Origin of the sequence: Rhodococcus sp. NPDC047139, assembly GCF_040643435.1 — a bacterium.
Taxonomy (GTDB): Bacteria; Actinomycetota; Actinomycetes; order Mycobacteriales; family Mycobacteriaceae; genus Rhodococcus.
Genome location: NZ_JBEYUH010000003.1, coordinates 1 through 56653, shown reverse-complemented (window position 1 = coordinate 56653; position 56653 = coordinate 1). Strand labels below are relative to the sequence as shown.

General features: G+C 65.6%; 58 protein-coding genes (1 of these 58 cut by a window edge). 30 read left to right on the top strand and 28 right to left on the bottom strand.

Annotated features, from left to right (window positions below; all coding sequences use genetic code 11):
• Positions 1–1280, top strand: partial view of an NAD(P)/FAD-dependent oxidoreductase gene (locus tag ABZ789_RS04240; protein WP_358419410.1) — the 3' portion only. 157 nt of this gene lie to the left of the window's left edge; 1280 of the gene's 1437 nt are visible here — the last part of the coding sequence; the start codon falls outside the window, past its left edge; its stop codon occupies positions 1278–1280.
• A gap of 99 nt (positions 1281–1379) precedes the next feature.
• Positions 1380–1655, top strand: a complete 276-nt coding sequence (locus tag ABZ789_RS04235; protein WP_358419407.1) for an antibiotic biosynthesis monooxygenase family protein — start codon at positions 1380–1382, stop codon at positions 1653–1655.
• Positions 1656–1659: 4 nt separating this feature from the next.
• On the opposite strand, the gene ABZ789_RS04230 is transcribed toward ABZ789_RS04235, so the two are convergent.
• From ABZ789_RS04230 to ABZ789_RS04220, 3 genes are read right to left on the bottom strand one after another with little or no spacing between them, the layout of a single operon-like run.
• The gene (locus ABZ789_RS04230; protein WP_358419405.1) at positions 1660–2688 is read right to left on the bottom strand and encodes a pirin family protein; all 1029 of its coding nucleotides are present in this window, start codon (positions 2686–2688) and stop codon (positions 1660–1662) included.
• A gap of 11 nt (positions 2689–2699) precedes the next feature.
• Positions 2700–3599 (bottom strand): fused MFS/spermidine synthase, encoded by a 900-nt coding sequence (locus ABZ789_RS04225; RefSeq protein ID WP_358419402.1) that lies wholly within the window; start codon positions 3597–3599, stop codon positions 2700–2702.
• Positions 3600–3623: 24 nt separating this feature from the next.
• Entirely contained in the window at positions 3624–4946 is a 1323-nt protein-coding gene (locus tag ABZ789_RS04220) for an MFS transporter (protein ID WP_358419399.1), read from the bottom strand.
• Positions 4947–5111: 165 nt separating this feature from the next.
• Here ABZ789_RS04220 and ABZ789_RS04215 point away from each other — a divergent pair, with 165 nt between their 5' ends.
• Positions 5112–6281, top strand: a complete 1170-nt coding sequence (locus ABZ789_RS04215; protein WP_358419396.1) for an LLM class flavin-dependent oxidoreductase — start codon at positions 5112–5114, stop codon at positions 6279–6281.
• Positions 6282–6371: 90 nt separating this feature from the next.
• The gene (locus ABZ789_RS04210; RefSeq protein WP_358419394.1) at positions 6372–7709 is read left to right on the top strand and encodes a glycogen debranching protein; all 1338 of its coding nucleotides are present in this window, start codon (positions 6372–6374) and stop codon (positions 7707–7709) included.
• Positions 7710–7775: 66 nt separating this feature from the next.
• Here ABZ789_RS04210 and ABZ789_RS04205 read toward each other — a convergent pair whose 3' ends face one another.
• The 4 genes from ABZ789_RS04205 to ABZ789_RS04190 form a co-directional block, all read right to left on the bottom strand.
• Positions 7776–9857, bottom strand: a complete 2082-nt coding sequence (locus ABZ789_RS04205; protein WP_358419391.1) for a PhoX family phosphatase — start codon at positions 9855–9857, stop codon at positions 7776–7778.
• 130 nt (positions 9858–9987) lie between these two features.
• Positions 9988–11217, bottom strand: a complete 1230-nt coding sequence (locus ABZ789_RS04200) for an alpha/beta fold hydrolase (RefSeq protein WP_358419388.1) — start codon at positions 11215–11217, stop codon at positions 9988–9990.
• 114 nt (positions 11218–11331) lie between these two features.
• Positions 11332–12126, bottom strand: a complete 795-nt coding sequence (locus tag ABZ789_RS04195; RefSeq protein WP_358419385.1) for an LLM class F420-dependent oxidoreductase — start codon at positions 12124–12126, stop codon at positions 11332–11334.
• 58 nt (positions 12127–12184) lie between these two features.
• Positions 12185–12820, bottom strand: a complete 636-nt coding sequence (locus ABZ789_RS04190; RefSeq protein ID WP_358419382.1) for a TetR/AcrR family transcriptional regulator — start codon at positions 12818–12820, stop codon at positions 12185–12187.
• Between the two features lie 332 nt (positions 12821–13152).
• Between ABZ789_RS04190 and ABZ789_RS04185 the strand changes: the two genes are divergently transcribed.
• The 5 genes from ABZ789_RS04185 (at position 13153) to ABZ789_RS04165 (ending at position 17248) form a co-directional block, all read left to right on the top strand.
• Positions 13153–14541: an aromatic ring-hydroxylating dioxygenase subunit alpha gene (locus tag ABZ789_RS04185; protein ID WP_358419379.1), complete on the top strand. Its 1389-nt coding sequence runs from the start codon at positions 13153–13155 to the stop codon at positions 14539–14541.
• 43 nt (positions 14542–14584) lie between these two features.
• Positions 14585–15055 carry a hypothetical protein gene (locus tag ABZ789_RS04180; RefSeq protein WP_358419376.1) on the top strand — a complete coding sequence of 157 codons (471 nt, stop codon included), beginning with the start codon at positions 14585–14587 and terminating at the stop codon, positions 15053–15055.
• Positions 15056–15147: 92 nt separating this feature from the next.
• The gene (locus ABZ789_RS04175; protein WP_358419373.1) at positions 15148–15687 is read left to right on the top strand and encodes a hypothetical protein; all 540 of its coding nucleotides are present in this window, start codon (positions 15148–15150) and stop codon (positions 15685–15687) included.
• A 53-nt stretch (positions 15688–15740) separates the two neighbouring features.
• Positions 15741–16547, top strand: a complete 807-nt coding sequence (locus tag ABZ789_RS04170) for a TauD/TfdA family dioxygenase (protein WP_358419370.1) — start codon at positions 15741–15743, stop codon at positions 16545–16547.
• The gene (locus ABZ789_RS04165) at positions 16544–17248 is read left to right on the top strand and encodes an SDR family oxidoreductase (protein ID WP_358419368.1); all 705 of its coding nucleotides are present in this window, start codon (positions 16544–16546) and stop codon (positions 17246–17248) included. The genes ABZ789_RS04170 and ABZ789_RS04165 overlap by 4 nt, the downstream gene beginning before the upstream one ends.
• A gap of 51 nt (positions 17249–17299) precedes the next feature.
• Here ABZ789_RS04165 and ABZ789_RS04160 read toward each other — a convergent pair whose 3' ends face one another.
• The gene (locus ABZ789_RS04160; RefSeq protein WP_358419365.1) at positions 17300–17992 is read right to left on the bottom strand and encodes a TetR family transcriptional regulator; all 693 of its coding nucleotides are present in this window, start codon (positions 17990–17992) and stop codon (positions 17300–17302) included.
• Positions 17993–18094: 102 nt separating this feature from the next.
• On the opposite strand from ABZ789_RS04160, the gene ABZ789_RS04155 reads away from it, so the two are divergent.
• Both ABZ789_RS04155 and ABZ789_RS04150 read left to right on the top strand, forming a co-directional pair.
• Positions 18095–19264, top strand: a complete 1170-nt coding sequence (locus ABZ789_RS04155; protein WP_358419362.1) for an acyl-CoA dehydrogenase family protein — start codon at positions 18095–18097, stop codon at positions 19262–19264.
• Between the two features lie 10 nt (positions 19265–19274).
• Entirely contained in the window at positions 19275–20411 is a 1137-nt protein-coding gene (locus ABZ789_RS04150; RefSeq protein WP_358419359.1) for an acyl-CoA dehydrogenase family protein, read from the top strand.
• Between the two features lie 10 nt (positions 20412–20421).
• On the opposite strand, the gene ABZ789_RS04145 is transcribed toward ABZ789_RS04150, so the two are convergent.
• From ABZ789_RS04145 to ABZ789_RS04090, 12 genes are all read right to left on the bottom strand, one after another.
• Complete coding sequence (locus tag ABZ789_RS04145) at positions 20422–20715, bottom strand: gas vesicle protein K (RefSeq protein ID WP_358419356.1); 294 nt, start codon at positions 20713–20715, stop codon at positions 20422–20424.
• Positions 20712–20939, bottom strand: coding sequence for a gas vesicle protein (locus ABZ789_RS04140; RefSeq protein WP_358419353.1), 228 nt, complete (start codon positions 20937–20939; stop codon positions 20712–20714). The genes ABZ789_RS04145 and ABZ789_RS04140 overlap by 4 nt, the downstream gene beginning before the upstream one ends.
• Positions 20936–21724 (bottom strand): GvpL/GvpF family gas vesicle protein, encoded by a 789-nt coding sequence (locus tag ABZ789_RS04135; protein ID WP_358419350.1) that lies wholly within the window; start codon positions 21722–21724, stop codon positions 20936–20938. Before ABZ789_RS04135 ends, ABZ789_RS04140 begins: the two co-directional genes overlap by 4 nt.
• Positions 21717–22118, bottom strand: a complete 402-nt coding sequence (gvpJ, locus tag ABZ789_RS04130; RefSeq protein ID WP_358419347.1) for a gas vesicle protein GvpJ — start codon at positions 22116–22118, stop codon at positions 21717–21719. Before gvpJ (ABZ789_RS04130) ends, ABZ789_RS04135 begins: the two co-directional genes overlap by 8 nt.
• Positions 22115–22411 carry a gas vesicle protein GvpO gene (gene gvpO, locus ABZ789_RS04125; protein WP_358419344.1) on the bottom strand — a complete coding sequence of 99 codons (297 nt, stop codon included), beginning with the start codon at positions 22409–22411 and terminating at the stop codon, positions 22115–22117. Before gvpO ends, gvpJ (ABZ789_RS04130) begins: the two co-directional genes overlap by 4 nt.
• Before the next feature lie 4 nt (positions 22412–22415).
• On the bottom strand, positions 22416–22670 hold the full coding sequence (locus tag ABZ789_RS04120; protein ID WP_358419341.1) for a gas vesicle protein GvpG: 255 nt from the start codon (positions 22668–22670) through the stop codon (positions 22416–22418).
• A 3-nt stretch (positions 22671–22673) separates the two neighbouring features.
• Positions 22674–23486 (bottom strand): GvpL/GvpF family gas vesicle protein, encoded by an 813-nt coding sequence (locus ABZ789_RS04115; RefSeq protein WP_358419338.1) that lies wholly within the window; start codon positions 23484–23486, stop codon positions 22674–22676.
• Positions 23486–23896: a gas vesicle protein GvpJ gene (gene gvpJ / locus ABZ789_RS04110; protein ID WP_358419335.1), complete on the bottom strand. Its 411-nt coding sequence runs from the start codon at positions 23894–23896 to the stop codon at positions 23486–23488. The genes ABZ789_RS04115 and gvpJ (ABZ789_RS04110) overlap by 1 nt, the downstream gene beginning before the upstream one ends.
• Positions 23893–25068, bottom strand: a complete 1176-nt coding sequence (locus ABZ789_RS04105) for an SRPBCC family protein (RefSeq protein ID WP_358419332.1) — start codon at positions 25066–25068, stop codon at positions 23893–23895. Before ABZ789_RS04105 ends, gvpJ (ABZ789_RS04110) begins: the two co-directional genes overlap by 4 nt.
• A gap of 5 nt (positions 25069–25073) precedes the next feature.
• Entirely contained in the window at positions 25074–25712 is a 639-nt protein-coding gene (locus ABZ789_RS04100; protein ID WP_358419329.1) for a hypothetical protein, read from the bottom strand.
• Between the two features lie 279 nt (positions 25713–25991).
• Positions 25992–26519: a TIGR04338 family metallohydrolase gene (locus tag ABZ789_RS04095; protein ID WP_358419326.1), complete on the bottom strand. Its 528-nt coding sequence runs from the start codon at positions 26517–26519 to the stop codon at positions 25992–25994.
• A complete protein-coding gene (locus ABZ789_RS04090; RefSeq protein WP_358419323.1) occupies positions 26516–27325 on the bottom strand; it encodes a DUF2786 domain-containing protein in 810 nt (269 codons plus the stop codon). Before ABZ789_RS04090 ends, ABZ789_RS04095 begins: the two co-directional genes overlap by 4 nt.
• Positions 27326–27422: 97 nt before the next feature.
• Between ABZ789_RS04090 and ABZ789_RS04085 the strand changes: the two genes are divergently transcribed.
• The 7 genes from ABZ789_RS04085 (at position 27423) to ABZ789_RS04055 (ending at position 35848) form a co-directional block, all read left to right on the top strand.
• On the top strand, positions 27423–28874 hold the full coding sequence (locus tag ABZ789_RS04085) for an alanine/glycine:cation symporter family protein (RefSeq protein WP_358419320.1): 1452 nt from the start codon (positions 27423–27425) through the stop codon (positions 28872–28874).
• 47 nt (positions 28875–28921) lie between these two features.
• Positions 28922–29995, top strand: coding sequence for a sn-glycerol-3-phosphate ABC transporter ATP-binding protein UgpC (gene ugpC, locus ABZ789_RS04080; RefSeq protein WP_358419318.1), 1074 nt, complete (start codon positions 28922–28924; stop codon positions 29993–29995).
• Between the two features lie 156 nt (positions 29996–30151).
• Positions 30152–31426: an ABC transporter substrate-binding protein gene (locus ABZ789_RS04075; protein WP_358419315.1), complete on the top strand. Its 1275-nt coding sequence runs from the start codon at positions 30152–30154 to the stop codon at positions 31424–31426.
• 17 nt (positions 31427–31443) lie between these two features.
• Entirely contained in the window at positions 31444–32517 is a 1074-nt protein-coding gene (locus tag ABZ789_RS04070; RefSeq protein ID WP_358419312.1) for a sugar ABC transporter permease, read from the top strand.
• Between the two features lie 62 nt (positions 32518–32579).
• Positions 32580–33413, top strand: a complete 834-nt coding sequence (locus ABZ789_RS04065) for a carbohydrate ABC transporter permease (protein WP_358420170.1) — start codon at positions 32580–32582, stop codon at positions 33411–33413.
• Complete coding sequence (locus tag ABZ789_RS04060) at positions 33410–33601, top strand: hypothetical protein (RefSeq protein WP_358419309.1); 192 nt, start codon at positions 33410–33412, stop codon at positions 33599–33601. Before ABZ789_RS04065 ends, ABZ789_RS04060 begins: the two co-directional genes overlap by 4 nt.
• 123 nt (positions 33602–33724) lie before the next feature.
• Complete coding sequence (locus ABZ789_RS04055) at positions 33725–35848, top strand: transglycosylase domain-containing protein (RefSeq protein ID WP_358419306.1); 2124 nt, start codon at positions 33725–33727, stop codon at positions 35846–35848.
• Here the strand turns inward: ABZ789_RS04055 and ABZ789_RS04050 are convergent.
• Entirely contained in the window at positions 35823–36434 is a 612-nt protein-coding gene (locus ABZ789_RS04050) for a TetR/AcrR family transcriptional regulator (RefSeq protein ID WP_358419303.1), read from the bottom strand. The genes ABZ789_RS04055 and ABZ789_RS04050 overlap by 26 nt on opposite strands.
• A gap of 51 nt (positions 36435–36485) precedes the next feature.
• Between ABZ789_RS04050 and ABZ789_RS04045 the strand changes: the two genes are divergently transcribed.
• Genes ABZ789_RS04045 through ABZ789_RS04035 form a run of 3 tightly spaced genes read left to right on the top strand, consistent with a single transcriptional unit; the run spans position 36486 to position 39564 of the window.
• Positions 36486–37718: an acyl-CoA dehydrogenase family protein gene (locus ABZ789_RS04045; RefSeq protein WP_358419300.1), complete on the top strand. Its 1233-nt coding sequence runs from the start codon at positions 36486–36488 to the stop codon at positions 37716–37718.
• A 17-nt stretch (positions 37719–37735) separates the two neighbouring features.
• The gene (locus ABZ789_RS04040) at positions 37736–38809 is read left to right on the top strand and encodes a phosphotransferase family protein (protein WP_358419297.1); all 1074 of its coding nucleotides are present in this window, start codon (positions 37736–37738) and stop codon (positions 38807–38809) included.
• A complete protein-coding gene (locus tag ABZ789_RS04035) occupies positions 38806–39564 on the top strand; it encodes an SDR family oxidoreductase (protein ID WP_358419294.1) in 759 nt (252 codons plus the stop codon). The genes ABZ789_RS04040 and ABZ789_RS04035 overlap by 4 nt, the downstream gene beginning before the upstream one ends.
• Before the next feature lie 90 nt (positions 39565–39654).
• Here ABZ789_RS04035 and ABZ789_RS04030 read toward each other — a convergent pair whose 3' ends face one another.
• Together ABZ789_RS04030 and ABZ789_RS04025 are read right to left on the bottom strand one after the other, a co-directional pair.
• Positions 39655–40755, bottom strand: coding sequence for an inositol-3-phosphate synthase (locus ABZ789_RS04030; protein WP_358419291.1), 1101 nt, complete (start codon positions 40753–40755; stop codon positions 39655–39657).
• Complete coding sequence (locus ABZ789_RS04025) at positions 40748–41305, bottom strand: PadR family transcriptional regulator (RefSeq protein WP_358419289.1); 558 nt, start codon at positions 41303–41305, stop codon at positions 40748–40750. Before ABZ789_RS04025 ends, ABZ789_RS04030 begins: the two co-directional genes overlap by 8 nt.
• 207 nt (positions 41306–41512) lie before the next feature.
• Here ABZ789_RS04025 and ABZ789_RS04020 point away from each other — a divergent pair, with 207 nt between their 5' ends.
• From ABZ789_RS04020 to ABZ789_RS04005, 4 genes are all read left to right on the top strand, one after another.
• Complete coding sequence (locus ABZ789_RS04020; RefSeq protein WP_358419286.1) at positions 41513–41935, top strand: DUF5318 domain-containing protein; 423 nt, start codon at positions 41513–41515, stop codon at positions 41933–41935.
• A gap of 517 nt (positions 41936–42452) precedes the next feature.
• Positions 42453–45134, top strand: coding sequence for a transglycosylase domain-containing protein (locus ABZ789_RS04015; RefSeq protein ID WP_358419283.1), 2682 nt, complete (start codon positions 42453–42455; stop codon positions 45132–45134).
• Positions 45135–45143: 9 nt separating this feature from the next.
• Positions 45144–46736, top strand: a complete 1593-nt coding sequence (locus ABZ789_RS04010; RefSeq protein WP_358419280.1) for a glycosyltransferase family 87 protein — start codon at positions 45144–45146, stop codon at positions 46734–46736.
• A 68-nt stretch (positions 46737–46804) separates the two neighbouring features.
• Entirely contained in the window at positions 46805–47248 is a 444-nt protein-coding gene (locus tag ABZ789_RS04005) for an RNA polymerase subunit sigma-24 (protein WP_358419277.1), read from the top strand.
• Positions 47249–47544: 296 nt separating this feature from the next.
• Here ABZ789_RS04005 and ABZ789_RS04000 read toward each other — a convergent pair whose 3' ends face one another.
• Genes ABZ789_RS04000 through ABZ789_RS03990 form a run of 3 tightly spaced genes read right to left on the bottom strand, consistent with a single transcriptional unit; the run spans position 47545 to position 49876 of the window.
• On the bottom strand, positions 47545–47925 hold the full coding sequence (locus ABZ789_RS04000; protein ID WP_358419274.1) for a DUF2752 domain-containing protein: 381 nt from the start codon (positions 47923–47925) through the stop codon (positions 47545–47547).
• Positions 47926–47951: 26 nt separating this feature from the next.
• Positions 47952–48542, bottom strand: a complete 591-nt coding sequence (locus tag ABZ789_RS03995; RefSeq protein ID WP_358419271.1) for a GNAT family protein — start codon at positions 48540–48542, stop codon at positions 47952–47954.
• Complete coding sequence (locus ABZ789_RS03990) at positions 48539–49876, bottom strand: glycosyltransferase 87 family protein (RefSeq protein WP_358419268.1); 1338 nt, start codon at positions 49874–49876, stop codon at positions 48539–48541. The genes ABZ789_RS03995 and ABZ789_RS03990 overlap by 4 nt, the downstream gene beginning before the upstream one ends.
• 153 nt (positions 49877–50029) lie before the next feature.
• On the opposite strand from ABZ789_RS03990, the gene rpsF reads away from it, so the two are divergent.
• The 5 genes from rpsF (at position 50030) to dnaB (ending at position 54347) form a co-directional block, all read left to right on the top strand.
• Complete coding sequence (rpsF, locus tag ABZ789_RS03985; RefSeq protein WP_006550802.1) at positions 50030–50317, top strand: 30S ribosomal protein S6; 288 nt, start codon at positions 50030–50032, stop codon at positions 50315–50317.
• Positions 50318–50381: 64 nt separating this feature from the next.
• Positions 50382–50900, top strand: coding sequence for a single-stranded DNA-binding protein (locus ABZ789_RS03980; RefSeq protein WP_358419265.1), 519 nt, complete (start codon positions 50382–50384; stop codon positions 50898–50900).
• Between the two features lie 42 nt (positions 50901–50942).
• Complete coding sequence (rpsR, locus tag ABZ789_RS03975; RefSeq protein WP_006550800.1) at positions 50943–51185, top strand: 30S ribosomal protein S18; 243 nt, start codon at positions 50943–50945, stop codon at positions 51183–51185.
• 17 nt (positions 51186–51202) lie between these two features.
• On the top strand, positions 51203–51658 hold the full coding sequence (gene rplI / locus ABZ789_RS03970) for a 50S ribosomal protein L9 (protein ID WP_358419260.1): 456 nt from the start codon (positions 51203–51205) through the stop codon (positions 51656–51658).
• 490 nt (positions 51659–52148) lie between these two features.
• On the top strand, positions 52149–54347 hold the full coding sequence (gene dnaB, locus ABZ789_RS03965) for a replicative DNA helicase (RefSeq protein WP_358419257.1): 2199 nt from the start codon (positions 52149–52151) through the stop codon (positions 54345–54347).
• A gap of 612 nt (positions 54348–54959) precedes the next feature.
• On the opposite strand, the gene ABZ789_RS03960 is transcribed toward dnaB, so the two are convergent.
• Positions 54960–55580, bottom strand: a complete 621-nt coding sequence (locus tag ABZ789_RS03960; protein ID WP_358419254.1) for an RES family NAD+ phosphorylase — start codon at positions 55578–55580, stop codon at positions 54960–54962.
• Entirely contained in the window at positions 55577–56101 is a 525-nt protein-coding gene (locus ABZ789_RS03955; RefSeq protein WP_358419251.1) for a hypothetical protein, read from the bottom strand. Before ABZ789_RS03955 ends, ABZ789_RS03960 begins: the two co-directional genes overlap by 4 nt.
• Between the last annotated feature and the right edge of the window lie 552 nt (positions 56102–56653).

Below are 56653 nucleotides of genomic sequence, written 5' to 3'. Positions count from 1 at the left end.
GCTCCGACAGCGACATGTACACCCTCGGCTATCCGTTCCGTCCCTGGCTCGGTGAGAAGTCCATCGCCGACGGCGCCGACATCCTGCAGTACATCCGCGACACCGCCTCCGAATTCGGTATCGATCGACGGATCCGATTCGGTCACAGGGTGATCGACGTGTCCTGGTCGTCGGAACAGGCGTCGTGGACGGTGCGGGTATCGACCCCGAACGGTCTCGCGGAGTTCGGCTGCTCGTTCCTCTACGTGTGCGGTGGTTACTACAGTTACGAATCCGGTTATCTTCCGGACATTCCCGGCCTGCGGGACTTCGCCGGCATGGTCGTGCATCCGCAGTTCTGGCCCGACGACTTCGACTGCGAGGGAAAGAAGGTCGTGGTGATCGGCAGCGGAGCGACCGCCGTGACGCTCGTGCCCGCGCTCGCGGAAAAGGCCGAGCACGTGACCATGCTGCAGCGTTCCCCCAGTTACGTGATGTCGCTGCCGGAACGCGATCCGATTGCCGCGCGGATCCGCGCCGCGTTACCGCACGCGCTCGCTCACCGCGTGGTGCGAGCGAAGAACGTGATGATGAACCTCGGCTTCTACCAGTTCTGCCAACGGGCGCCTTTCCTCGCGAAGCGGGTCCTGCGGAGACTCACCGCGCGAGGACTGCGAGACACGGTGCCTGTCGACCCTCATTTCGCCCCGCGCTACGACCCGTGGGACCAACGCCTGTGTGTGGTGCCCGATTCGGATCTGTTCCGGACCCTGCGGGCCGGGACGGCCGAGATCGTCACCGACCGGATCGACACCGTCACGGAGAAGGGGGTGCGTCTCGAGTCCGGCCGCGAACTCGAGGCCGACATCCTCGTGCCCGCGACCGGCCTGCGTCTGGTTCCGGCCGGAGGCGTCGAGTTCGTGGTCGACGGCGAGAAGGTCGACCTGTCGAAAAAGTTCATCTATCGGGGCATGATGCTCGACGGTGTCCCCAATGCCGCGATGTGTGTCGGCTACACCAATGCGTCCTGGACGCTGCGCGCCGACCTCGCGTCCCTGTACGTGTGCCGGCTGCTACGGCACATGCGACGCCGGGGCTACCGCTCGGCGGTGCCGTCCTATTCGGGGGACGGACGCACACGACCCTTGCTGGGGCTCGATTCCGGTTACATCCACAGGGCTGAAGGTGCTCTGCCCAAGCAGGGTTCGCGTAGCCCCTGGCTGATGCGACAGAACTACCTGCTCGACCTCCCGACGATGCGGTTCGGGCGTATCGACGAGTCGATGGTGTTCGTCCCCTAGCCGGTGGACGACAGCATACGGATCGGCGGGAGCGATGAATTCCGCCTCGTTCACAGGTCGTATCAGGGACGAGCCACTACACCACGACAGGGGAACCGAGTGATCATCGTTGCAGGGCATCTCACGGTCGACGCCGGACGGCGCGAGTCCTACCTGACGGCATGCGAAGCCGTCGTCGGGGCGGCCCGCAAGGCGCCGGGCTGCCTCGACTTCGCCGTCACCGCGGATCTGATCGAAGCCGACCGCGTCTACGTCTACGAACGGTGGGAGTCGCAGTCGCAGCTCGACGACTTCCGCGGCAGCGGCCCCGACGACGACCAGGCCCGCGAGATCCGATCGATGGCGGTATCCGAGTATCGCCTCCCGGACGCGTAGCGACTCAGCGCTCCTCGAGTTTCTCGTCGGGATATCGCGCGAATCGCCCCGCGTCCCGATCGTGCACGGGACCATCGCTGTCCCAGGGCCATCCACCGAAACCGGTGCGGCGATAGTCCTCGAACGCCTTGCGGACGCCCGCCTCGTCGTTGAGCACGAACGGGCCGTACGAGACGACGGGCTCGCCGATCGGGCGGCCTTGCAGCATCAGGATCTGCGTGCCCTCCTCACCACCGGTGAGCTGCACCGTCACCGAAGCGTCGACGACCACACCGTGCCCGGACTCGATCATCCGATCGCCGATCCGAACCGGAGAACCGCTGTACACGTACAGGACTCGCTGCGTCCGCTCGTCATGCGCGGACGGCAGTTCCCAGCGTGCACCGGAAGACAGATCGATGTTCCAGATCGCCACGTCGGTGTCGGCTCGCGATGCCCACGAATTCGGCGGAGGTTCGGGCGGAGTGGAGCCGTCGAGCTCACCTGCGAGGATCCGGACGGATATCGCGCGGCCGTCCTCGTCCGTGACCTCCACCGTGGGGGTGTCCTCGTTCCACAGCATGGAGAAATGAGGGTCGACCGTCTTCGATTCGGCCGGCAGATTCAGCCAGATCTGGAACAGCTCGAGCGGGTTGCCCGAATCCTTGTTCAGCAGGGGGAACATCTCACTGTGCACGATCCCGTTACCGGCGGTGAGCCACTGCGTGTCGCCCTCGCCGAAACGCGCCGCCGCACCCACCGAATCAGCGTGGTCGACGAAACCCGACCGCACGAAGGTCACCGTTTCGAAGCCGCGATGAGGGTGGCCGGGAAAACCCGGGACCGCGGTGCCGTGGTACATGCTCCAACCGGCCGGGTTGCCGAAGTCCTGGCCGAGTGGCCGGCCGTCGAGTGGGGCGTCGGGACCGAGATCGTCGTTGCCCGCCGGGTAGGCGTCGACGTGGTGCGCGACGAACAGGAACGGATCGATGGTCTGCCAGGGCGAACCCAGCCGGAACACCTGGCGTACCGGGGTGGAGGCTGTCGAGGTCATGACCGTTGCAACTACGTGCCCGTGCTCTTTGTTCCGGGTGGTGTCGTGGCCTCGCTGTCGTCCAGCACCCGCGACCCCGCAGCGAACTTCCGCACCTGCTCACCACGCAGAATCTGCGCTGGTACGGCCCCGCCGAGCAGGTCGCGGACCAGTGCCGGGGAGTCGCCGAGCGGCAGGTCGCTTCCGGCGATGACGACGTTGCCGTAGCGGCGGCCCTTGAGCATCGCGGGGTCGGCGATGACCGCGGTGTGCTCGAAGACCTCCCCGATCGTCGCTGCCTCACGCTTGGCGACGGTCAGGTCGCGGAAGTCGCCGCAGTTGACCACGTAGACACCGCCGGGAGCGAGCACACGCCGTGCGTGCCGCGTGAACTGGACGGTCGTGAGCGCGACGGGAGTGCGGCTGTAGGCGAAGACATCCCGCACGATCACATCGCGGGTGCCGTCGGAGAGCGACGTGAGGACCTGCCGGGCCTCCCCGACCCGGATACGGAGCAGCGGAGCCCGCGGAAGGTCGAACCAGTGGCGCACGAGTTCGGCGAGTCGGCCGTCGATCTCCACGACCACCTGCCGGGCGTCGGGATAGACCGAGGCGAAGTAACGGGCCATCGTGCACGCACCCCCACCGAGGTGCAGCACCCGCAGCCGCGAGTCGACGTCGAACCTGCTCTCGACGAGCATCGCGATCCACCGCATGTACTCGAACTCGAGCAGTCCGGGATCGCTCAGGTCGATGTGCGAACTGGGCACCCCGTTGATCTCGAGCACCCAACCGTCGGCGAGATAGCGGTCCTTGACGAGCTCGCACGTACCCGTGTCGATGTCGTACAGCCCTTCGGCCGGGCCGCCCGGTGGACTCGGCTTCTCCTTGCGCGGCGACGATGCGGCGCGGCCACCTCGTTGCCTGCTCATGCGGACGAGCCTAGTACCGCCCGGTCAGAGGTGAAGATCCTCCTTGCGGATCATGGCGGTCGCCACGACACTGATCACGGCGGTGAGGACGAGGTAACCGCACGCGAGCCACGGGCCTCCGGCCGCGGCGATGAGCGCGGTGAGGATCATCGGTGTGACGCCCGACGCGTAGATCCCCGAGAACTGGTAGACGACCGACAGGCCCGTGTACCGGATCTCCGCCGGGTACAGGCTCGCGTACAGGGTGCCCTGCGCGCCGTAGAAGACGGCGTGGACGACACCGAACACGAAGATCATCGCCGCAGCGAACCAGAACAGGTCGTTCGTGCCGAACAGGGCGAAGGCCGGGAACACCGCGACCCCGTAGGCGGCGATGCCGACGATGTAGACCTGCTTCGAACCGAAGCGATCCACCAGCAGACCCGACACCGGGAGCAGTGCGGCCATGACCAGCGCCGCGAAGGTGACGACCAGGAGCACCGGCACCTTCTCGAAGTTCAGATCCTTGGTGGCGTAGGTGATCGCGAACACGCCCCAGGTGTTGAATGCTGCGCCCTCACCCCACCGCGACAACAGCCCGAGAACCGTACTGCGACGTACCCCCGGCCGGAAGACATCCACGAGCGGAGCCGACGACTTCTTCGCGAGTTCCTGCACCTCGCGGAAGGCAGGCGTCTCGTCGACCTTCAAGCGCACGACGAAGCCGACGGCGACGAGAACGAGACTCAGCAGGAAGGCGATCCGCCAGCCGTACGCCAGGAATTGTTCCTCGTCGAAGGCCACCTGCAGTACCGCGAAGACCGCGGTGCCCAAGGCGAGACCCAGCGCGAGCCCGACCTGGGGAATGCTGCCGAACAAGCCGCGCTTCTTCGCCGGGCTGTGCTCGACCGCGAGTAGGACGGCTCCGGCCCATTCACCACCGAGGGCGAAGCCCTGCAGGATGCGCAGCAGGAGCAGCAGGATCGGCGCGATGACACCGACCTGCGCATGGGTGGGCAGGACCCCTATCAGTGCCGTTGCGATGCCCATTATGAACATCGTCAGCGCGAGGGTCTTCTTGCGACCGATCCGGTCTCCGATGTGACCGAAGACGACTCCGCCGATGGGCCGGACCACGAAGCCGACGGCGAAGGTGGCGAACGCGAGCATCGTCCCGACGAACGAACTCTGGTCCGGGAAGAACAGCTGGTTGAAGACCAGGCTCGCGGCGGTGGCGTAGAGGAAGAAGTCGTACCACTCCACGGTGGTGCCGAGAAGACTCGCCGCGACCACGGTGCGCAATCGCTTGCGCCGCTCGAGGTCGGATTCGGTGTCCGGTGCGGAAGGGGACTGGGAAAGCGTGGTCATGGCTCGATCCGGGTCGGCGTGGGCGGTGGCAGCCGCCGACGCTAACCCCTTCCGTCACGCTCACACGCGGGTTCGGATCACGCTGATCGCAATCGTTGCCCGCTTCCACCGGCCGGTGATCTCCTGAAGCCCACACTCTGCTCGTCGCCGACTCGAGGACTTGTCTTGTCTGTACATATGCACTGGTTCCTGCCCACCTATGGCGACTCGCGCAACCTGATGGCCGGAGGACACGGCAGTTCGATGTCGGGTGATCGCCCGGCGACGCTGCGCTATCTGAACCAGATCGCCGCAGCCGCGGAGGCGAGCGGCTTCGAATCGGTCCTCACTCCCACCGGTGCGTGGTGCGAGGACGCCTGGCTCACGACGGCCATGTTGATCGACACCACCGAGTCGCTGAAGTTCCTCGTGGCGTTACGCCCCGGTCTGATCAGCCCCACCCTGGCCGCCCAGATGGCCGCGACCTTCCAATGGCAGTCCCAGGGGCGCCTGCTCCTCAACGTCGTCACCGGCGGCGAGGACCACGAACAACGCACCTTCGGGGATTTCCTCGACAAGAACCAGCGGTACGCGCGCTGTGGTGAGTACCTCGACGTGCTCCTGCGCCTGTGGGCGGGCAACGGCCCGGTGGACTTCGAGGGCGAGTACATCCGGGTCGAGAACGCCCAGCTCCAGCGCATCCCCGATCCGGTCCCACCGCTCTTCTTCGGTGGGTCCTCCCCCGCAGCCGGTACCGTCGCGTCGCGGTACTGCGACACCTATCTCACCTGGGGTGAACCACCCTCGGCGGTTGCCGACAAGATCGCGTGGATCCGCGGCCTCGCCGATATCCAGGGACGCACCCTCGACTACGGCATCCGCTTGCACGTCATCAGCCGCGACACCTCGGCGGAGGCGTGGGCCGAGGCCGACCGGCTGCTCTCCGGGCTCAACCCTGCGACGGTCGAGAAGGCCCAGCAGAGCCTGGCCCGCTCAGGTTCTGAAGGTCAGCGACGGATGGTCGAACTGCACGGCGGCGGTAGTGCCTATGCGGCCGGTAAGGACGCCCGCAGCCTGGAAGTCTCCCCCAACCTGTGGGCGGGTGTAGGGCTCGTGCGTGGCGGCGCGGGCACCGCGCTCGTCGGGTCACACGAGGAAGTCGCCGACCGCATCGCCGAGTACGCCGAGATCGGACTCGACCACTTCGTGCTCTCGGGCTACCCGCATCTCGAGGAGGCCTACCGCTTCGGTGAGGGGGTGCGACCGATCCTCGAGCGTCGCGGACTCCTCGCGCCGACCGCCCCGCGAGCGGGCGAGCTGTCGGGCTCGACGGCCTTCCTGCCCTCCGCTCACTGAACGCGCCGAGCGTCGGCACCGAATGTGTCGGTGCTGTTACAGCTGCGAGCCTCGTCGTGCGAATCCGGCCGTAGGACCGAGAATGGGGCAATGCCGGATCGAGGATTCACGCCGACCCAGCTCGCCGCACGCGCGGCGTACCTGCTGCGCGGCAACGACCTGGGCACCATGACGAGTGCCGCTCCCAAGCTCTATCCACACATGTGGAGCTGGGACGCGGCATTCGTCTCCATAGGACTTGCACCGCTGAGTGTCGAACGTGCGGTGGTCGAACTCGACACACTGCTGTCGGCGCAGTGGAAGAACGGCATGATTCCGCACATCGTGTTCGCCAACGGCGTCGACGGTTACTTTCCCGGTCCGGCGCGCTGGGGAGTATCCGAACTGGCGGCGCACGCACCGTCACAGGTTCAGACCTCGGGTATCACGCAGCCACCGGTACACGCGATCGCCGTGCAGCGCATTCTCGAACACTCACGACGACACGGTCGTTCGACGCGCGCTGTCGCCGAAGAGTTCCTGGATCGCCGGTGGCAGAATCTGGTGCGTTGGCACCGCTGGCTCGCCCACGCGCGCGATCTCGACGACAACGGCAGGATCGCGCTGTACCACGGGTGGGAGTCGGGCATGGACAACTCGCCGCGCTGGGATGCCGCGTATGCCAACGTCGTCGCGGGTCCGGTGCCGCCATTCCACCGAAAGGATCTCGAGCACGTCGCCGACCCCACCCAGCGGCCCACCGATCGTGAGTATTCACGCTATCTGTGGCTGCTCGAGGAGATGAAGTCGGCGCGCTACGAGGACGGAGTGCTCGCGAAGGCAATGAGCTTCGCCGTCGAAGACGTCTTCGTCAGCGCGGTGTTCTCGTTGTCGTGTGAGGTCCTCGCGACCATCGGCGAAGAGCATTCGCGTCCCAACGCGGATGTGCGTGAACTGTATTCGTGGGCAGAACGGTTCCGGCGCGGGGTGATCGCCACGACCGACCCGCGTACCGGTGCGGCGAAGGACTTCGATCTTCGAAGCGGAAAGTGGGTTGCCACAGACACTCTCGCGATGTTCGCGCCGTTGCTGTGCGGCGGCCTGGAGCGGCAGGCCGAACGGGCTCTGCTACGAAACTTCGAGGGACCGAAGTTCTGCGGACATCCGGATCTACGCTATGCGGTACCGCCGTCCACCTCTCCCGTCTCGGGTGACTTCCGGTCCCGTGAATACTGGCGCGGCCCGGTATGGCCGGTGATGACCTGGTTGTTCTCGTGGGCGTTCGCCCGACGCGGGTGGGCCGAGCGAGCGAACGTGCTTCGCGCGGAGGGCCTACGGCAGGCGAGCGACGGCACTTTCGCCGAGTACTACGAACCTTTCACCGGCGACCCGCTCGGCAGCATGCAGCAGTCGTGGACTGCCGCGGCCGTCCTGGACTGGCTCGGCTAGACCCGTTCTGCGACTCGCGCGTGGTTCCGGAATCTGCCGGGGCTACCGAAACCACGCGCCGAGGCGTCAGATCCCGATTCGTCCGCCGTCCGACTTCCATACCGCGATCACGGCGGGACGCGGCTGCGAATCTCCTCCGTCGGGCCAATGCGAGGCCGGCGACGCCCACGACGCGCCGTCCGTCTCACCGGGATGCTGCACGCACACCACGACGCGGTCGTCCTGGACGATGGGGCCGCAGGTCTCCGCACCGACCGGCACGGTGAGGAACTGCTTCGTCTCACCGCGGCGCGGTCCGTCGAGGACGACGCAGAACAGACCGTCATTGGAGCCGAGTGCATTGCCGTCGGTGGAGATCCACAGATTGCCGTGCGAGTCGAAAGCCAGGTTGTCGGGACACGAGATCGGGCTGACCTGAGATTTGTCGAAGCCACCGAAGTAGGTATCGGCCTCGTTCGGATCGCCGCACACGAGTAGCAATGTCCAGGTGAAGAACGTACCCGCGTGGTCGTCGTCGATCTCGAGCACCTGGCCGTTCTTGTTGTTCGCGCGTGGATTGGCCTCATCCGCCGGGGCGGCTTCGTCGACCCCACGCTTGGTGTTGTTGGTGAGCGCGACGTAGACCTTGCCGGTGACCGGATCGGGTTCGAAGTCTTCGGGACGATCCATCTTCGTCGCGCCGACCTTGTCACCCGCAAGCCGCGTGAACACCGCTACCTCGTCGGCACTCATGCCGTCGACCCGCGACTCACCGCTACCGTCCTCGTGCGTGACCAGCAACGGAATCCACTCACCCCTACCGCTGAACTCGCCCCCCTCGGGAAGGGCCCCGGATCCGTCGATCGCCTCCGGGTGATCTCCGCTGAGCTTCGCGACGTAGAGCGTTCCTGCGTCGAGAAGCGTCATGTTGTGACGTACGGCCGCTCGGGAATTGCCCGCCTGCATCTTCCGCGACGACACGAATTTGTACATATAGTCGAAGCGTTCGTCGTCGCCGCTGTAGGCGACCACGGTGCCGTCGCCGGTGACGTGAATGGTGGCAGCTTCGTGCTTGAACCGTCCGAGTGCCGTGTGCTTGACCGGTACCGACTCCACATCCCACGGGTCGATCTCGACGATCCAGCCGAATCGATTGACCTCGTTGGGTTCTGCCGCTATGTCGAAGCGAGCGTCGAAGCGCTCCCACTTCCGTTCCGTCTCCGTACCCTCGAGTCCGTACCGGGCGAGACGCTCGGCGGCGACCGGGTCGGTCACGCTCTCGGCGTTGGCGAAGTACTGGTCGAAGTTCTCTTCGCCCGACAACACGGTGCCCCACGGGGTCAGCCCACCGGCGCAGTTGTTGAATGTGCCCACGACTCGAGTGCCGGTGGGGTCGGCCACGGTCTTCAGCAGGTCGCTACCCGCAGCCGGTCCCGTGACCAGAAACTCGCTGGTACCCGTGATCCGACGGTTGTACGGTCCGAATTGCGGTGTGAGACGCCCGGTTCCCGATTCGCTCGTCACCTCGACGACCGACAGGCCGTGACTCGCGATACCGATTCGAACCTGCTCCTCGGTGGGGTCGTCCGGGTCGTAAACGCCGAACATGAAAGGCTCGGTCGTGTATTCGTGGCTGACGACCAACAGATACCTGCCCGGCGCACCCTCCACCGGGAGCAGGCCGGCGAAGTCGTTGTTGAACCCGAACTGCTTTTCCTGAGCCGCGGCGGTCTGGTTCTCGATATCGAAGGCCGGCGCATCGGGAAGCACCGGATCGCCCCAGCGGATGACGACCTCGTGCTCGTAACCGTCCGGGACGATCACCGCATCGTCGGTGTTCGGTCCCACCGCAGTGAAATTCGTGCCGTCGGGCATCGGCCCGAGATCACCCGCACCCCCTGCGGAAAGACGGGCTGCAGTTGCGCCGGAATCGCTTGCGCAGGAAGCGAGCAGGCTGCCGGCACCCGCGGCCAACACCGCCCGGGCGCCGCCCCGCAGCACTCCGCGACGCGAGAAGACATTACGTACGATGTCGCCGAAGTACTCACCACCGGAGGTGTTGGGAACCGAGTGTGAACAGGCATCCCCGCACTTGTACTTGCAGGTGATATTCGAGCGCGACGATATGCCGTCATGTGTGAGGAACAGGGGCAGGACTTCACGGGCCACGTTCAACTCCTCGGGAATCGGTTCGACACGAGAACCGTAGGGAGGCCAGGCGAGCCGAACGGAACGGGCAGATGAACGCCAGGTGAGGCTTCGGGAACGTCGAGGCGCCGCTTTCGGAACGGCAGTCCGGTCAGCCCGGCGTGATGCGGTCCAGGTCCATGATGGGTTGCACGCCACCACGCTCGTCGTCGAGGAGATCGTCGTTCGGTGACTGCTCTTCGTCTTCGGCCTCACCTGGTCTCGAATCGACGAACGGCACCACCCGTCGGACGATCGCATCGTTGTAGGATTCGGGCGCCTGAACGGGATTGGCGTGTCCGGTTCGGGGAAGTTTCGACACCAGGAGGGTGCCCTCCACCCCGCCGGACTGGTCGATGAGGATCCGATGGCTGTATTCGACGTCGACGACATTGTCGGCCAACGGGTTCCGTGGGCGGAGGAACACCACTGCAGGCCGGATCTTGTCCTCCCGTCGGTCATTGAGTGCCCTCAGGTTGTCGATGGCACCGGATGCGACGATGGCCCGGAACTGTGACTCGATCAGTCCGTTGCTCGCGGCGTCGGTCGACAAGACCTTGTCGTGGAGCACTTCTACCGCGACATTTCGCAACTCTTCGGAATCGATGCGGCGGTACCCTCGATCGGAGGGAACGACGAACCGGTCTTTCCGAGCAGCGATTTCGACGAGCATCCGCATGCTGCGACTCTCCCTCGCACCCGGCAACCAGCCGATCCAGCGCAGTAGATCCTCGCCGGCATCACGGGCGTCGCCTCGCACGGCATGCAGATCCAGCGGAGTACAGTCCAGGATCACGCCGGTCACCTCCAGCGTGGTGTCCTGATACAGATGCTGCGCAACCTCGAGCGCGATGATTCCACCCATGCTGTGGCCTGTGAGCACGATGTTCTCGATCCCGGACCACGCCGCCCGCTCCTGGATCAGTCGGCTGACGACGGCCGTGTCGAGACCGCTGTTGTCGTACTCGACCGCCCACACCTGTCCCAGTTCACGCAGCGCCGGCAACGCGGTGGCGGTGTCGGTCGCGTCGAGATTACCGAGTCCGACGAGGTCGACGACTGCTGTGTCGCGGTCTTCCCGCGATGCGGCGTCGTAGACGGGATGGAGCTGCGGTTGGGTGAGAGCGAGCCGTTCACGGACCGGCGCGACATCCCAGGCCCAGTACTGGGTGAACAGTGCGACGAGCGGAAGCGCTGCGATGGCCGTGCGTGCCAGGGCACGGCGAAGTCGCCCGAACCGGACCCAGTGATGGCCCGTGCGGGTGTTGCGGAGACGTTGCCGTCGACGACTGTCGTCCCAGTCGTCGACGCTGCAGGGCGGAAGCGATGGTGCGTTCGACATGCACCATCGATGCTAGCGACGACGATCAGCAGTGACGACCGTGCCCACGGAGTCGTGACGACCGTGACACCCCGGCAACGACGACTGTGCTCGGATGATCAGCGGCAACCCCGGTCAGCTGAGCCCTGTCAACGGCGGCGCGGAGTTCTCGTCACGCCACGCGAGCGCTTCCCGCAGTTCCGTGAGGTCGTAGTCGGGCCCACCGGTGCCCACGGTGAACAGTGTGATGCCCAGATCGACGTATGCGGCCGCAGCGTCGGCGCCGGGCCATGCGGTGGACCGCTCGATGTCCTCGGGACGACGATCGACGTCGGCGCAGCGCTGGGCCAGGATCTCGGACTTCTCGGTATGTGTCTCCATCTCACCGAAGCTGTGCCAGATGTCGGCGTACTTCGCGACGAGCGGAAGCGTCTTCTTCGGGCCGCCACCACCGATGAGGATCGGAATGTGCCTGGTGGGCGGCGGGTTCAGCTTCCCGAGTCGACCGACTATGCGAGGCATGTATTCGGCGAGCAGGTCCAGCCGGGATCCTTTGGTGCCGAAGTCGTAGCCGTATTCGTCGTAGTCCTTCTCGAACCATCCCGAGCCGATGCCGAGGATGAGACGGCCGCCGCTGATGTGGTCGACGGTGCGGGCCATGTCGGCAAGCAGGTCGGGATTGCGGTAACCGCCCCCGGTGACGAGCGCGCCGATCTCGACTCGTTCGGTCTGCTCGGCCCACGCACCGAGCATCGTCCAGCATTCGAAGTGAGCGCCGTCGGGATCGCCGTAGAGCGGGTAGAAGTGATCCCAGTTGAACACGATGTCGACGCCGGCGTCCTCGGCACGGAGAACCGTGTCGCGGATGACGCCGTAGTCGGGTTGCTGCTGGGGCTGGAGCTGTAATCCGATGCGAACGGGACGTGTCATGGATTCCACGTTATGCGGACTGTGCCGGGGACGCAGGTGGATCGGCCCTCCGGCCGCTTCACGGCCGTCGGGCACCGGCGAACAAGGCACCTCGGATCAGCAGGCCGATCGCGCGGTGTGTCGCGACATATTGTTCGGGAGTCGCGGTGGCGGCATGGTCGTACAGGCCGCGAAGCATCGAGAAGATCGCCTCGGTGGTCCCGTCCGGCTGTGCATCGGCGTGCAGGATTCCGTCCGCATCGGCTTTCTCGACGATTCCCGCGATCACCTGCCGCAGCGATACGAAGATCAGATCGCTGTCCTCGTTCAGTCGGAGATGGGCCGCGCCCTCGCTGCGCAGCGCGCGGTCGAAAGCCACTGCGTACGGATTCTCCCGTACCAGCGCTGCGCCTTCGTCGAGCACTGCCATCAGCTTGTCCAGGACCCCGTCGACTTCGTCCGCTGCGGCGGCGAACCGTGGGATCGACACCTCGGCGATCTCTGTGAACGCCGCTCGGACGAGCTCTGCCTTGTTGGGAAAGTAGTGGTAGAGGGTGCCGCTCGTGATGTCGGCGGTGCGCGCGATCTCGCGGATCGTCGCACCGGAATAGCCCACCTCGGCGACGCAGCGCATGGTGGCGGACAGGATTCGGCGGCGAGTCTCGTCGCTCCTGGCTCCGACGGGCCTTCCCAGCTGCGCTGAAGTGGACGGCACGATACCTCCGGTAACTGGTAGTTGCCGTCGAGCATGGCACGCATCGACCGCAGCCGCCGGATGCCGGGCTTCTCCCGAGATTCAGAAGTTCGTTCTTCTCGTCAGGATCGGGCCATCGAATTACGACATAGGCCATTGACAGGGGTTGGTGTGACCTGCATCATATGGAACCAATCACGTGATTGATTCTGTTCCGAGATCGACCGCGGCGCGTGACCGGCGGATCCCGATCGGTTCTTTGCGACGGAAATCCGGCCGTCCCGTACCGCAATGCCGGCTGCTTCACATCTGAGTCACAACCGCGTTGTCCACGTGAACGGAGTACGAGCATCATGACGTCCACACAACCCCGCACCGAGCGGGATCCTTCCGGCTTGCCCGGGAGCTGGGTCGAGACCGCAGAAGGAATCGCGGACATCGAACAGGGCCGATACAACATGAAGATCCCCACCGACCGCTACGTGTCACCGGAGATCCACGAACGCGAACGCGAGGCCATCTGGGAGAAGGTGTGGCAGGTCGTCGGCCGGGAATCGGACCTACCCGTGGCCGGTGACTGGAAGGTCTTCACGCTGTTCGACCAGTCGTACATCGTCGTCCGCGGAAAAGACGACCGCATACGGGGTTTCGTCAACGCGTGCAGGCACCGGGGGAATCCGTTGTGTACCGGACGCGGTAATTCCCGACGCTTCCTCTGTCAGTACCACCTGTGGTCCTACGACCTGGACGGAACCCTTCGCGGAATCCTGCACGAAAAGGCCCTCGACCCCATCGACAAGTCCGAGAACTCTCTACTCGAGGTCTCGGTCGACGTCTGCGCCGGCTTCGTCTTCCTCAACCCGGATCCCGACGCCGAGCCCCTCGCCGACTATCTCGGGCCCGAGGTTCTGGAGATGCTCGCGCCGTACCGGCTCGACGAGATGATCACCGTGATGGACGTGCGGGAAGCCCTCGACTGCAACTGGAAGGTGGTCGTCGACGCCTTCTCGGAGGGCTACCACATCTCCGGAATTCACCCGGAGTTGTTGCGTGCTATAACTATCGAGTCGGAAGCCAGTCGCTACCGGCTTCTGGATCGGCATTCGGTGGCCTGCTCCCCGTTCGAGGTCGCCAACGTCGACAAGTACGGCCCGCAGGAACAGGTCGACGGTATTCACGAACTTCCCGAGACCTTCCCCTCGCTCATGCGTGTCCTCCCCAGATTCGACGAACTCGTCGACGCATACCGAGTCGAGGGGAAGCCGCTCACGTTCCCCGAGGGTGTCACCGCGCGGACGATCCTGCAGAAGGCTGCGCGCGAGGTCCTGACCGAATCGGGCCTGGACGTCAGCGGACTCACGGACGCTCAGATGAGCGACAACCACGGCTGGGTCCTGTTTCCGAACTTCTTCATGACCGTTCGTGCCGGCGAAGCCACCGTCATCCTCGCGCAACCCGACCCCGGAGGTGATCCCAACCGCTGTGTCTGGCAGATCATCAGCCTGATGTGGCTGCCGGACGAGATGAAGGACGCTCTCCGTGCCGAACCCATCGAGGTGAAGGAGCCCGGCGAGTTCAAGTACTTCCTGGCACTGCAACAGGACTACGAACAGATGCCCAGGCAGCAACGCGGCCTGCGCAACAAGCGTCTCGAGCACATGATGCTGGTGTCCGAGGAAGTAGTCGTGGCCCACTTCCATTCGGTTCTCGACAGATACCTCGCCGCATCCTCCCGTTCGTGATCCGCCTGTTCACGACGCCTGACCAGCCCAAGGAGACATACGAATGGAACTGCGCGACATCGCCGATGTCATCGACGATCACACAGGCCGTGCACGCACGGTACTCGAGTACGGTCTGATCACGAAGTCGCTGGTCGATCGTGCCAAGGAGCCCGGCTTCACGACCGAGAGCTGGGCGCCGCTCGCCGAACTCGTCGCCACCGACGAATTCGTTCGGGTCGGCAACTTCAAAGAGGTCATGAACTGGACCGAGTACGTCGACTTCCTGACCAACTGGGCCGCCGCCTCCCAGTGGGAAGGTGTCTTCAAACGCGTCACCGAAACCCCCGACCTGGTCTTCCTCGAACTCGAGGAACGCAGCAGCGTGGGTGATTTCAGCAATGTCGTGAACTCGGTGTCGGTCTACGAATTCGACGAGTCGGACAAGATCCGTCGCATCGATGTCTACCTGCAGATGGCGTTGCCCGACAACGCGATGCTCGGTAGTTACGAGGACGTCCGTATTTCGGAATGACATCTCGACCGGCCCCTCCGAGGGGCCGGACCCCCATCACATACTCAGTGGGGCCGGACCCCATCACACACAACTATTCCAGGAGAACATCGGTGAACATCGACGAGCGCATCGCACACCACACTCGGATGGCGAAGGCGTACGGCAACGCCTATCTGCGTCAAGGCGTACAGGAGGGGGAGGAGTATGTCGACGAAAGTGGCCAGGATGCCTGGAAATTCGCCGACGACGCCATCTACACCTCCCCCTACTTCACGGGTGATGAGGTCATCCTGATGAAGGAGGCCCTCGCCGACACCGGGCGAGCCGCAACCATGGAGGCAAAGGCTTACTCCCTTACCTTCTCCGACTGGAAGCCGGCCGATTTCAAGTACTGGCCGGCCGCGAACGGACTTGTGATGAAGACGCGGTGGCAGGGCACCGCCACCGACGGAACCGTCATGGGCTTCTACTCGTACAGCTTCATCGAAACGAACGACCTCGGTGAGATCACCCGCTGGGAAACGCACGTCAACGACGAGTACGGACCGTTCCTCGACGTCGCGATCGGCAGGAGCGGACCGTTCCACGGCAATGCCGAGTACCTCGATGCCCTGACCGCATGTCTCGAGCGGGCCGGCGTCACCGTCTGACATCCCCGGGCCGAAACCCGACTTCTCGTGTTGCACGAAAGGACATCTCCGACATGGAGTCCGTAGCAATCACTCCCCTGTTCGGCACCGAGTTCAGAGGAATCGAGAGCCTCGACGACGAAATCGTCGTCGCTCGCATCGCCGAAGCACTGCGCTGGCGCGGAGTCGTTCTCATCCGCGGGGCGAACCTCGACAACGAGACGCAGATCGCGTTCAGCCGCCACTTCGGGGAACTCGTCAAACCATTGCCGAACGAAGAGATCATGACGGTCTCGCTCGATCCGGCGAAAACGGTTGCCGCAGAGTACCTCAAGGGCACCTTCAGCTGGCACATCGACGACACCACCAACGACATTCCCGCCAAGGCCACCACCCTCACCGCACGACAGGTGGCAGAAGAAGGGGGCGGAACGGAGTTCGCCAGTACCTACGCGGCCTACGAGAATCTCCCGGAACACGAGAAGAAGCGCTATGAAGGTCTTCGCGTGGTCCACTCCTTCGAAGCTGCGCAACGGACGGTCTACCCCGACCCCACCGACGAGCAGGTTGCGTTCTGGCGCACCCTGCCCAAGCACGAATCGTCGCTGGTGTGGAAGCGGCGCGACGGCCGCCGCTCCCTCGTCATCGGCGCCACCGCCGATCACATCGTCGGCATGGATCCCGACGAAAGCCGTGCGTTGCTCGACGACCTGCTGGCCTGGACCACACAGGAACAGTTCTCCTATCTCCACGAATGGGAAGTCGGTGACTTCGTCATGTGGGACAACACCGGCATGCTGCATCGGGCGCAGAAGTACGACGCCGACTCGCCCCGACTGATGCAACGCACCACGATCGTCGGCGACGAGGCATGGTCGTGAGGACTGCTCTCGTCACCGGAGGGGGATCCGGGATCGGACAGGCGGTCGCCGAGCGACTGCGCAAGGACGGCCACCAGGTCGCCGTGTTCGATATCCGGCCCTCCGGAGGCGAACTCGAGTTCGCCGTCGACGTCACCGATCGTGCGCAGATCGACGAAGCGCTCGCGCAGGTACGCGACCGGCTCGGCCCGGTGACCATCCTGGTCAACGGGGCCGGTGTGGAGGTGTACCGGCGGTTCCACAACCTGTCCTTCGAGGACTGGCAGCGCGCGATCGATGTCAACCTGCACAGTGTCTTCCACTGCGCCCAGGCGGTACTGCCCGACATGCTCGATGCGGGCTGGGGGCGGATCGTCAACATCTCGTCGTCCAGTACCCACTCGGGACAACCGTTCATGTCGGCCTACGTCGCCGCCAAGACGGGGGTCAACGGACTCACGAAATCGTTGGCACTCGAGTATGGACCGTCCGGTATCACCGTCAACGCGGTACCGCCGGGATTCGTCGATACACCGATGTTGCGCCGGGCAGAGGGCAAGGGGCTGCTCGGCGGCACCATCGACGAGCACATCCTCAGAACACCGGTTCGCAGGGCCGGTCGCCCCGAAGACATCGCGGCGGCCTGCTCGTTCCTCACCTCGGACGAGGCCGGTTACATCACCGGCCAGATCCTCGGTGTGAACGGCGGGCGCAATACCTGAACCGCTGCTGCCGGACGACCGACCTCGCCGAGTTGACGGCGGGGTCGGTCGTCATTCGCGGCCTTCGTCGCCCACCGCCGTTACGGCGTGATCGGATCCGGAGCCGGGCGAGTGGTTCGCGGAGAGTGCCTCGTACCGGCGCGCGAGCTCGCTCAGGAACGATTCCAGGATGAGATCGAAGCTGTCCGAGTCGATCTCGGCCGCATACTCGCGGAGCCGATGTGCCTGCGACAGGTGCGGATAGCGTTCGTTGTAGGTGTCGATGTGATCGTCGAATCCGCCCGCGAACGAGGTGATCGCGGAACCGATCACGATGTACTTGATCGAGGCCCCGATCATCGTTGCGTAGCGCGGCGGCCAGCCGGCGCGCGTGAGACCGCCATGGATCGCATCCGACGCCCGGAGGGAGACCCGTCTCGTGCCGGGGCTCGCAGCGAGGAACGGAACCATGTTCGGATGGGCCGCGAGCGCGTCGCGATAGGTGCGGGCCCAGCGTCGTAGCGCTTCCTGCCAGTCGTCGCCGGCGAACGCGCTGACGTCGACCGATTCGCCGATGGCGTCGGCGATGTCGTCGAGCAACTCTTCCTTGGTGGCGTAGTGACTGTAGAGAGACGGGGCGCGAACACCGAGTTCGGTTGCGATCCGGCGCATCGACACCGCGTCGAGACCGTGCTCGTCGACTAGTCGCAGCGTGACGTCGCGGATGAGTTCACGACTGAGCAGAGGCGTACGCGGGCGCGCCATCCGTCGTCCTCCTTCCGGACGGGCCTGGACGAACTAACAATGTAAGGTTAGTTTGGAATCGCGAGGAGCGCTACGGCGCCGGCATCCCTGGAAGGCCTCTCCATGAACTTGAAGCTCACCGAGGAGGAGCGCGCGTTCCGCGACGAATTGCGCACCTTCTTCACCACCGAAATTCCCGCCGATGTGCGTGCGAAGGTTGCATCCGGCACGCCGTTGAGCAAGGACGACATCGTCGCCACCCAGCGGATCCTCCATTCCCGCGGGCTCGCCGTCCCCAACTGGCCTGTCGAATGGGGCGGCCAGGACTGGACCCCGATGCAGCGCAATATCTGGCTCAGCGAGCTGCAACTCGCCTCGGTGCCCGACCCGCTGCCGTTCAACGCATCGATGATCGGCCCGGTCATCGCCCAGTTCGGTTCGCAGGAGATGAAGGAACGTTTCCTGCCGGCCACCGCGAACCTCGACATCTGGTGGTGCCAGGGCTTCTCCGAGCCCGAAGCCGGCTCCGACCTCGCCTCCCTGAAGACCCGCGCCGTTCGCGACGGTGACGACTACATCGTCAACGGGCAGAAGACGTGGACGACGCTCGCCCAGCACGCCGACTGGATCTTCTGCCTCGTACGCACCGATCCGAACGCGAAGAAGCAGGCCGGCATCTCGATGCTGCTCTTCCCGATGGACACCCCGGGCGTGACCCGTCGGCCGATCAAGCTGATCGACGGAAGCTACGAAGTCAACGAGGTCTTCTTCGAAGACGTGCGGGTTCCCGCCGAGAACCTCGTCGGCGAGGAGAACACGGGCTGGACGCAGGCGAAATTCCTGCTTGGTAACGAACGCACCGGTATCGCGCGGGTGAGCGCCACCAAGGTCAAGCTCGCACGAGCGAAGTCCCTCGCGGCCGAGACCCGGGTCGGTGACGGGTCGCTCCTCGACGACCCGATCTTCGCCGCACGCCTGGCGGAACTCGAGAATGAACTGCTCGCCCTCGAGCTCACCCAGCTACGCGTGGTCGCGAGCTCGGCCGACGGCAAGCCCAACCCGGCGTCGTCGCTGCTGAAGATGCGCGGCTCCGAGCTCCAGCAGGCCGCGACCGAACTGCTCGTCGACATCGCGGGCCCCGACTCGCTCCCCACGGCGGCGTCCGGAATCGACTCGCCCGACTGGGCGCAGCTCACGACGCCGACCTACCTCAACAACCGCAAGGTCACCATCTACGGCGGGTCGAACGAGGTACAGCGTTCGATCATCGCTTCTTCGATTCTCGGACTGTGAGGCCCCGGACATGAATTTCGAACTCGACACCGAACAGGACATGCTCCGCGCGACCGTCCGCGACCTGCTCTCCGGCGCGTACGACGTCGAGGCGCGCAACCGGGTAGCCGAGAGCGACCTGGGCTGGAACCGCGACGTGTGGAAGCAGCTCGCCGAACTCGGCGTGCTGGGGCTGCCTTTCGCGGAGGAGCACGGTGGCATGGGTGCGGGGCCGGTGGAGGTCATGGCCGTCATGACCGAGATCGGCCGTGCCCTCGCTCCGGAGCCGGTGCTCGATGCCGTTTATCTGCCCGGCCGGCTGGTCGCCGAGGTCGGCACCGACGCGCAGCGCTCCGACATCCTTCCGCGAGTATCCGAGGGCACCCTGCTCCTCGCATTCGCACACGACGAGCCGGGCAGCCGATGGCCGCACACCGAAGTGGGCACCACCGCGACCCGCGACGGCGACTCCTGGTCACTTTCCGGACGTAAGAACCCTGTGCTGCACGGTGATTGCGCCGAGACGCTCATCGTCTCCGCGAAGCTCCCCGAAGGTGGTGTCGGCCTGTTCGTCGTCGACGCCGGGGCCGACGGTCTGGTCCGCACGTCGTACCGCACCCACGACGACCGTCGCGGTGCGCAGATCGTGCTCGACAATGTTGCGGCCGTGCCGCTCGGCGAGGCGGCCGATGCGTCCGCGGCGATCACCGCAGCCCAGGTGCACGCGCAGGCGGCGCTGTGCGCCGAGGTGGTCGGTGCTCTCGATTCCTCCGTGCGGCTGACGACGAGCTACCTGAAGCAGCGCAAGCAGTTCGGCGTGCCGCTGTCCACCTTCCAGGCACTCACCCACCGTGCCGCCGACATGTACGTACAGTACGAACTGGCCTCGAGCATGAGCCTGTACGCCACGATGGCCCTCGCCGACGGCATCGTCGACCCGGCCATCGCGTCGCGTGCCAAGCTGCAGGTAGGCCGGTCCGCGCGCAAGATCGGTCAGGAAGCGGTGCAGATGCACGGTGGCATCGGTGTCACGGCCGAGCACTCCATCGGCCACTACCTCAGCCGCCTGACCGCGATCGAGCACATCCTCGGCACCATGGACGACCACCTGCGGGTGCTCGCCGGTGGGGTGAAGGAGTACGAGCTCGTCGAGATCGCCGGGATGTGATCGCTCGGGCTCACTCCCGGGGAAGCAGTGTCCCCAGCGGGCCGAGGTCGATGTTCAGATCCTCGGGGGTGAGCCCGAAATGGTCGCGGAGTTCGGCCATTCGTTCTTCCAGCAGCATCAGTGTCGTCCCGAGTCGTTCGATCTGTTCGTCGCTGAGATCGCCTGCGTCCACCCGGTGCAGTGCCTGCCGCTCCATGAGCTGCCGGAGCAACTCGACCAGGGTCAGTACGAGCGTCACCAGTCCCCGCTCCACGGATTCGGGGTCGGCATCGATGCGTGAGGGGATGTGCGCAGACTCGCTCATGGGTTCCCCCGGACGCCACGTGGAACGGCGGCGTCGATTCCCTGTGCGGAGAGGGTGCTGATCGACGAGATGAGTGCGCGCAGCGAGATCCGCACCAGGTCGATCTCGGCAATCGACAAGGTGATGTCGCCGGTGATGACCACTCCTCCCGACAGCACGCGATCCAGCAGGTCGATCAGTGCGATCCGCCGGTCCTCGTCCACCGAGCCGTCGGCGTACCTCACGGGGAAATCCGTTCGGCGCCGGCGAACGAGTAGGGTGGCCACGGACCGCTCGTTTCGAGCCGTATCCCAGGATGACGCGATCCGAGCTTATTTACCTCCGAAAGGAACTCGTCGGTGCGTTCGTCGTCGACGAGATAGGTGCCGTTGAGCAGCATCCATTCCTGGCTCCCGCTCAACGCCGGATCGGTGGGTGCGCCACGGCGTCCCGCAGCGGACTTGCGCAACAGCCGGTCGTGGATCTCGTCGGCACGTGCGGCCGCGTCACGTTCGACACTGTCCTGCGCTGCGAGCTGTGCACGGCGTCGAAGCAGATAGGCGGTACCGCTGCCGGAACCGGATTCGTCCGTGTGGGATTCGGCGACCACCCGGGTCAGCGCCTTCCGGTCCCCGAACGCCTTGACTCCCCACTCGGTGCGTCCCCTCACCAGGGAGAGCGCCGACGAGAACTGTTCGCTGTGGTCGACGAGGAGGGCGCGTACCCGCTCGTCGTCGAGGCAGACGGTCGCGAGTCGCAGCGGTACCACCGGGGCGTGCCGCGAGAGATTCGCGACGACCGAATCATGGGCTCTGGCTACGTTCTCCAGCCAGTCGAGGTCCTCCAGATTGCGTGTCAGTGCGGCTTCGCCGAAACCCTCGAGGGGAACCGTTCCGACCACGGCGGTCAATCCACCCTCGGATACCGTGCGGACCTGCTCACCGGATACGCCGGATGCGGCCTCGATCTCGTGGCCGGCGAGAGCCTCGTCGGTCACGGCGTACATCCAGACCCCGGTCGTGTCAGTCACGTTCGTCCTCGTCCTCGTCCTCGTCCACGATCTCCGCAGGTTCCGCCGCCCCGGCCGCCTCGAGCGCGGCCAGCCGCTCGCGCAGCCGCCTGTTCTCCAACTCGAGTTCGGCTCTGCTCGTATCGATCTCGGGTGTGCGCGGCTTGCTCGTCAGCCAGGGATCGTTCTCCCACCAATCGATTCCGACCGCCTTCGCCGTCTCGAGCGAGGCGATGACGAGACGGAGCTTGATGGTGAGAAGTTCGATGTCGAGCAGGTTCACCTGAATGTCGCCGGCGATCACCAGCCCCTTGTCGAGGACACGTTCGAGGATGTCACCGAGGTTGGTCGAGCGGTTGCTGCCGCCGTAGGGTTGCGGCGACGACGTGCCGCCTCCCCCGCCGATGACCGTCATGTCCCGGTCCTCGCTCCGATGTCGCTGCTACCGCGCCCGTAGCGGCGGGTCCGGCGATATGCCAACAGGTTCCCGTCCAGATCGATCTCCACCTCGTAGAGCGCGAGCATGTCGGCCGATGACGGTATCCGCCGGTCCTCCACGACCTCGACCTCGACGACCCATCCGTCCTCGGTGGGTTCGATCGAGGTGACGCCCTGAGCTTCCTTCGAGGTCAGTTCCTTCAGGTGAGTGAGGGCCGCCGACGCGGCCTCGGCCGCCGAGATCGCGGGAGGTCCGGTGTCGGGCGCCACGAGATCACTCCTCTCCCTCACCGGGCGCGGATCCGCTACGCGAGATCATCCGGTTCAGTACGGCCTGCTGCGCCGCGTCCTTCTCGTCGGGCGACAGTTCGCCGGCCGCTGCCGCCTCCTCGATCTGCTCGAGTTCGCGCCGCACGTTCGCCGGATCGTGCAGTTGCTGGTCTACCTGCTCCTCGATGATCTCCCCCAGCCACATCACGCCCTTCACGGGCGCGAGCGGCAATGTGAGCAGGGATGTCACGAGTCCCATCGGTCAACCATCCTCTCCCGGATCGGATTTCGCTACGAAGTCGTATGCCGCCATGGGGCCGAGCAAGGAGATGTCCACTCTTTCCTCCCATTCCCTGCCCAGATCTTGCAGGATGCCCTCGAGTTCGTCCTGTCGTTCGAGTTCGACGAGGACGGCGATGTGGACGGCATCCTGCTCATGGGTGGGCTGTCGCTCGTTGACCATCGGATCGAGCGAGGCAAGAGCCTCGACGGTACGGCGCGTGTCCTCGTTCCGTTTGCTCTCGATCGTCGCGTTGATGATCTCCCCGAGCGCCATTCGTGCCTCTCGGGTCGCATCCTCCGACTGCCCCCGGATCTGTTCCCGCAACTGCGAGGCGTCGGAGTTCTCTTCGAGAATCTCCTGCAGAATCGTCGATTCGACGTACCGCCCCTTCACGACGAACTGAGCGAGGCCGTCGAGTTGCTCGAGTGCGGATTCGAGTTCGTCCTCGTGTCCTTCGAGCAACTCCTCGGCGACGGCATCTCGATCGGTGAGGACAGCGCCGAATCGGAGCGGGAGTACGGGTGCGACCGTCACGGTCCCGTCGAGCAGCGCGGCATGTGCCTGGAGGTCGTCCGGAGTGCCGAGGGCTCGGTCGGTCGGGATCTCGCTCACCAGGGCGGCGATGCGTCCGGAGCGAACGACCGAGACGTCCGCGGGAGGGTTGCCGACGCCCGACGCGTGCTCCTCCGGTTCCACATCCGAGGGTACGATGCCGTACACGTATACCGCAGTGGTGGAAGCGGATTCGCGAGCCCCATCCTGATCCGGTCGTTCGGTCTGCTCGGTGGACATCAATCCTCACCCCTGCGTGATCGTCGAGCGGGTTGCTTCTGGTCCTGCGCGTCCCCGAGAAACTCGCTGACCTTCTCGCCCGCAGCCTCGAGCGCTCCCTTCGTCTTGTGCTTGGCGCCCCCGGACGTGATGTCGCCGACGAGATCCGGCAGCCCCTTCGGCTCGTTGTCGGAGATTTCCAGCCGGTTCACCGCTTCCGCGAACCGCAGGTAGGTGTCCACACTGGCGACGACTACACGCGCGTCGATGGTGAGCAGTTCGATACCGACGAGCGAGACTCGCACGAACGCATCGATGACGAGTCCCTTGTCCAGGATGGTGTCGATGACGTCGGCCAGGCCGGACGAATTCGGGCGGGCCATGCCGCCGCCGCCACCGCCGCCGCCTCCTCCTGCGGGTTGGATCGTCATTGTCGGGATCCTCTCGAACTACCCGAGCGTGCGCCCGTGGTCTTGGTCGCCCGGGAACGCTTCGTGGGTGCGCGTTTGCGAGCCTGCTGCGGCTCCTCGTCTTCGTCCTCCGGTGACTCGTCCTCGTCCTCGTCCTCGTCCTCGTCGAGATCCTCTTCCTCTTCCTCGTCGCGAAGGTCGTCTTCGTCCTCCGGCGCCTCGTCTTCGTCCCCCTCGTCGTCCTCATCGAACTCGTCTTCTTCGTCCCGGAGCTCTTCCTCTTCCCTCCGCGCCGTCTCGTCGTCCTTGACGACCTCACTCTCGCGAATCTCGCCGTGCCATCCCACGATGTCGTCGGGATGCAGCAACGCGTCGGTCATCACGTGGCGCTGGAAGTGCTTCAGTTCCAGGCGGGACCGGCGGCCGACCGCCCGCCAGAGATTCGCGGTGCGCTCGAACAGGCCTCGGGGGTGGTATTCGAGGACCATGATGACCCGGGTCAGATCCGGTGTGAGCTCGTGGAAGGTCACCGCACCGTCGATGTAACCCTTGCCGCCCGTGGAACGCCACACGATCCGTTCGAAGGGCACCTGTTCGAGGATCGTGGACTCCCAGTTCCGGCGCGACCAGAACACCTTGCCGGTCCAGTGGAGCTTCTCGTCCTCGACCTGTTCGACCTGCTCGACCTTCTTCATGAACCTCGGCCAATCGGCGAACTGGGTCCACTGGTCGTAGACCAGGTCGATCGGTACCCCGATGTCGACGTATTCGACGATGTTGGTGAGCTTGAGTTGCTTACCGCCGCCGCCCTTCCCGTTGCCACCTCCGGTGAGGGAATCCTTGACGTCCCCGAACTTCTCTTTCGCGGTGTTCTTGAGGTTGTCGAAGCCGGAACTGGCGGCTGCCTTCAACGGTGATTCGCCCTGGGCGAGCTTGTCGACACCCGTCAGCGCACTGGCAAGGCTGCCGCCCTTGCCTTCGGAGTAATCCTGTAATCGCCCGGCTGTGCCGGTGACTCTGTCCGTCAGTTTCGACAAGGCATTCTGGGCGACCGTGCCCGCCAGACCTTGCAGGGATTGCTGCAGACCTCCGGCTGCTCCGTCGGTGGCCTTCCCGGCGGTATCGGTCGCCGTCTTCCCGGCCTTGCCCACCGCGTCGGTGACTCCACCCGGTATGTCCTTCAACTTGGCCATCGCTCTCACCGTCCTGTTCGGCGTACGGGCGCGCGACCGGACGACGACGATGCACCACTACTACTGCGGGCGGCCCGCTTACGAGGCTTGGGAGGTGCCTCCTCCTTGTCGTCCGCATCCTCGGGTTCGGCCGACTTCTTGCTGCGGGAGGCTCGCGGACGGGAGGGCGCGCGCGGAGCGCGCCGACGAGGGGTGGGACGCTCGGGTTCCGGTTCCTCCTCGGCATCCGAATCCTCCTCTGCGCCCCCTTCGTCCGGCTCGTCGTATTCCGGTTCTTCGTCGTGTGATTCGTCGTACTCGTCTTCGTACTCTGCCTCTGCGTCCTGCGACTCCCCGTCCGCTCCACTCCCGCCGGCGCGGGCCTGCAGGCGCTCGTTGATCGCGTCGATGCGATTGCTGGCGGCGGTCACGGCGGCGGCACGCGCGGCGTTCATGAGCTCGCCGCGCACGGATTCGGTGATCTTGTTGATCTCGGGAGACGAGCCGAGCATCGAAGCGCTGCGCTGAAGGACTTCCTGGGGATTGCTGGGCAGTTTGCCGGTGACCCCGGCGCCGGCAAGCATCATGGCCAAGCGCATCTTCTTGGTACGGCCCAGGAAATATCCGATGCCCACACCGAGGGCGACTCGTGCTCCGGGTTTCATCACCGTTCTCCTTCGTATGCCGCGCGTCGTGAAGGCGTGCTCGGAAGGTCTCGGTGGGCTGCGCAGCCGACGCGTGTCTCTATGTGATGCAAACCACAGTACGGCAATTACGACCGTGATTCGTATGCTTCTCGGCCGCGTTAACCGGAGCGGGGTCGGGGGCTCATAAAGTACCAAACAGTCTGCTCCGCAGCAGGATACGACGGTTGCTACACATCGGCCCCGTTCGACCGGTAATTCCGAAAGGAGCCTGTCGCCCGGAAGGGGTGGAAACCGGTTTTACCCCCGCGAAGGAGGTGGGGCGGTTATTCCCGTTGCCTGCAACGCGAATGCTGCTTCAGGGCCGATGATTTCACCAACCAGTGTGAGAAAACGTTCGACGAAGGCCGGACCGTGGGCGCCTTCGGTGGCGTCGTCCGGGTCGTGCAGATCGAGATGGTGCGCGAGTTCGTGCAGGACCACCATTTCACGGAATGCCCATGCAGTATTCGAGCGATGTTCGGGGAGGGCGATCGTCGCGCAGTCACGTTCGTAGTGTGCTGCCGAATTTCCGGCCCGCGCCCGCACGCGCACGGGCACGGCTGCGCGTTCCCAACGCGCGCGTACCCAGCCGAGGCCGAGCACGGCATCGATGTAATCCTGCACGGAGGCTATCGAAGCGAACCGTCGCTCGATCGGGAGTGTGACGTGGGAGCCTGCGACCTCGACGGTCCTCAGGCCGCGTTCGTCGGCCCGGTCGAGCATCTTCCGTACGATCGATTCCGCTTCGTAGACAGCACTTCTGCGAGTATCGCGCAGCTTGGTCACCGTTCCAGCCTCCTCGAAGCCGACGGCAGCTCGGGTGCCGTTCCCAATCGTGCTGCGCGTCCGGCGCGGTCTCCTGCCCGCCGAGCGTCGGCCGAACGCGCCGACGGCGCCCGATTACCGCGCCAACTGCCCCGCGCCTGTGACGTGCTGCGGTAGAAATCCTGGAGTTCCAGGCTCTTCCCACGCAAGACCAACGCCGTACCCGGTGCGGATGTTTCCGCCTCGTGTTCGATCTCCTGCTTTGCCTCGGCCAGCCTGGCACCGATCCGTGCCGCGAAGGCCGACTGGAAGTTCAGGCGTGCGGTCACCGCAGCAACCGGTTTGCGGACTCGTGTGCGGACACGGCGTCCCCCGCGCTCCTCCACCACCGTGCGCACAGTGGACTCGGAGCGAAAACTACCTTGGCGTATATAGGTGTCGGAGGCCCTCACCATCTGTACGAGCAGGGACGAATACAGTGCCTCGCACACGTCGATGTCGTCGGCGAAGCCGTAGGCGTAGATGACGGTGGAGGTCGCGGTGATGTCGCACTGCACGTCGTTGGCAGCGGCGATCGCGAGGAACAACTGCGCATAGGTGCGCAGTCCCTTCTTTCCGGTCTCCCCGATGGTGATCAGTCGCTGCACCGGGGCGGCGCGGCGTTCCTTCGACGCGGTATGGCTGCGCGCCACCGCGAGGTCGATCGAGGCAGAGGTCGCGAGTCGCTGCGCCGCCGCGAGGAAGGCATCGGCCTCGTGCGGGTTGTCGGTGGACTCGGCTTGGCGCAGCAGCCCGCCGATACGACTCAGCATCTTGTCCGAACTCACCCCGCGAGCGTAGAGCCCGGCACCGACTCCGCTCACGAGACCGAGAACACGGGTGAAATTCCTGCGGAACCGACCATCACCGACCACGATCGTGAAGATGGACACTGCGGTCGATCTCGTCACCGACATCAACGACACGTTCTGGTATGCCGTCATCGCATTGCTCGTAGGCTCCGGCCTGTTCTACACGGTGCGCTCGCGGTTCATCCAGATCAGGCTGTTGCCCGACATGCTGCGTTCGATCGCCGAGAAGCCGGCCACGATGCCCGACGGCGAGAAGGGAATCTCGGCCTTCCGGGCGTTCTCCGTCTCCGCGGCGTCACGAGTGGGCACCGGCAACGTCGCCGGTGTCGCGATCGCGATCAGCCTCGGTGGTCCGGGGGCCGTCTTCTGGATGTGGGCGATGGCGTTGATCGGTGCGGCCACCGCCTTCCTCGAGTCCACTCTCGCGCAGTTGTACAAGGTGCGCGACAAGGGCGCCTATCGCGGTGGTCCGGCCTACTACATGCAGTACGGCCTGGGAAAACGGTGGATGGGCATGATCTTCGCGGTGATCATCACGATCACCTACGGGTTCGTGTTCAACGCGGTGCAGACCAACTCCATCGTCGACGCCGTGGCGAGTTCCGTCGGTGAGAAGACCATGGCAGTGCAGGTGGGTGTGGGTCTCGTGGTCGCAGTCCTCGTGGGTGCGGTGATCTTCGGCGGAATCCGCCGGATCTCTGCGGTGTCGCAGATCGTGGTGCCGGTCCTGGCGACCGCGTACCTGGTGATCGGGCTCATCGTCGTGATCCTCAACATCGAAGAGGTTCCGACGATGTTCCGGTTGATAATCGAGAACGCATTCGGAATCGAGGAGATCGTCGGAGGCGGCTTCGCCGCTGCCTTCATGAACGGGATCCGCCGCGGGCTCTTCTCCAACGAGGCGGGGATGGGTTCGGCCCCGAACGCCGGTGCCACCGCCGCTGTTTCGCATCCTGTGAAGCAGGGGCTCGTCCAGAGCCTGGGCGTCTACTTCGACACCTGGCTGGTCTGCTCGATCACCGCGTTCATCATCCTGCTGTCGGATCCCCAGTTCGGCAGCGGCCTCGAGGGCGCTGCCCTGACCCAGAACGCGCTCGCATCCCAGCTCGGCGACTGGACGGTTCATTTCCTCGCGGTGTTGATCTTCTTCCTCGCGTTCACCTCGGTCATCGGCAACTACTACTACAGCGAATCGAACATGGAGTTCCTCACCGGTTCGCGTCGCGTCCTCCCCTACCTCCGGTCGGCGATCGTGGTGTGCGTGTTCCTCGGAGCCATCGGATCGCTTCCGCTCGTGTGGGCGCTGGCAGACCTCGCGATGGGGATCATGGCCACCGTGAATCTCATCGCCCTCATTCCGCTCTCGGGTATCGCATACGCGTTGTTCCATCACTACACGGCGCAGCGCAAGCAGGGACGCGACCCCGTCTTCCGTGCAGGCGACGTCCCCGGCGTGCGCGGAATTCAGGTGTGGACCGAAGAAGACCTCGCGCCGGTGGACCGCGACGGGCGTGATGCACGGTAGATTCCCCTACCGCACGAGCGTGTTCCGCTTCGGAAAGGATCTGCGAGATGGCGTCGGTGACCTTCGACAAGGCCACGTGCCTGTTTCCCGGCTCGAGTACGCCCGCGGTCGACGCCCTCGACCTCGAGATCGAGGACGGCGAGTTCCTCGTCCTCGTCGGGCCCTCGGGTTGTGGCAAGTCGACTTCGCTGCGCATGCTCGCCGGCCTCGAGGAGGTGCACAGTGGGCGCATCCTCATCGGCGACAGCGATGTCACGGCGCAGGATCCGAAGGAACGCGACATCGCGATGGTGTTCCAGAACTATGCGCTCTATCCGCACATGTCGGTCGCAGAGAACATGGGTTTCGCCCTGAAACTTGCCAAGACACCCAAGAACGAAATTCGCGAGCGGGTCGTCGAGGTCGCAAAGATGCTCGATCTGGAGCAGTTCCTCGACCGGAAGCCCAAGGCGCTGTCCGGTGGCCAGCGTCAACGTGTTGCGATGGGCCGGGCGATCGTCCGCCAGCCGCAGGTGTTCCTCATGGACGAGCCCTTGTCGAATCTCGACGCCAAACTGCGTGTCCAGACCCGCACGCAGATCGCACAGCTGCAGCGCAGGCTCGGCACCACAACTGTCTACGTCACGCACGACCAGGTCGAGGCCATGACGATGGGAGACCGCGTCGCGGTGCTCGAGAAGGGCATCCTGCAGCAGTGCGCCTCCCCGCGCGTGCTCTACAACCGGCCCGCGAACGTCTTCGTCGCCGGCTTCATGGGTTCGCCCGCTATGAATCTGTTCCGTCTCCCGGTGTTCGACCGCGGTGCCGTGATCGGCGACATCCATGTCCCGATCCCGCGCGACGTTCTCGGCCAGGTCTCCGAGACGGAGGTCGTACTCGGCATCCGTCCCGAGCATCTGGAGATCTCGAACGAAGGTCTGGCCATGGACGTCGACGTGGTCGAAGAACTGGGATCCGAGGCGTACGTCTACGGCCGTGCCGATGTCGGTGGGATCGTGCAGCAGATCGTGGCGCGCAGCGACTGGCGCAATCCCCCGCAGAAGGGCGACCGCCTGTACCTGCGATTCGACCCCGAGCAGGTACACGTCTTCGGGACGTCCGACGGGCGGCGCATCGGCTGATCGACGTTACCGGATCGCACGCGTGACTCGACACTCGACCGATTCAGGATGGGCGGAATGCCGCCTTTTTCCGGTGGCGCGTGCCACAGTAGTGGCCGGTGTCGGTGCGCCCGGGTCACCGACGTGAGTTTTCGACCTCGAAATGGGGAGTTGTTGATGGTTCTGAACACGAAGGCGATGCGGAGGGCCGCGATCGCTGCGACGGCTGCGACCGCACTCGTTCTCGCAGGTTGCTCGTCGGACGACGGCGGCGACGCTGCGAGCGGTGAAGGTGCCGCTTCCGGTGAGGGTCGCGGCCCGATCACCATCGTCGAGGGGCAGGATCCCCTGAACACGGCGCTCGAGGCGATCATCGCCGACTGGAACGCCGAGCACCCCGACGAACAGGTGACCTTCAAGCCGCTCGCCGCGGAGGCCAACGACCAGTACGACGACATCGCGCAGCGCATGCAGGCGCGCAGCGACGAGTACGACCTCATCGCCGTCGACGTCACCAACACCGCCGAGTTCGCCGCGAACGGCTGGCTGCTTCCCCTCGAGGACGAGTTGGCGATCGACACCGAGGGGCTTCTCCCCGCGACGGTCGAGTCGGGCACCTACAACGGCACCCTCTACGCGGCGCCGAAGAACACCAATGGTGCATTCCTCTACTACCGCACCGACCTCGTCGACCAGGCGCCCGCCACCTGGGACGAACTGAAGGCCCAGTGCCCGAAGGCCGAGGAGGCGGGCGTCGCCTGCTATATCGGCCAGTTCAAGAACTACGAGGGTCTGACGGTCAACGTCACCGAGATCGTGAACGCGTTCGGCGGTTCCTTCGTTTCGGAGGACGGCCTGACTCCCGCTATCGACGAGAAGACCGCCGAAGGTCTGCAGTTCATCGTCGATGCGTTCGAGGACAATGTCATCCCCGCCGCCGCGCAGACCTACTCCGAGGGCGAGTCGCAGACCGCCTTCGGCAACGGTGAGGCACTGTTCATGCGCACCTGGCCGGGCTTCTACACCGACGGTGAGTCGTCGTCGGTCGCCGGCAAGTACGGCATCGCCGTCCTTCCGGGTGTCGACGGACCCGGCGCGTCCACGCTGGGCGGTTACAACGTCGGTATCAGCGCGTTCTCCGATGCGCCGGCCACCGCACGCGATTTCCTCGAGTTCATGCAGACCCGCCAGTCGCAGATGTACTACGCGGAAGCGGGGGGCGCCCCGGTTCTCGCCGAGGTCTACGACGATGCGGGGATCCTCGAGCAGTACCCCTACTTCTCGACCCTGAAGGAAGCGCTCGAGTCGGCGAAGCCGCGTCCGGCATCGCCGTACTACTCGGCCGTGTCGAAGGCGATCGCCGACAACGCCTACGCTGCGATCCGCGGCGAGAAGACCGTTCAGCAGGCGCTGGACGACACCAAGGCCGGCATCGAGACCACCGGCAACTGATGCTCTAGGAGCAGTACATGGCTGACCCGCAGGTCGACACCCCCGCGGATCCGCCACACGCAGCCGCGGTCGGGACCGGACACGGTCCCGACCGCGAACGTGTGGGCGGACGTCACCGCGTGCCCGGATCTCCTGTCGTGGAGGTGAAGAAGCAGCGCAGGATCCCGGTGTGGATGTTCATCGCGCCGTCGATGCTCGTCCTGGCCGTGATCATCCTCTACCCGCTCGGCCGAGCGGTATGGATGTCGCTGCACGGTGACGCGAAGACTCTGGATCCGGAGACCGGGCGGTTCGTCACAGGCGGTTTCGTCGGCATCGAGAACTACACACGGTGGATCACCCAGACCTGCGGCACGGCCACCGGCTCGATTCCCTGCCCTCCGGGCACCCTCGGCGCGCAGTTCTGGCAGTCGATCTTCAATACCTTCTTCTTCACCGTCGTCACGGTCTCGCTCGAGACCGTGATCGGTTTCGCCATGGCGGTCGTCATGGCCAAGTCGTTCCGAGGCCGCGGCCTGTTGCGTGCCTCGGTGCTCGTACCGTGGGCGATCCCGACCGCCGTCACCGCCAAGCTCTGGTTCTTCATCTTCGCCAACGACGGTGCCGCCAACAAGTTGCTCGGCACCGACTATCTGTGGACCGCCGATCCCTGGCCCGCCCGGTTCGCGATCATCATCGCGGACGTATGGAAGACCGCCCCGTTCATGGCGCTGCTCATCCTTGCCGGCCTGCAGATGATCCCCCAGGACGTCTACGAAGCCGCGAAGGTCGACGGTGCGAACGCATGGCAGCGGTTCAAGATGATCACCCTGCCGTTGGTGAAACCCGCCCTCATGGTGGCGATCCTGTTCCGCACCATGGACGCGCTGCGCATGTACGACCTGCCCGCGATCATGATGGGTTCGAATCCGGCCACATCGACGATCTCCGTGCTCGTCGTGGACCAGATGCGGCAGGGCTCGAACTCCGCGTCCGCCCTGTCGACCATCACCTTCCTGCTGATCTTCGCCGTCGCCTTCGTGCTGGTGAGATTCCTCGGCGCGAATGCCGTGAGTACGCAGGAGAAGCAGCGTAAGGGGGAAGTCGTATGACCACCACCGCCACTGCGGCGCCCCGCACCGAGTCGCAGCCGGTGCAGGTCCGCAAGGTGCCCATGACACGCAGATTGCGCACGGTCGGCACATATCTGGGTGTCGCGCTGATCGTCGTATGGGGTCTGGCCCCGTGCTACTGGATGATCGTCACAGCCCTGCGGGATCCGTCGGAGACGTTCAGCACGACCCTGTGGCCGTCGAACCCGACCCTGCAGAACTTTGCCGACGCGCTCGACCCCGACGCGAAGGTCAACTTCTCCCGCGCGCTGCTCAACAGCGTCATCATCGCGGGTGCGACCACAGCGATCGCTCTGCTGCTCGGTGTGTTCACCGCCTACGCGCTGTCACGGTTCGAATTCCGCGGCAAGTACTTCGTCACCGGCATCATTCTCGGCGCGTCCATGTTCCCTGTCGTCGCGCTCGTGACGCCGCTGTTCCAGTTGTTCACCGACATCGGATGGATCGGCAGCTACCAGGCGCTGATCATTCCGAACATCTCGTTCGTCCTGCCGCTGACCGTATATACGCTCACGTCGTTCTTCTCGGAACTGCCGTGGGAACTCGAGGAGGCTGCCCGCATGGACGGCGCGACGCGGGGTCAGGCGTTCCGCCTGGTGATGCTTCCGCTCGCGGCACCGGCCCTGTTCACAACGGCCATCCTCGCGTTCATCGCGACCGTCAACGAGTACCTGCTGATGTCGCAGCTGTCGAGCGAGCGCACGGCTCCGGTGACGGTCGCGATGGCCCGGTTCACCGGCACCGATCCGTACGTCACCCCGTACGCATCGATCATGGCGGGCGGCACCCTGGTCATGGTGCCGCTGGTGGTGATGGTGCTGATCTTCCAGCGCCGCATCATCTCGGGTCTGACCGCGGGCGGCGTCAAGTCGTGAGGAAACTCCCGCGCCGGAACAGACTCGAGATGCTGCTCGGGTTCCTCACCGTGTTCACGGCGATGGCCGTGATCGGTGCGGTCGCCGAGGCGACGTCGTCGCAGCCGGGTATCGTCCCGTCGCTCGTGCTGCTCGGGTTCGTCGTGGCATGGGGTTTCGCGTTCCGCGCATGGCGTAGATCGGGTTGACGACTCCGTGCGCGTGACGAACAGCACCAACCTCGCGTTCCGGGCATCCTCGGTGGTCGCTTCCGTACCATACGGTGGGCGGGAGATCCCGCCCGAAGACCCGGTACGGAGAGAGTGCAACGAGTGACCAGCCCGAAGAGGTCGACCTCCCCGCGCGCCGCAGCGAAGAATCGCACGGGCCGCATCATCCGCTATGCCGTGCTCGCCGTGTTCGTTCTCGCACTGGTCGTGCCACTCGGCGTCTTCGTCTCCGCCTACAGTTCGGCGGAGGTACCCACTCCGTCGGACATGAGAACGAACCAGATCGCGCGCGTCTACGCGGCGGACGACACGACCGAGATCACCCGTGTGGTCCCGCCGGAGGGCAATCGACTCGAGGTCGGACTCGGGCAGGTGCCCGAGCACGTCCGCAATGCGGTGCTCTCCGCGGAGGACCGCGACTTCTACAGCAATCCGGGCTTCTCGATCACCGGCTTCGCTCGTGCTGCCCGCGACAACGTCATGGGCAAGGAGACCGCTGGCGGTGGTTCCACGATCACCCAGCAGTACGTCAAGAATGTGCTCGTCGGCGCCGACCGCACGCTCGAACGCAAGATGCGCGAACTCGTCATCTCGACGAAGATGGCGCGGCAGTGGTCGAAGGACGAGATCCTCGAGGCGTACCTCAACACCATCTACTTCGGTCGCGGCGCGTACGGAATCGCGGCGGCTTCCCAGGCGTACTTCGGCAAGCCCGTCGCGGAGTTGACGGTCTCCGAGGGTGCCGTCCTGGCCGGGGTGATCCAGGCACCGTCCTCGCTCGACCCGGAGAACAACAGGCCGGCGATCGAAGCGCGATGGAACTACGTACTCGACGGCATGGTCGACATGGACGTTCTCGAGCCGTCCGAGCGGTCGAGTCAGGAGTTCCCACAGACGGTTCCGGCGAACACCCTCGCGTTGGCCACCGAGGCGACCGGACCGGAAGGACACATCCGCACACAGGTTCTGCGCGAGTTGTCCGCGGCCGGGATCAGCGAACAGGTACTCAACACCGAGGGGCTGCGAATCACCACCACCATCGACCCGAAGGCACAGCAGGCGGCGGTCGAGGCCGCCCGGTCCACGCTGGCCGGGGAACCCGAGCAGTTGCGCACTGCTGTGGTCTCCGTCGATCCGCGGTCGGGTGCTGTACGGGCCTATTACGGCGGTGAGGACGGAGCCGGCTTCGATTTCGCGCAGGCCCCCCTGCAGACCGGTTCGGCATTCAAGGTGTTCGGCCTGCTCGCGGCTCTCGACAGCGGGATCGGTCTGAATGCTCGGTTCGACAGTTCACCGTTGACCGTGGGCAACGTCCGCATCGGCAACGTCGAAGGCGAGTCGTGCGGGCGCTGCACGATCGCCGAGGCGCTCAAGCGTTCGCTGAACACGAGCTTCTATCGGCTCATGATGTCGATGTCGAACGGTCCGCAGAAGATCGCCGATGCCGCTCACGCGGCCGGAATCCCCAAAACGATCCCCGGGGTCGAGGGGCAGACGTTGAGCGAGAACGGTGGTCCTCCCGAGGGCGGCATCGTCCTCGGCCAATACCAGGCGCGAGTGATCGACATGGCGTCGGCTTATGCGACGATCGCCGCCTCCGGGATCTTCCATGAGCCGTATTTTGTACAGAAGGTGGTCACGGCAGACGGGGACGTCCTCCTCGATCGTGAGCCCTCGCCCGGTGAGCGACGTTTCGACGCTGCGGTCGCGGACAACGCGACCCAGGCGATGATGCCCATCGCCGCGCACTCGCGCGGGCACGCGCTCGCCGGTGGCCGGCCCTCCGCGGCGAAGACCGGCACCACGCAGCTCGGCGACACGGGCTTGAACAAGGACGCCTGGATGGTCGGGTACACCCCCTCGCTGTCGACGGCGGTGTGGATCGGCACCCCCGACGGCAGTGCCATCACCAACAGCTGGGGTGGATCGATCTACGGTTCGAGTCTGCCGTCGGACATCTGGAAGAGCACGATGGACGGCGCGCTCGAGGGCACGCCGGTCGAGAGCTTCCCGTGGCCGGAGCCGATCGACGGCCAGGCGGGTGTGCCGAGTGATCCCGGCATCGAGACCACCACGACCTCGCCGCCCCCGCCTACCTTCCGGCTGCCCGACCTGTCGGACCTGCCGCCGATCACGATTCCCGCGCCGCCGGTCGACCTTCCGGTCCAGGTGCCTCCGCAGATCGAGGTCTTCCCCGGCGTCACGATCCAGATTCCGGGAATGTGAGGGGGCTGTTCAGCACGGCCGGCAGCAGCGCCGCCGAATAGTCGACGACCTCGTCCACGCTCAGCATGCCTTCGCGGAAGCGGTCGATCGCAAGCGATTCCACGAGTGCCCACCATGCTCGGAGGCGGATGCGGGTCAGGAGGTCGTCGTCGTAGTTCAGTGCGGTGACGACCCGTTCGACCATGGTGTCGCGCATCGAGTCGTGGATGGCGGCGATCTGGGGGTCGGATCCGAACCCGCTGTGGAAGAACGCCTGGTAGTTGTCGCCGTGACGGTCGATGAACGAAACGAACGCACGGAGTACGGCACGGAGCGGATCCTGCTCCTGCGGGTCGGGATTCGCCGCGCGCAGCAACCGGCGTGATGCGGCCCCGACGACCGCGACGTAGAAGTCCTGCTTGGTGGGGAAATAGCGGAACAGCAGGCTGCGGGAGATACCGGCGATCTCGGCCACGCGGTCGATCGACAGTGCGTGGATGGGGCGGGTCGACAGTTCCTGCAGGCCGATGGCCACGAGCTGCCGGCGACGCTCTTCGGGAGGCAGGCGACGGCGACCCTTGGAAGCCTCTTGTAGCGGGGTGCTCACGCCGTTAGCCTAACTGAGCGTTGCTCAGTTGTAGTCGACGGAAGGCATCCGATGGATTTTGCACAGTCCGAACGCAGTCGCGACTATCTCGAGCGTCTTCGCACGTTCATCGCGGCCGAGGTCGCGCCCGTCGAGCAGCGCCTGCATGCCGCGCGGCGCGCGGGAGGCGAAGGGCGCCGGGACATCGACGCTGCCGAGAGGTGGGCGGTGTCCCCGGAGTTCCGCGACCTGCAGCGCAAGGCCCGCGCGGCAGGATTGTGGAACCTCTTCCTCCCCGACGCCGAGCTCGGTGCCGGGCTGTCGAACGTCGAATACGCTCCACTCGCCGAGGAAATGGGCCGCTCGCAGTTCGCCTCCGCGGTGTTCAACTGCGATGCGCCCGACACCGGCAACATGGAGGTGCTCTATCACTACGGCAGCGACGCGCAGAAGGAGCAGTGGCTGCGACCCCTGCTCGACGGTGAGATCCGCTCGGCGTTCTGCATGACCGAACCCGATGTCGCTTCCTCGGACGCCACCAACATGGCCGCGACCGCCGTGGTCGACGGCGACGAGATCGTGCTGAACGGTCGCAAGTGGTGGAGCACCGGCGTCGGCCATCCCGACTGCAAGGTGCTCATCTTCATGGGGCTGACGGATCCCGAAGCCCACAAGTACCAACGACATTCGATGGTTCTCGTGCCTGTCGACACGCCGGGCGTCAAGGTCGAACGCATGCTTCCGACAATGGGCTTCTTCGACGAGCCGGGTGGCCACGGCGAGGTGTCCTTCACCGATGTGCGGTTGCCGCTCGACGCTGTCATCGCCGGTCCGGGAAGGGGATTCGAGATCGCACAGGGCCGGCTCGGTCCGGGGCGCATCCATCACTGCATGCGCCTGGTGGGACGGGCCGAGAACACGCTCGAACTCGCGTGTCGCCGTGGTCTCGAACGTACCGCCTTCGGCAAGCGGATCATCGATCTCGGCGGTAACCGCGAACGGGTCGCCGACGCACGCATCGCGATCAACCAGCTGCGTCTGCTCGTCCTGCACGCGGCATGGCTGCTCGACACGCAGGGACTCGCCGGGGCGCGCTCGGCGGTCTCGGAGATCAAGGTGGTAGCACCGCGGGTCACGCAGCAGATCGTCGATTTCGCCATCCAGATCCACGGCGGTGCCGGACTGTCGGACGATTTCCCGCTCGCAGGTGCGTGGACGGCGGCGCGAGCGCTCCGACTGGCCGACGGCCCCGACGAGGTGCACCAGGGGCTCGTCGCCCGGTTCGAACTCGGCAAGTACGCGTGAGACGGGAGCTTCCGAGAGTGGCCACACTTCCCGACAACGCCCGCCCCGTTCGCGACGAGGACGTCTTCGACGTCGACGCGGTTGCTGCCTGGCTCGGCGAGGAGACAGGAATCCGAGAAGTACCCGAGGTACGTCAATTCTCGGGCGGTGCATCCAATCTCACTTACCTGCTGCGCTATCCCGATCGCGATCTCGTTCTGCGCCGCCCGCCGGCGGGAGCGAAACCGTCGTCGGGTCACGACATGGCGCGCGAGTACCGCATCCAGTCGATGCTCGCCCCGGTCTACCCGTACGTGCCGAGGATGGTCGGCCTGTGCACCGACCACGCTGTGCTGGGCAGCGACTTCTACGTCATGGAACGGGTTCCCGGCACCATCCTGCGCACGGATCCACCGGCGGAACTCACCCTGAGTGCGCAGGACACGCGCACGTTGTGCCTGAGGATCGTCGATCTGCTCGTCGAACTGCACGGCATCGATCCGGAGGCTGCGGGACTGTCCGGACTCGGGCGTGGTCCCGGGTACGTCGCGCGGCAGGTCGCGGGCTGGACGGCACGCTATGCCAAGGCACGCACCGACAACGTTCCCGACTTCGCGCGGGTCACGGAATGGCTGGCCGCGAGGCAACCCGAGGACGCTGCGCAGCGGGTGATCCACGGCGACTTCCGCCTCGACAACATCGTTCTCGACGAACGGGATCCGCTGAAGCCCGTTGCCGTCCTGGACTGGGAACTCGCGACCATCGGCGACCCGCTGATGGACCTGGGCTCGTCGCTCGCCTACTGGGTGCAGGCCGACGACGAACCGATGATGCTGCTCACCAAGCGCCAGCCGTCCGACCTGCCCGGAATGCTCACCCGCGACGAGATCGTCACCTTCTATGGAGAGAAGACCGTTCTGTCCGTGGACGACTGGAGTTTCTACGAGGTCTTCGGGCTCTTCCGGCTCGCCGGGATCGCGCAACAGATCTACTACCGCTACCACCACGGGCAGACCAGCAACCCCGCCTTCAAGGACTTCTGGGCGGTGGTCGGCTATCTCGAGTCCCGTTGCAGTGCACTGATCGATCGATACGAGAAGGAGAACAGATGAGCCGCCCGGAGCGACGGAACATTCTCATCACCGGTGCGAGCTCGGGACTCGGGGCCGGTATGGCGCGGGAGTTCGCCGCGCGGGGAAGGAATCTGGCACTCGCCGCACGACGGATCGATCGGCTCGAGGAATTGCGATCGGAACTGCTCGCCGCGTATCCGGGAATCACGGTGGGCGTGCGTGCACTCGACGTGAACCGGCACGACGACGTGTTCACCGTGTTCCGCGAATTCGACGAGGAACTCGGCGGCCTCGACCGGGTGATCGTCAATGCGGGTCTCGGCAAGGGGCAGCCACTGGGTACCGGTTACTTCCGTGCCAACGCCGAGACCGCGAACACCAACTTCCTCGGCGCGCTTGCGCAAAGTGAAGCGGCACTCGAACTCATGCGCCCCCGCGGACGAGGGCATGTGGTGCTCATCTCCTCGATGAGTGCGCTGCGCGGTATGCCACGGAACATGACGACCTATGCCGCTTCGAAGGCCGCCGTCGCCTCGCTCGGTGAGGGGATGCGTGCAGACCTTGCGGGCGCGGACATCCGGGTGAGTACGATCTTCCCCGGGTACATCCGCTCGGAGATCAACGAGAAGGTGAAGAAGGTGCCGTTCATCGTCGACACCGAAACAGGTTGTCGCGCACTGGCTGCCGCGATCGAGAAAGAGCCCGCCAAGGCGTACGTTCCGGCCTGGCCGTGGATTCCGCTCGCCTACGCGATGAAGGTGCTGCCGCTGTCGGTGATACGGAGGATGGCGTAGGCGAGTCCGGAACCGGCAGATCCGCAAAAGCGAAGGCCGCATCCCCTCGGGGATGCGGCCTTCGCCGGAGATCTTGCCGGAGAACGGTTCTTACGCGTCTGCTCCGATGATGAAGGCCTCGAGCTGGGCGCGGGCATCCTCGTCGGCCATCTGCACCGGCGGGGACTTCATCAGGTATGCCGAAGCCGGGAGGATCGGTCCACCGATGCCGCGGTCCTTGGCGATCTTCGCCGCGCGGATGGCGTCGATGATGATGCCGGCCGAGTTCGGGGAGTCCCAGACCTCGAGCTTGTACTCGAGGTTGAGCGGAGCATCGCCGAAGGCGCGACCCTCGAGGCGGACGTACGCCCACTTGCGGTCGTCGAGCCACTGCACGTAGTCGGAGGGGCCGATGTGCACGTCGCGGTCGTGAACCTTGCCGGCGAGGGGGCCGTTGAGGTTGGACGTGACGGCCTGGGTCTTGGAGATCTTCTTCGACTCCAGGCGCTCACGCTCGAGCATGTTCTTGAAGTCCATGTTGCCGCCGACGTTGAGCTGGTACGTGCGGTCGAGCACGACACCACGGTCCTCGAAGAGCTTCGCCATCACACGGTGGGTGATGGTGGCGCCGACCTGGGACTTGATGTCGTCGCCGACGATCGGGACACCGGCGTCGGTGAACTTCTGCGCCCACTCCGGATCGGAAGCGATGAAGACGGGGAGGGCGTTGACGAAGGCGACACCGGCGTCGATGGCGCACTGTGCGTAGAACTTGTCGGCCTCTTCGGATCCGACCGGCAGGTAGGAGACGAGAACATCGACCTCGGCGTCCTTGAGCGCCTGGACGACGTCGACGGGCTCGGCATCGGAGACCTCGATGGTCTCGGAGTAGTACTTGCCGATGCCGTCGAGCGTGTGACCGCGCTGGACGGGCACACCGAGCGGCGGCACGTCGGCGATCTTCATGGTGTTGTTCTCGCTCGCGAGGATCGCCTCCGACAGGTCGAATCCGACCTTCTTGGCATCCACATCGAACGCGGCGACGAACTTGACGTCGCGCACGTGGTAGGGACCGAATTCGACGTGCATCAGGCCGGGGACGGTGGTCTCGGCGTCCGCATCCTTGTAGTACTCGACGCCCTGGACCAGGGAGGAGGCACAGTTCCCCACGCCCACAATGGCCACGCGCACCGCGGTGCTGTTCTCACCCATGGTCGGGTTCTCCTTCTTTGTTGCGTGCTGCTGACGACTGCTCGGCGGCGATGAGTTCGTTGAGCCAGCGCACTTCGCGCTCGCTCGACTCGAGGCCGAGCTGGTGGAGCTGACGGGTGTAACGATCGAGAGTGCCGCTGGCCCGTCCGATCGCATCGCGGAGCGCTTCTCTGCGCTCCTCGACCTGGCGGCGCCTGCCTTCGAGAATTCGCATCCGCGCTTCGGCGGGGGTGCGACCGAAGAAGGCGAGGTGCACGCCGAATCCGTCATCGGTGTAGTTCTGCGGTCCCGTGTCGGCGACCAGCTCGGTGAAGCGTTCTCGCCCCTTCGGGGTGAGCTGGTAGACGCGGCGGGCGCGTCGCTTCACGGGACCGGGAATTCCCGAATCCTCTTCGATGAGGCCGTCCGCCTGCATCCTCCGCAGGGTCGGATAGAGCGACCCGTAGGAGAAGGCACGGAAGGCCCCGAGAAGCCCGGTCAGGCGCTTGCGCAGCTCGTAGCCGTGCATGGGCGACTCGAGGAGGAGCCCGAGTATCGCCAGTTCCAGCACGGGTCACCTCCCTGTGTCCGGTCGAACCAACCGATTGATACGACGCTGAACTATATCGTGCCGATATATACGACGATACGCCGCAGGCGATATATGTCACGGGGCGTGCCGGAAATCCGGGTGTGTCGGATCGAACGGCCACATCGTCCGTACCCGTTGGGCCACTCCACGCCCATCACTGTGCCGCCCGCACGTACTCTGGAAGCCGTGCGAATTCAGCGGCAGGTGGTGGACTACGCGTTGCAGCGACGCTCGCTGCTCGCGGAGGTCTACTCGGGGCGGCGCGGAGTCAGCGAAGTCTGCGACGCGAGCCCCTACCTGCTGCGAGCGGCGAAATTCCACGGAAGGGGCAGCGAGGTCGTCTGCCCCATCTGCCGTAAGGAGCAGTTGACCCTCGTCTCGTGGGTCTTCGGCGACAAGCTCGGCCCGGTCTCCGGTTCGGCGCGCACTCCCGAGGAGTTGGTGCGTCTGGCCGCCAGCCAGGAGGAATTCTCGGTCCACGTGGTCGAGGTATGCCGTACCTGCAGCTGGAATCATCTGGTGCAGTCGTACGTCCTGGGGTCGCAACCTGCCCCCAAGAACCCGCGTCGCCGGTCGACGGGATCGAGCCGTCGCACCGCCAGCGAGTGAAAGGGCACCGGCAACGTGTCCGTACCCTTTCCTGTGGAGTTCGCTCCTGGGTCCGACCTGCACGAGCTGATCGTCGCGTCGTCCGCTGCGCACATCATCGAACGGCTGCCCGTGTCCCGGAGCCGCCGCTCGACCATCCGTGGAGCAGTGTGGAGACCGCGCGGCATGATGCGTCGCGAGAACAGTTGGAGATGAGTACGTGAGTTCCCCCGACAACGAACCCGAGGACAACAAGGCCGTTCCGCCTCAGCGCGGCGGTCCTGCCGGACCGCCGCCGGGGCAGCGGCCAGGTCCTCCTGCCGGTCCGGGACAGCCGGGTCCGGGACAGCAGCGTCCTGCCCCGGGCCCGATGCAGGGCCGTCCGTTGCCGCCGCAGCCGCCGCGTCCCGGGGGCCGGCCACCGTATCCACCTCACGGTCCCGGTCAGGGGCCGCGTCCTCAGGGTCCCGGTCAGGGGCCGGGCCCACAGGGGCCTCAGCAGGGTCGTCCCCCGCAACCGTTCCCCCCGCGGGGACCGATGCCCGCACCGGGGCCGAACCAGCCGCGGAACCCGAACCAGCCGATGCCGCCGCGTCCCGGTACGTTGCCGCCCGGTGTGATTCCTCCCGTTCAGCGCTCGCCGCAGCCGGACCCCACCGTCGCCATGCGTCCCGGAGGGGACGCGGCGCCACAGCGTCCCGGAGGGGACGCGGCGCCACAGCGTCCCGGAGGGGACGCGGCGCCACAGCGTCCCGGAGCCGGCGACGCGACACAGCGCGTCGCTGCGTCGGCGCCGCTGGGAAGCGCGAATGATGCACGCACCAGCCGTGTCGCCGCGGGGCCGCCTGCGGGTGGCCCTCCGACCGTGCCCCCCAGGGGCGGTTCCGGTGGCGGTGCCGGTGGTGGTGCCGGGGGTGGAAAGGGCGGTGGCAAGAGCAATCGCTGGCGCACGATCCGTCGGATCGGCTACGGCGTGGTCGCCGCGGGCATCCTCATCCCCGTCCTCACGTTCATGCTGGCGTACGTCGCCCAGGACGTGCCGCGCCCCGATGAACTGCAGACGAACCAGGCCGCGACCATCTTCAACTCCGACGGTCAGGGCGTTATCACCAAGGTCATTCCGCCGGAGGGCAACCGCACCGAGGTCGAACTGGACGCGATTCCCGTGCATGTCCGCAACGCTGTGCTCGCCGCCGAGGATCGCGAGTTCTACAGCAACCCGGGCTTTTCGATATCCGGCTTCGCGCGCGCTGCCCGCGACAACGTTCTCGGTCGCGAAAGCGCCGGTGGTGGTTCGACCATCACCCAGCAGTACGTGAAGGTCGCGGTCGTCGGTTCCGAGCGAACCCTGACGCGAAAGCTCAAGGAACTGGTCCTGTCGACGAAGATGGCGAACCAGTGGGCAAAGGACGACATCCTCGCCGCATATCTCAACACCATCTACTTCGGCCGGGGTGCCTACGGCATCGCAGCCGCGTCGAACGCCTACTTCGGCAAGCCCGTGGGTGAGCTCACCGTGGAGGAAGGTGCTGTGCTCGCGTCGTCGATCCAGCTGCCCTCACTGCTCGATCCGGAACAGAACCCCGACGGTGCGCAGGCGCGGTGGAACTACGTGCTCGACGGCATGGTCACCGCGGGCACGCTCGACGCTGCCGAACGGGCCGGGATGAAGTATCCGGCCTACGTACCGCTCGCCGAGCTCGACAGCGGCGACCAGTCGTCCGGTCCGGAGGGCCTGATCAAGAATCAGGTTCTGGCCGAGTTGTCGCGAGAGGGTATCGACGAGAACCTTCTCAACAAGGCCGGCCTCCAGATCACCACGACGATCGATGCGCAGGCCCAGCAGTCGGCAGTCGAGGCAGCGCGCAACAACCTCGAGGGTGAGCCCGAGGAGCTGCGTACCGCGGTGGTCTCGGTCGATCCCCGATCCGGCGCGGTCCGTGCGTACTACGGCGGCGAGAGCGGTGTCGGCTACGACTTCGCACAGTCCGGTCTGCAAACCGGTTCGTCCTTCAAGGTGTTCGGCCTCGCCGCGAATCTCGACCAGGGGGTGCCCCTGTCGAAGACGTACGACAGCGGCCCGCTCACCGTCAACGGCATCAAGATCGGCAATGTCGAGGGGCAGTCGTGTGGTGACTGCACCATCGCCGAAGCCCTCAAGCGGTCGCTGAACACGAGCTTCTACCGGATGATGCTCGAGATGGACAACGGTCCGCAGGCCATCGCCGACATGGCGCACAAGCTCGGTGTCGCGAAGGAACTGCCGGGTATCGGAGAAACACTCACCGAGCCGGATGGGGCAGGCCCCAACTACGGCATCGTCCTCGGCCAGTACCAGTCGCGCGTGCTCGACATGGCGTCTGCCTACGCGACGCTCGCTGCGTCCGGCCGGCATCACCAGCCGTACTTCGTGCAGAAGGTCGTCACCTCCGACGGAGAAGTCTTGCTCGACCGCGGTGCACCCTCGGGCGAACAGGTGGTCGATGCCGCGGTTGCCGACAACACCACAGCGGCGATGATGCCGATCGCCGCGTACTCCAACGGTCATGCCCTCGCAGGCAGCCGTCCGTCGGCAGCGAAGACCGGTACCGCGCAGCTCGGTGACACCGGCTCCAACAAGGACGCGTGGATGGTGGGCTACACCCCGTCGCTGTCGACTGCGGTGTGGGTCGGCACCGAGGAAGGCCTGCCTCTCGAGAACAGCTGGGGCGGGATGATCTACGGGTCGGGTCTTCCGTCCGACATCTGGAAGGACACGATGGACGGTGCGCTCGAGGGCACCGACGTCGAGTCGTTCCCGAAGCCGGCCCCGATCGCCGGGGTCTCGGGTGTGCCCTCGTGGACCGCCACGACGACGGCTCCTCCCACCCGGGAGGAGACCTCCACCTCACGCCCGGTGCCCAGCCTGCCGGAGATTCCCGAGATCACCACGCAGAACGTGGAGATCTTCCCCGGCGTGACGATTCCGGTTCCGGGAGTCGCCCCGCAGACGACCACGCAGAGCGTGCCCACCCGGCCCGGCACCGGCGGCGGCCGGCAAGAGGACCAGAGTGAGGACAGCGGCGGTGGCACCGGCGGCGGAGCGAGTGACGACACCGGCGGTGACGAGCCCGACAGCGGATCGCCTCAGCAGAACCGTATCCCCGGCCTCGAGAACTCCGATCCGGAAGCGCAGGAGGCCAGTCCTCGGGGCGCCTTCGGATACGCCCCGGCGGGGTAGCCTCGCCGCGTGAGCGACAACCTGGGAAACGATCCTCGGCCGGTGGTGTCTGCGGCACCGCCGGCCGAGGATCGTCGTTCCCTGGACTGGCGCGACACTCCTGGACGTACCGATCCGATGGTGTCGCGGCTGAGCACGGTGATCGGGGGGCCGGTCGGTCGGCATGCGGTACTCGGACGCACCCGCTTCTTCACCCCGCTGCGAGCGATGTTGTTGCTCGCCGTCGTCTTCCTCGCATTCGGGTGGTTCACCAAGGCAGCCTGTGTGCAGCAAGGCCCCGTCGGAGCGGACGGCGCGCTCGGCCTGGACTGGAGTGGCAACCGTCAGTACGTGGCGATGTGCTATTCCGACATCGTGCCGCTCTACGGCGCCGAACGCCTTGCGGAGGGCGCCTTCCCGTATCGGACGTCGTGGGAGGAACCGGGGCCCGACGGGCAGATGCAGACCCGGTACATGGAGTATCCGGTTCTCGCGGGTCTCTACCAGTACGGCTCGATGCGGATCGCGAAAGCGTGGGACGCCACGCCGTGGCTCCCCGACGCCCTGCAGGTCGTGATCTATTTCTCCGTCGTCGCCGTCGGGCTCGCACTCGCATGGCTCGCCACGGTATGGGCCACGGCGATGTCGGCGGGCCGGAGGATCTGGGACGCCGCACTCGTCGCGGGGTCACCGCTGGTCCTGGTGCATGCTTTCACGAACTTCGACGCTCTGGCCACGGCATTCGCTGCGGGCGGTCTGCTCGCATGGGCCAGGCGTCGCCCCGTCCTCGCCGGCATCTTGCTCGGTCTCGGTGCGGCGACGAAGCTGTATCCGCTGCTGTTGCTCGGACCGCTGTTAGTGCTGTGTCTGCGCACCGGCAATCTCCGCCCGTTCGCCCGGACCGCAGGCTCCGCGGTCGCAGCGTGGCTGGTCGTGAACCTGCCGATCATGGTGCTCTACCCACGCGGGTGGGCAGAATTCTTCCGGCTCAACTCCGAGCGCGGGGCGGACCCGGATTCGATCTACAACGTGTTGCACTCGTTCCTGGGCTGGCCGGGATGGTCGGCCTCGTCCTTCAACGTCGTCTCGCTCGTGCTGTTCGCGGCAGCCTGCGTCGCGATCGGCTGGATCGGACTCACCGCACCCAGGCGCCCCCGCTTGGCGCAGCTGTGTTTCCTCCTCGTCGCGGCTTTCCTGCTCACCAACAAGGTGTGGAGTCCGCAGTATTCGCTGTGGCTGGTGCCTCTCGCCGTACTGGCGGTGCCCCACCGCCGCGCACTGCTCGCATGGATGACGATCGACGCGCTGGTGTGGGTGCCGCGGATGTACTACTACCTCGGCCCAGACCAGAAGGGGTTGCCGGAGCAGTGGTTCACCGCCACGGTCTTCCTGCGCGACGTCGCCGTGGTGGGATTGTGTGCGGTCGTCCTGTGGCAGATCCGACGTCCGGTCAAGGATCCCGTGCGGTACGGCTTCGTCGACGATCCAGTCGGCGGGGTTCTGGACCAGGCACCCGACCGTCCGCCGCGGTGGCTGCCGCACCGTCTGAGGCCCGCCCACCAGCGGGTTTCGAAAGAACAATCATCCGAACGATGGATGCCGGAACCGACGTCCTCGTCCTAGGCTCGTAGGGGAGCTTACGAGGGGGGAGAATGACGACCGGCGGCCGGAGTTTCGGTTCGAGAGCGGACGTGACCGCATCACAGTTCACGACGTGCGAGCTGGCGTGGACGGTAGCCGCCGGCGACGCCACTGCGATTCCTGCGCTTCTGCACGACCTGCATCCGTCGGTCGTCGCGTACTGCCGGGCCCGCGCTCGAGCGGCAGGAGGCACCTTCGCCGAAGCCGACCGTCTCGCTCTCGAAGCTTGTCGCGCGATTCTCGCCGAACTCGCTTCGCCCACCGGGGCCGACCGACCTTTCCTGCGTCTGGCCTACACCGTGGTCGCCGAGGCGGCCGACGCCGAGTTCGCTGTCGCCGGAGCAGTCCGCCTGACTCGTATCCAGCAGGAGATCCTCATCCTGCGCACCATCGTGGGACTCGATTCGCAACAGACCGCTGTGGCCCTTGCGGTCGCACCCGGGCGGGTCGGTGTCGAGCAGCACGTCGCGCTGACTTTTCTGCGGGCCGCCTGAATTCCGGTCGTAATTACGGGAGTGCCGGGGGCCGGTCGATCGGCCGACTACTCACGCGGTAACTCACCGCATACGAAAGCCGAATCTACGAAGCCACATTCGCTCACGACGGGGCTGTCTCGTCGGCGCTGGTCCGGACCACTCGGTGCGGTTGTGGCAGCCCGATCCGGAAGTCGTTGCGGAGAATCTTTGTGCCACAGTCGGTACCCCGGTGAGCGAGGGGGAAGGGGAACACCTGCCGGGACGCCGTACCGGGCCCGTGCACCGGTACGGCTTGATTCCGGAAGGAGCCTCGATCAGATCCGCAGGGCGGTGAAGGGCGCCACCGGAATATTGCGCACGACGAACCACAGCGCCGTCAGAATCAGCACGAGGTGCGGGGCCCACCGGAATCGGGTCCATCGCGGCATCGGTGTGGCCCGCGCCCTGCCCACCGTCCACACACCGAAGACCACGAGCAGGACCACGAGGGCGAGGAGGCCCAAAGCGTTGTAGTGCAGGGCCGCGGGTATATCCAGGTGGAGAATCGAATACAGCATCCGCGACGAACCGCAACCGGGACACAGGATGCCGAACAACGAGTAGGTGGGGCACGGCGGAATCACCCCTCCCGGCGTGGTGGGATCGGCCCACGCCACGAAGGCGCACACTGCGATCGCACCCGTGGCGACCGCCATGGGTGCTGTGAGAGCACCTTTCGTCCTCATCGCACGAGCCGCCCCTCGAGCCGATCGCATACCGTCGGCCACTCCTCGTCGGTGAGGGAGAACAGGGCGGTGGTCCGCCAACTGCCGTCACGGCGTCTGCGGTGCTTGCGGAGCAGCCCTTCCTCGGTGGCGCCGAGTCGGCTCAGTGCCTCACGTGATCGGGTGTTGCGTTCGTCGGCATGCCAGGTCACGCGCACGGCCCCGAGTTCGTCGAAAGCACGTCGCAGCAGAAGCAGCTTCGACTCGCTGTTCACGTGCGTGCGCTGCACCCGCGTCGACAACCAGGTGTAACCGATGATCAGAGTCCGGTGGGCGGGCTCGAGCGAGTAGTACGACGTCGAACCGACGACCGTGCGGGTGGCCTCGTCGACGATCGCGTATGCGAGACGTCCCGGATCGTCCGAAGCCTCGCGAACGAAGGCGTGTGCGCCGCCGAGATCGCGGATCTCGGTGTGCGACCACATGAAGATGGCGTCCGGATCGTCCGCGGCGCGCAGCAGTCCTTGCGTGTGCGAGTCGCCCAGAGGCTCGAGCCGGATACGTGTGCCCTCGAGGACGGGATGTTCCGCCCATCTTTCGTTCGTCATGCTCTCCCCATTATCGCGGGGCGGTGATCGCGATCGGATCGTCGCGGCTGCCCGGGAGTTCTCGGCGGGACCCGCGGGAAGACGAAGAACAGCACGAGGAGCAGGATCGAGCGTCCCCACACGCCGATATGGACGAGAAGAAGGGGAAGCGTCATATCCGCCTCGCCCGCGGTCGCAGCGAACCATCGGAAGATCCCGATTCCGATGGCGAGATCGGCGAGGAGGTAGGCGGCGACGAGGCTCCACGGTATGCGGAGCAGGATCAGCAGCGGCAGCAGCCACAGGGTGTACTGCGGTGAGTGCGCCTTGTGGAAGAGCATGAACCCGCACAGCATCGCAGCGCCCGTGCCGAGCCAGGGATAGACGCCCAGACGGAGATATCGGCGCCGGCCGATCCACAGCGCGAGCACGAACGACGTTGCGATCAGAGCCGGCGACAACAGGGCCACGAGATGGTTGTAGTCCGGGGTGTTCTCGTATTCGAGGTAGCCGCCGAGCAGCGGCCGCAGGCCCCAGTACCAGATCGAATTGCTGGTCCCGTCCGCTTCCCGGTTCTGCTGGAAGGTGAACGATGCCCGCCAGCCTTCGTAACCGAGCACCGCGAAGGGCAGGTTGATTGCGATCACCGTCGCAGCTGCCGTCCCGGCGACGGCGACGGCACCGCGAACGTCCCGCTGCCCGCCGGGCGCTCGACCCTGGGTGAGGATGTAGGCGACGAGCGGCAACACGAAGAGGCCGGGGTAGATCTTGAGGCAGAAGCCGACGGCAAGAAGAGCGGCCGCGACCACCCCGCGGGTACGCAACGACCAGCGTTCGATCGTCATCACCCACACGGCAGCGACGGTGACCGCCACGACCGGAAGATCCCAGTTCAGAAAGGCGTAGAGCACCAGTGGTGGTGTGAGCGACCACACCAGTGCCGCCCATCCCGTCATTCGCGCGAGCAACCACGCGGTGACCAGGCCGAAGGGGGCGAGCAGAAGCGCAGATTGCAGAAGGAACTGCGCGTCGGTGTGGGCGCCGATCGCCCCGATCCACATGAGCACCCCACTGAGCACCGGGTATTCGACGGTGCCTCCGGTCAGCGCTCCGGACGGGGTGATCCCTCCGTCGACGAAGGGGAAGAGGTGGAGGTTGATGCCACGGCCGATCCACAGCTGCTGGATGTCCGAATAGCAGACGTTCGCGTCCTTGACGTCCTCGAACCGCAGCGTGCGGCCTTGGGCGTCGAATTCGGGTCCGGCGCAACGGGCCTTGTTCAGGTAGCCGAAGAGCAGGGTCATCGCGCACGTCAGGACGGCGACGAGCGAGACTGTCCCGGAGCTCGTGCGCATGTCTTCACCCTAGGACAAATCCTCAGTCCGCGAGGATTGCGATTTCGCTGGCCGTAGGGCGGTCGTGTACCCTTCATGGGTTGCTGACGCAACGACCCTCCTGTCACGGACCGTCCGTGACCGTTCACAGTCCATAGGAGGTGATGAGGTCTTATGCGTCATTACGAATTGATGATCATCCTGGACCCCAGCCTGGACGAGCGCACCGTCGCTCCCTCGCTGGAGACGTTCCTCAACGTCATTCGCCAAGAAGGCGGCAAGGTCGACAAGGTCGACGTGTGGGGTAAGCGTCGTCTCGCATACGAGATCGCCAAGAACAGCGAAGGCATCTACGCGGTGATCGACATCAGCGCGACGCCTGCTGCCGTTGCGGAGCTGGATCGCCAGCTCGGCCTGAACGAATCGGTGCTTCGCACCAAGGTTCTGCGCCACGGCAAGTGAGCCTGTCGGCGCCGGGCCGTAGGCTCTGGCGCATCAGGACTCCACACACTGCAGGAGGAACCACATGGCAGGCGACACCGTCATCACCGTGGTCGGCAATCTGACCGCCGATCCCGAGCTGCGTTTCACCCCCGCGGGGGCTGCGGTCGCGAACTTCACCGTCGCGTCCACGCCCCGCGTGTTCGACCGTCAGTCCAACGAATGGAAGGACGGCGAGGCTCTGTTCCTGCGCTGCAACATCTGGCGTGAGGCAGCGGAGAACGTGGCCGAGAGCTTGACCCGCGGCTCACGCGTGATCGTGCAGGGCCGTCTCAAGCAGCGCAGCTACGAGACGCGTGAAGGCGAGAAGCGCACTGTCGTGGAGCTCGAGGTCGACGAGATCGGCCCCTCGCTCCGCTACGCCACGGCCAAGGTCACCAAGGCCGGTCGCGGCGGTGGCGGAGGTGGCTTCGGTGGTTCCTCCGGTGGATCGGGCGGTGGCCGTCCCACACAGAACGCGAACGTCGGCGGAGACGACCCGTGGGGCGATGCCCCGCAGTCCGGCTCCTTCGGTGGTTCCGGGGACGACGAGCCTCCGTTCTGATCCGACCTCGATCGGAACATCCAGAAATTACGGAGAACGACCATGCCTAAGTCGCCCGCGCGCGAGAAGGTTTTGAAGAAGAAGGTCTGCACCTTCTGCAAGGAAAAGAATGTGCAGATCGATTACAAGGACACGACGCTGCTGCGCAAGTACGTCAGCGATCGCGGCAAGATCCGCGCTCGTCGCGTCACCGGCAACTGCGTGCAGCACCAGCGTGATGTCGCTGTTGCTGTGAAGAACTCTCGTGAGGTGGCTCTGCTCCCTTACGTCTCGACGACTCGCTGAGGAAAGGGAGGGACACGATGAAGCTCATCCTTACTGCTGACGTGGACAACCTCGGTGCGCCTGGCGACACCGTTGAGGTCAAGGACGGCTACGGCCGTAACTACCTGCTGCCCCGCGGCCTGGCGATCGTCGCCACCCGCGGTGCCCAGAAGCAGGTGGAGGGCATCCGCCGTGCTCAGGAGGCTCGCGCTGTGCGTGGTCTCGAGCATGCCCAGGAGCTCAAGGCTGCTATCGAGGGCCTCGAGAACGTCTCGCTGAACGTGAAGACGTCGGGCGACTCCGGCAAGCTGTTCGGCTCTGTCACCGCGGCCGACGTCGCCGGTGCGCTCAAGGCTGCCGGTGGCCCGGTCGTCGACAAGCGCATCCTCGAGCTGCCCAAGGCTCACATCAAGTCGACGGGCAAGCACCAGATCGTCGTGAAGCTGCACCCGGACGTCACCGCGAAGTTCACGCTGGACGTCGTGGCTGCCTGATTCCGGCCCCCGAGGAGCCCCACGCCTACCAGGCGTGGGGCTCCTCGCCGTCTGTGCACAGCCTGTGGATAAACCGGGGGGTAAACCACATCGTTGTGACTCCCAGGAATGTCGTTCGGGGAACGAATGGGTGAACACGCCCGACCCGGCGACACGCCCAAATTCTTTTACTCCACAGCTATTGAAAGCCGTTTTCTGCCTCCTACCTGCTCTTATCGCGAATGTGAGATCTGTTGTCCCCAGGTTGTGCACATCCGGTGCACAAGCCTGTCCTCCCCTTTCCACAATTCATCCCCAGCTGTGTGCACAACCAGAGTTGTGGACGGTCATTCCGATCCCTAACGTCGGGCGCACGACTCCACACACGGGATGTCGGTAGGGGCGAGTAGAACCGGACACGAACCCGGGTACCGACACCGGGAGTGCGTGCAGGTATCCGCCGGCGCACGACGCACCGGGCGGGGACATGTGGAGGAAGGCAGGCACTGCAGTGGCCGTCGTTGACGATCGTGGTAATCCCGACTATCCGGGACCTCCCGAGGAGCCGGGTGGAGACTTCGGTCGGCAGCCCCCTCAGGATCTCGTCGCAGAGCAGTCGGTGCTCGGCGGCATGCTGCTGAGCAAGGACGCCATCGCGGACGTCCTCGAAGTGCTCAGGCCGGGCGACTTCTACCGGCCCGCCCACCAGGTCGTGTACGACGCGATCCTCGACCTCTACAGCCGCGGCGAACCGGCCGACCCGGTCACCGTCTCGGCCGAACTCGATCGGCGCGGCGAACTCAAGCGTCTCGGTGGAGCCGCCTATCTGGTGACGCTCACCCAGACCGTGCCCACGGCCGCCAATGCCGGCTACTACGCCGAGATCGTCGCCGAGAAGGCCATTCTGCGACGGCTCGTCGAGGCCGGCACCCGCATCGTCCAGTACGGCTACGCCGGTGCCGACGGCCAGGACGTCGCCGAGGTCGTCGACCGCGCGCAGGCCGAGGTGTTCGAAGTCGCCGAACGACGCACCACCGAGGACTTCGTTCCGCTCGAAGAACTTCTGCAGCCCACGATGGACGAGATCGACTCGATCGCCAGTCGCGGCGGCATCTCGCTCGGCGTGCCCACCGGGTTCGCCGAACTCGACGAGCTCACCAACGGATTGCATGCCGGCCAGATGATCATCGTCGCAGCGCGTCCCGGCGTCGGTAAGGCTCTCGCCCTCGACACTCCCCTGCCCACGCCCACCGGCTGGACCACGATGGGTGAAGTCCGTGTCGGCGACGAACTCCTCGGCGCCGACGGCCGGCCCACGCGTGTCCTCGCCGCGACCGAGGTGATGCGCGGCCGACCGTGCTTCGACGTCGTGTTCTCCGACGGCACCGTCATCGTCGCCGACGGACGACATCAGTGGCGCACCGCCGACGGCACGATCCGCACCACCGACGAACTTGCCGACGCCGAGGCGAGGTATGCCGTCGCGAACGCCGAGCCGCTGTCGCTCCCGGAAGCCGAACTGCCCGTCTCCCCCTTCACACTCGGTGCGTGGCTGGGCGGACCCTCGTCCGACCCCGAAGTACACATGCGCGTGGAAGGCGAAGGTGGATTCACCGGTGCCCTCGCCGCTCTCGGCGCCCATATCCCGGTCGAGTACCAGCGGGCATCCGAACAACAACGCCGCGAACTGCTCGCCGGCCTGCTCGATGCAGGCGGAGAGATCGACGACGACGGCACCGTCCGGTTCGCCGGCTCGTCCGAGCGCCTGGCGCAGGGCGTCGCCGAACTCCTTGCCGGGCTCGGTTACGCACCGGTGCTCGACGGTGTCAGGATCTCGTTCACCACCGACGACGACATCTTCGTCCTGCCGAGCAAAGCTGTACGACACAAGGATTGTCGTTCCGAGGTTCCGCGCGAACGTCGCATCGTGGCAGTCCGGCCTGTTCCGTCGGTACCGGTGCGGTGCGTCGAGGTCGACGGCGACCACATGTATCTCGCGGGCCGCGCGATGGTGCCCACCCACAACTCCACGCTCAGCATGGATTTCATGCGGTCGTGCTCCATCAAGCACGGTATGGCGTCGGTGATCTTCTCTCTCGAGATGGGCAAGACCGAGATCGTCATGCGTCTGTTGTCCGCGGAGGCGAAGATCAAGCTCGGCGACATGCGGTCCGGCCGTATGACGGACGACGACTGGACACGTCTCGCCCGCCGCATGAGCGAGATCAGCGAGGCGCCGTTGTTCATCGACGACTCCCCCAACCTCACGATGATGGAGATCCGCGCAAAAGCACGGCGGCTCAAGCAGAAACACGACATCCGGCTCATCGTCGTCGACTACCTGCAGCTGATGACCTCCGGCAAGAAGGTCGAGTCGCGGCAGCAGGAAGTATCCGAGTTCTCGCGTAGCCTCAAGCTTCTCGCGAAGGAACTCGAAGTTCCGGTCGTCGCGGTCTGTCAGCTCAACCGTGGTCCCGAGCAGCGAACCGACAAGAGGCCCATGGTCTCCGACCTCCGCGAATCCGGATCGCTCGAGCAGGACGCCGACATGGTCATCCTGTTGCACCGCCCCGATGCCTTCGAGCGAGACGATCCACGTGGCGGCGAGGCCGACCTCATTGTGGGCAAGCACCGTAACGGCCCGACGGCGACCATCACCGTTGCGCACCAGCTGCACCTGTCGCGGTTCGTGGACATGGCGCGCGGGTGAGCTGATTGTCGATTTGCAGCGAAGATTAGCGAAGCGTGACGCTAGATCAACTAGGTCGTGTTTCAAATGTGGATCCGCCGATGGATTCAGTGTCCCACCCGGCGTGTCATGACAACTGAATGAGCGAGGTCTCCGGTAGAGGGTTGATCGACCAAGACAAACCTGAATACCGGAGACCTTGTGCCCAGCGTAGCGGTACCGGGGCGGGCGGATCTGAGCGACGCGCAGTGGGTGCGGTTGGAGCCGTTGCTTCCTCGGGGAAAGAAGGCGCGCCGAGACCGGTTCCCCGAGCACGCATGGTTTCGAGTGACAGGACACCCAGGCACTCGTCGATCTCGGCGGCCGCCCTGTCCTGACCTTTCTCGGGAAATTCAGGGACAGGTCGGGTGATGTCGTTGCCGGAGTGGCTCGTCGGCGCTGCCCGTCGACCATGGTGGTGGGGCGCGTTGGTCATCTCATCGTCTCGAACGCCCGGTTGCCGCTCGGCGGAGTCCGAGGTTGGTCGGGATCGGGGCGGTTCGGCTGGTCAGGAGACCATGTCCCGAGTCCGGGCACGAGAGCGACGGAACTTTGCGGGCGTTGATGCGCTGTCGATGGTGATGGGCCGGTCCGTCAGTTCCCGGGCGGTGAGACGATCCGCACCGACCGTGGCGGGCCGGCAACGGTGAAGCCGCACCGCCGGGCAGCTACTGCGAGCGGTTCGGGGTTCGGGTCGGTCGGCCAGTCGGCCTCGCCCGCCTGCCCGAACAGGGCGACCGCGTTCGGGTTCGGCCCGGTGGTGAATCGGGTCTGGTACTGGATTCCGGTGAAGCCGACGGCATCGAACGCGGCGGCCCATTCCTGTGGCACCGCGTACGGGGTCATGGACGAGAGCTCTCGGGTCAGGCCGAAGTCTGCGGCCTGACCCGCGCAGGTGTCGGCGAGGCGATGATCGTGTGGCACGGTCAGGGTCGACAGCCGGCGGGTGGCGGCGAAGTCCTCACTGATCACCCCGGTGGTCGCCAGCGCCTGGCCGACGGTTTCCCGGATGGCGGTGACCTCGTCGAAGGCGAGGTAGCAGGTGCCGCGGGGCGGGGTCAGATCGAACCGGCCGCCGCCGGCGGAGGCGAACCACCACGGGCCGTTCGCTGCCTGGTGCCCGCGGTGCAGTGGCTGCGCCGCAGTGAGTTCGCGGTCGGGGAAGCGCTGCAGCGGCCGGGCCGGTGGGCGGAGGGCGACAGCGTCTCTGCTCACGCGGCCCACCGCTGCGCGTCGGCGTGAGCCAGCGCCAGGGCTGTGTCGAGGGGGTGGCCGTCGGTGATCCAGTCGGCGGCGCTGCGGTCGCCGAGTGCGGTTTGCGGGCTGCGCAGCCATACCGCGCAGGTCCACGGGTCGGCGGCGGCGCGCAGGGTCTTCCACAGGGTGATCAGGTGCGGATGCGCCGTTCCGGAGGCCGTGAACTGCCAGGTGGGATAGACCCATTGGCCGTCGGCGAGCCGGCAGGCGATCACGGTGTCGGCGGCGACGGCTTTGTTGACGGCTTGGCGGCTCACGCCCCACCACCGTGTCAGGCCGGCGGTGTCGTAGAAGGGGCCCACGAGCCGGTCGTAGGCACCGCTGGTGGGCAGTGCCGCGGCCATCGAGTCGGCGATCGACTCGACGTCGTCGAAGACGTCGGCGGGGATGCCGGCTGCGCGGGCGTCGGCAAACGTCTTGTGGACGCGGCGGGTGAGAAGGTCCATGAGCCTGCGTTCCTGTTCGGCCAGGGTGTTCATGCCAGATCCTCCTCGATGGGTCAACTATGTCAACCCGAGTGTCCTCAGAATCGTCAACTATGTCAACGAGGGGGCCGGGATCCGATCGAACATTGCTCCCCATATCTCGCTGGTAGCGACCGTGCTGTTCGACGATGGCCGAGTGGGGCGGTCTTGCCGATTGAATCTTCAAAGGAGAGGCGCCGCTGTGCGTGTCGTCTCGGGTCGAAGCTGTCCTTCGCCGACCAGGGGTGACGAGGTCCTCGGCGCCCTGTGACCGGGAGAGTTCGATCAGCGAGTTCGACAGCTGCGGCAGATCCAAGCACTGGGCCTGGGGAGTTGGTCGAGGAGCCAGAGGCGCATCTCCATTCCCAGCTCCAGGTGACCTCAGCACATCGTCGTCGGCCTGGCTCCTGGCGTTGTTGCTCGCGATCTACGGTGCGGATCTGGGCCTGGCCTCCGCCCAGCTCACCGGCACCTGTCGGCTCCGGTTGAAGGTTGAGCAGGTATTCCGGTCGAAAAGTGAGCACTCCACTCGACGATTGAGGAGTGATCACTGTGGAGGACTGGGCG

Coding starts and splice junctions, on each gene's coding strand:
- ABZ789_RS04210 (WP_358419394.1), top strand. CDS start 6,372: ATGCCGGATCGAGGATTCACGCCGACCCAGCTCGCCGCACGCGCGGCG.
- ABZ789_RS04145 (WP_358419356.1), bottom strand. CDS start 20,715: ATGAGCGAGTCTGCGCACATCCCCTCACGCATCGATGCCGACCCCGAA.
- ABZ789_RS04160 (WP_358419365.1), bottom strand. CDS start 17,992: ATGGCGCGCCCGCGTACGCCTCTGCTCAGTCGTGAACTCATCCGCGAC.
- ABZ789_RS04075 (WP_358419315.1), top strand. CDS start 30,152: ATGGTTCTGAACACGAAGGCGATGCGGAGGGCCGCGATCGCTGCGACG.
- ABZ789_RS04195 (WP_358419385.1), bottom strand. CDS start 12,126: ATGACACGTCCCGTTCGCATCGGATTACAGCTCCAGCCCCAGCAGCAA.
- ABZ789_RS04035 (WP_358419294.1), top strand. CDS start 38,806: ATGAGCCGCCCGGAGCGACGGAACATTCTCATCACCGGTGCGAGCTCG.
- gvpJ (WP_358419347.1), bottom strand. CDS start 22,118: ATGACGGTCATCGGCGGGGGAGGCGGCACGTCGTCGCCGCAACCCTAC.
- ugpC (WP_358419318.1), top strand. CDS start 28,922: ATGGCGTCGGTGACCTTCGACAAGGCCACGTGCCTGTTTCCCGGCTCG.
- ABZ789_RS04230 (WP_358419405.1), bottom strand. CDS start 2,688: ATGACCTCGACAGCCTCCACCCCGGTACGCCAGGTGTTCCGGCTGGGT.
- ABZ789_RS04105 (WP_358419332.1), bottom strand. CDS start 25,068: ATGGCCAAGTTGAAGGACATACCGGGTGGAGTCACCGACGCGGTGGGC.
- ABZ789_RS03980 (WP_358419265.1), top strand. CDS start 50,382: ATGGCAGGCGACACCGTCATCACCGTGGTCGGCAATCTGACCGCCGAT.
- ABZ789_RS04180 (WP_358419376.1), top strand. CDS start 14,585: ATGGAACTGCGCGACATCGCCGATGTCATCGACGATCACACAGGCCGT.
- rplI (WP_358419260.1), top strand. CDS start 51,203: ATGAAGCTCATCCTTACTGCTGACGTGGACAACCTCGGTGCGCCTGGC.
- ABZ789_RS04085 (WP_358419320.1), top strand. CDS start 27,423: ATGGACACTGCGGTCGATCTCGTCACCGACATCAACGACACGTTCTGG.
- ABZ789_RS04120 (WP_358419341.1), bottom strand. CDS start 22,670: ATGGGACTCGTGACATCCCTGCTCACATTGCCGCTCGCGCCCGTGAAG.
- ABZ789_RS04030 (WP_358419291.1), bottom strand. CDS start 40,755: ATGGGTGAGAACAGCACCGCGGTGCGCGTGGCCATTGTGGGCGTGGGG.
- ABZ789_RS04015 (WP_358419283.1), top strand. CDS start 42,453: ATGCCCGCACCGGGGCCGAACCAGCCGCGGAACCCGAACCAGCCGATG.
- rpsR (WP_006550800.1), top strand. CDS start 50,943: ATGCCTAAGTCGCCCGCGCGCGAGAAGGTTTTGAAGAAGAAGGTCTGC.
- ABZ789_RS04150 (WP_358419359.1), top strand. CDS start 19,275: ATGAATTTCGAACTCGACACCGAACAGGACATGCTCCGCGCGACCGTC.
- ABZ789_RS04065 (WP_358420170.1), top strand. CDS start 32,580: ATGACACGCAGATTGCGCACGGTCGGCACATATCTGGGTGTCGCGCTG.
- ABZ789_RS04070 (WP_358419312.1), top strand. CDS start 31,444: ATGGCTGACCCGCAGGTCGACACCCCCGCGGATCCGCCACACGCAGCC.
- ABZ789_RS04115 (WP_358419338.1), bottom strand. CDS start 23,486: ATGTCCACCGAGCAGACCGAACGACCGGATCAGGATGGGGCTCGCGAA.
- ABZ789_RS04155 (WP_358419362.1), top strand. CDS start 18,095: ATGAACTTGAAGCTCACCGAGGAGGAGCGCGCGTTCCGCGACGAATTG.
- ABZ789_RS04100 (WP_358419329.1), bottom strand. CDS start 25,712: ATGAAACCCGGAGCACGAGTCGCCCTCGGTGTGGGCATCGGATATTTC.
- ABZ789_RS03955 (WP_358419251.1), bottom strand. CDS start 56,101: ATGAACACCCTGGCCGAACAGGAACGCAGGCTCATGGACCTTCTCACC.
- ABZ789_RS04225 (WP_358419402.1), bottom strand. CDS start 3,599: ATGAGCAGGCAACGAGGTGGCCGCGCCGCATCGTCGCCGCGCAAGGAG.
- ABZ789_RS04170 (WP_358419370.1), top strand. CDS start 15,741: ATGGAGTCCGTAGCAATCACTCCCCTGTTCGGCACCGAGTTCAGAGGA.
- ABZ789_RS04220 (WP_358419399.1), bottom strand. CDS start 4,946: ATGACCACGCTTTCCCAGTCCCCTTCCGCACCGGACACCGAATCCGAC.
- ABZ789_RS03990 (WP_358419268.1), bottom strand. CDS start 49,876: ATGCGCACGAGCTCCGGGACAGTCTCGCTCGTCGCCGTCCTGACGTGC.
- ABZ789_RS04200 (WP_358419388.1), bottom strand. CDS start 11,217: ATGTCGAACGCACCATCGCTTCCGCCCTGCAGCGTCGACGACTGGGAC.
- ABZ789_RS04185 (WP_358419379.1), top strand. CDS start 13,153: ATGACGTCCACACAACCCCGCACCGAGCGGGATCCTTCCGGCTTGCCC.
- ABZ789_RS03995 (WP_358419271.1), bottom strand. CDS start 48,542: ATGACGAACGAAAGATGGGCGGAACATCCCGTCCTCGAGGGCACACGT.
- rpsF (WP_006550802.1), top strand. CDS start 50,030: ATGCGTCATTACGAATTGATGATCATCCTGGACCCCAGCCTGGACGAG.
- ABZ789_RS04045 (WP_358419300.1), top strand. CDS start 36,486: ATGGATTTTGCACAGTCCGAACGCAGTCGCGACTATCTCGAGCGTCTT.
- ABZ789_RS04000 (WP_358419274.1), bottom strand. CDS start 47,925: ATGGCGGTCGCCACGGGTGCGATCGCAGTGTGCGCCTTCGTGGCGTGG.
- gvpJ (WP_358419335.1), bottom strand. CDS start 23,896: ATGACGATCCAACCCGCAGGAGGAGGCGGCGGCGGTGGCGGCGGCGGC.